This is a genomic window from Xanthobacter autotrophicus, from assembly GCF_029991245.1.
GTDB lineage: Bacteria > Pseudomonadota > Alphaproteobacteria > Rhizobiales > Xanthobacteraceae > Xanthobacter > Xanthobacter autotrophicus_C.
On record NZ_JAIVFO010000016.1, the window covers coordinates 1 to 45,542 of the forward strand.

The 45,542-nt window shown below is 68.8% G+C and carries 43 protein-coding genes and 1 tRNA gene; 22 read left to right on the plus strand and 22 right to left on the minus strand.

Going from position 1 to position 45,542, the window contains the following annotated elements; all coding sequences use genetic code 11:
* Window positions 1-223 precede the first annotated feature (223 nt).
* Entirely contained in the window at window positions 224-1,006 is a 783-nt protein-coding gene (locus tag K9U41_RS04905) for an enoyl-CoA hydratase-related protein (RefSeq protein ID WP_282639741.1), read from the plus strand.
* A 67-nt stretch (window positions 1,007-1,073) separates the two neighbouring features.
* Here the strand turns inward: K9U41_RS04905 and K9U41_RS04910 are convergent, their stop codons facing one another.
* Entirely contained in the window at window positions 1,074-1,469 is a 396-nt protein-coding gene (locus K9U41_RS04910; protein WP_282639742.1) for a hypothetical protein, read from the minus strand.
* 179 nt (window positions 1,470-1,648) lie between these two features.
* Here K9U41_RS04910 and K9U41_RS04915 point away from each other — a divergent pair.
* Both K9U41_RS04915 and K9U41_RS04920 read left to right on the plus strand, forming a co-directional pair.
* Window positions 1,649-1,723 (plus strand) — tRNA-Gln (locus tag K9U41_RS04915).
* A gap of 154 nt (window positions 1,724-1,877) precedes the next feature.
* The gene (locus K9U41_RS04920; protein WP_282639743.1) at window positions 1,878-2,870 is read left to right on the plus strand and encodes an MBL fold metallo-hydrolase; all 993 of its coding nucleotides are present in this window, start codon (window positions 1,878-1,880) and stop codon (window positions 2,868-2,870) included.
* An 18-nt stretch (window positions 2,871-2,888) separates the two neighbouring features.
* On the opposite strand, the gene pap is transcribed toward K9U41_RS04920, so the two are convergent.
* The 5 genes from pap to K9U41_RS04945 form a co-directional block, all read right to left on the minus strand.
* Window positions 2,889-4,376, minus strand: coding sequence for a polyphosphate:AMP phosphotransferase (gene pap, locus K9U41_RS04925; RefSeq protein ID WP_282639744.1), 1,488 nt, complete (start codon window positions 4,374-4,376; stop codon window positions 2,889-2,891).
* Window positions 4,377-4,418: 42 nt separating this feature from the next.
* On the minus strand, window positions 4,419-4,871 hold the full coding sequence (locus K9U41_RS04930; RefSeq protein WP_282639745.1) for a MaoC family dehydratase: 453 nt from the start codon (window positions 4,869-4,871) through the stop codon (window positions 4,419-4,421).
* Window positions 4,872-5,037: 166 nt separating this feature from the next.
* The gene (locus K9U41_RS04935; protein WP_282639746.1) at window positions 5,038-6,531 is read right to left on the minus strand and encodes a peptidoglycan-binding protein; all 1,494 of its coding nucleotides are present in this window, start codon (window positions 6,529-6,531) and stop codon (window positions 5,038-5,040) included.
* Window positions 6,532-6,707: 176 nt separating this feature from the next.
* Window positions 6,708-7,664: a J domain-containing protein gene (locus K9U41_RS04940; RefSeq protein WP_282639747.1), complete on the minus strand. Its 957-nt coding sequence runs from the start codon at window positions 7,662-7,664 to the stop codon at window positions 6,708-6,710.
* Between the two features lie 121 nt (window positions 7,665-7,785).
* Window positions 7,786-8,196, minus strand: a complete 411-nt coding sequence (locus K9U41_RS04945; protein ID WP_282639748.1) for an RT0821/Lpp0805 family surface protein — start codon at window positions 8,194-8,196, stop codon at window positions 7,786-7,788.
* 100 nt (window positions 8,197-8,296) lie between these two features.
* Here K9U41_RS04945 and pdxH point away from each other — a divergent pair, with 100 nt between their 5' ends.
* Window positions 8,297-8,938: a pyridoxamine 5'-phosphate oxidase gene (gene pdxH / locus K9U41_RS04950; protein WP_282639749.1), complete on the plus strand. Its 642-nt coding sequence runs from the start codon at window positions 8,297-8,299 to the stop codon at window positions 8,936-8,938.
* 103 nt (window positions 8,939-9,041) lie between these two features.
* Window positions 9,042-9,791: an SDR family NAD(P)-dependent oxidoreductase gene (locus K9U41_RS04955; protein ID WP_282639750.1), complete on the plus strand. Its 750-nt coding sequence runs from the start codon at window positions 9,042-9,044 to the stop codon at window positions 9,789-9,791.
* Between the two features lie 102 nt (window positions 9,792-9,893).
* Here K9U41_RS04955 and K9U41_RS04960 read toward each other — a convergent pair whose 3' ends face one another.
* Both K9U41_RS04960 and K9U41_RS04965 read right to left on the minus strand, forming a co-directional pair.
* On the minus strand, window positions 9,894-10,868 hold the full coding sequence (locus tag K9U41_RS04960; RefSeq protein ID WP_282639751.1) for a magnesium transporter CorA family protein: 975 nt from the start codon (window positions 10,866-10,868) through the stop codon (window positions 9,894-9,896).
* A gap of 106 nt (window positions 10,869-10,974) precedes the next feature.
* Complete coding sequence (locus K9U41_RS04965) at window positions 10,975-11,187, minus strand: hypothetical protein (protein ID WP_282639752.1); 213 nt, start codon at window positions 11,185-11,187, stop codon at window positions 10,975-10,977.
* 317 nt (window positions 11,188-11,504) lie between these two features.
* Here K9U41_RS04965 and K9U41_RS04970 point away from each other — a divergent pair, with 317 nt between their 5' ends.
* A complete protein-coding gene (locus K9U41_RS04970) occupies window positions 11,505-12,107 on the plus strand; it encodes a L,D-transpeptidase (protein ID WP_282639753.1) in 603 nt (200 codons plus the stop codon).
* A gap of 398 nt (window positions 12,108-12,505) precedes the next feature.
* On the opposite strand, the gene K9U41_RS04975 is transcribed toward K9U41_RS04970, so the two are convergent.
* Complete coding sequence (locus K9U41_RS04975; protein WP_282639754.1) at window positions 12,506-13,588, minus strand: extensin family protein; 1,083 nt, start codon at window positions 13,586-13,588, stop codon at window positions 12,506-12,508.
* Window positions 13,589-13,890: 302 nt separating this feature from the next.
* Here K9U41_RS04975 and K9U41_RS04980 point away from each other — a divergent pair, with 302 nt between their 5' ends.
* Window positions 13,891-14,625 (plus strand): HAD family hydrolase, encoded by a 735-nt coding sequence (locus tag K9U41_RS04980; RefSeq protein ID WP_282639755.1) that lies wholly within the window; start codon window positions 13,891-13,893, stop codon window positions 14,623-14,625.
* 196 nt (window positions 14,626-14,821) lie between these two features.
* Complete coding sequence (locus K9U41_RS04985) at window positions 14,822-15,601, plus strand: DUF1499 domain-containing protein (RefSeq protein WP_282639756.1); 780 nt, start codon at window positions 14,822-14,824, stop codon at window positions 15,599-15,601.
* A gap of 144 nt (window positions 15,602-15,745) precedes the next feature.
* Here the strand turns inward: K9U41_RS04985 and K9U41_RS04990 are convergent, their stop codons facing one another.
* The 4 genes from K9U41_RS04990 to K9U41_RS05005 form a co-directional block, all read right to left on the minus strand.
* Window positions 15,746-16,441 (minus strand): SOS response-associated peptidase, encoded by a 696-nt coding sequence (locus tag K9U41_RS04990; protein ID WP_282639757.1) that lies wholly within the window; start codon window positions 16,439-16,441, stop codon window positions 15,746-15,748.
* A gap of 27 nt (window positions 16,442-16,468) precedes the next feature.
* A complete protein-coding gene (locus K9U41_RS04995) occupies window positions 16,469-17,386 on the minus strand; it encodes an MBL fold metallo-hydrolase (protein WP_282639758.1) in 918 nt (305 codons plus the stop codon).
* 257 nt (window positions 17,387-17,643) lie between these two features.
* Window positions 17,644-18,417 carry an outer membrane protein gene (locus K9U41_RS05000; RefSeq protein ID WP_282639759.1) on the minus strand — a complete coding sequence of 258 codons (774 nt, stop codon included), beginning with the start codon at window positions 18,415-18,417 and terminating at the stop codon, window positions 17,644-17,646.
* A gap of 445 nt (window positions 18,418-18,862) precedes the next feature.
* Window positions 18,863-19,639, minus strand: a complete 777-nt coding sequence (locus K9U41_RS05005; RefSeq protein ID WP_282639760.1) for an outer membrane protein — start codon at window positions 19,637-19,639, stop codon at window positions 18,863-18,865.
* A gap of 329 nt (window positions 19,640-19,968) precedes the next feature.
* Between K9U41_RS05005 and K9U41_RS05010 the strand changes: the two genes are divergently transcribed.
* The gene (locus tag K9U41_RS05010; protein WP_282639761.1) at window positions 19,969-20,283 is read left to right on the plus strand and encodes a hypothetical protein; all 315 of its coding nucleotides are present in this window, start codon (window positions 19,969-19,971) and stop codon (window positions 20,281-20,283) included.
* Between the two features lie 106 nt (window positions 20,284-20,389).
* A complete protein-coding gene (locus K9U41_RS05015) occupies window positions 20,390-20,728 on the plus strand; it encodes a hypothetical protein (protein WP_282639762.1) in 339 nt (112 codons plus the stop codon).
* Between the two features lie 43 nt (window positions 20,729-20,771).
* Here K9U41_RS05015 and K9U41_RS05020 read toward each other — a convergent pair whose 3' ends face one another.
* On the minus strand, window positions 20,772-22,688 hold the full coding sequence (locus tag K9U41_RS05020; protein ID WP_282639763.1) for a propionyl-CoA synthetase: 1,917 nt from the start codon (window positions 22,686-22,688) through the stop codon (window positions 20,772-20,774).
* A 317-nt stretch (window positions 22,689-23,005) separates the two neighbouring features.
* Here K9U41_RS05020 and K9U41_RS05025 point away from each other — a divergent pair, with 317 nt between their 5' ends.
* The 4 genes from K9U41_RS05025 to clcA all read left to right on the plus strand — a co-directional run bounded on the left by K9U41_RS05025 (window position 23,006) and on the right by clcA (window position 28,280).
* The gene (locus K9U41_RS05025) at window positions 23,006-24,634 is read left to right on the plus strand and encodes an acyl-CoA synthetase (RefSeq protein WP_282639764.1); all 1,629 of its coding nucleotides are present in this window, start codon (window positions 23,006-23,008) and stop codon (window positions 24,632-24,634) included.
* Complete coding sequence (locus K9U41_RS05030) at window positions 24,635-24,847, plus strand: alkylphosphonate utilization protein (RefSeq protein WP_012114481.1); 213 nt, start codon at window positions 24,635-24,637, stop codon at window positions 24,845-24,847.
* A gap of 197 nt (window positions 24,848-25,044) precedes the next feature.
* Window positions 25,045-26,793 (plus strand): ABC transporter ATP-binding protein/permease, encoded by a 1,749-nt coding sequence (locus K9U41_RS05035; RefSeq protein ID WP_282639765.1) that lies wholly within the window; start codon window positions 25,045-25,047, stop codon window positions 26,791-26,793.
* Window positions 26,794-26,879: 86 nt separating this feature from the next.
* Complete coding sequence (gene clcA / locus K9U41_RS05040; protein WP_282639766.1) at window positions 26,880-28,280, plus strand: H(+)/Cl(-) exchange transporter ClcA; 1,401 nt, start codon at window positions 26,880-26,882, stop codon at window positions 28,278-28,280.
* A 79-nt stretch (window positions 28,281-28,359) separates the two neighbouring features.
* On the opposite strand, the gene K9U41_RS05045 is transcribed toward clcA, so the two are convergent.
* From K9U41_RS05045 to K9U41_RS05060, 4 genes are all read right to left on the minus strand, one after another.
* The gene (locus K9U41_RS05045; RefSeq protein ID WP_282639767.1) at window positions 28,360-29,139 is read right to left on the minus strand and encodes a 4'-phosphopantetheinyl transferase family protein; all 780 of its coding nucleotides are present in this window, start codon (window positions 29,137-29,139) and stop codon (window positions 28,360-28,362) included.
* A gap of 16 nt (window positions 29,140-29,155) precedes the next feature.
* Window positions 29,156-29,866 (minus strand): thioesterase II family protein, encoded by a 711-nt coding sequence (locus K9U41_RS05050; protein WP_282639768.1) that lies wholly within the window; start codon window positions 29,864-29,866, stop codon window positions 29,156-29,158.
* Between the two features lie 195 nt (window positions 29,867-30,061).
* Window positions 30,062-30,847, minus strand: a complete 786-nt coding sequence (locus tag K9U41_RS05055) for a hypothetical protein (RefSeq protein WP_282639769.1) — start codon at window positions 30,845-30,847, stop codon at window positions 30,062-30,064.
* 197 nt (window positions 30,848-31,044) lie between these two features.
* The gene (locus K9U41_RS05060) at window positions 31,045-31,578 is read right to left on the minus strand and encodes an SGNH/GDSL hydrolase family protein (protein ID WP_432715729.1); all 534 of its coding nucleotides are present in this window, start codon (window positions 31,576-31,578) and stop codon (window positions 31,045-31,047) included.
* A gap of 49 nt (window positions 31,579-31,627) precedes the next feature.
* Between K9U41_RS05060 and K9U41_RS23925 the strand changes: the two genes are divergently transcribed.
* Complete coding sequence (locus tag K9U41_RS23925; protein ID WP_432715730.1) at window positions 31,628-31,768, plus strand: hypothetical protein; 141 nt, start codon at window positions 31,628-31,630, stop codon at window positions 31,766-31,768.
* Between the two features lie 208 nt (window positions 31,769-31,976).
* On the opposite strand, the gene K9U41_RS05065 is transcribed toward K9U41_RS23925, so the two are convergent.
* The 3 genes from K9U41_RS05065 to K9U41_RS05075 are packed head-to-tail and all read right to left on the minus strand — an operon-like array spanning window position 31,977 to window position 36,783.
* A complete protein-coding gene (locus K9U41_RS05065) occupies window positions 31,977-34,007 on the minus strand; it encodes a MacB family efflux pump subunit (protein WP_282639771.1) in 2,031 nt (676 codons plus the stop codon).
* 3 nt (window positions 34,008-34,010) lie between these two features.
* Window positions 34,011-35,285: an efflux RND transporter periplasmic adaptor subunit gene (locus tag K9U41_RS05070; RefSeq protein ID WP_282639772.1), complete on the minus strand. Its 1,275-nt coding sequence runs from the start codon at window positions 35,283-35,285 to the stop codon at window positions 34,011-34,013.
* Window positions 35,286-35,295: 10 nt separating this feature from the next.
* On the minus strand, window positions 35,296-36,783 hold the full coding sequence (locus tag K9U41_RS05075; RefSeq protein ID WP_432715731.1) for an efflux transporter outer membrane subunit: 1,488 nt from the start codon (window positions 36,781-36,783) through the stop codon (window positions 35,296-35,298).
* 397 nt (window positions 36,784-37,180) lie between these two features.
* Between K9U41_RS05075 and K9U41_RS05080 the strand changes: the two genes are divergently transcribed.
* Window positions 37,181-37,612 (plus strand): OsmC family protein, encoded by a 432-nt coding sequence (locus K9U41_RS05080; RefSeq protein WP_282639774.1) that lies wholly within the window; start codon window positions 37,181-37,183, stop codon window positions 37,610-37,612.
* A 17-nt stretch (window positions 37,613-37,629) separates the two neighbouring features.
* Here K9U41_RS05080 and K9U41_RS05085 read toward each other — a convergent pair whose 3' ends face one another.
* On the minus strand, window positions 37,630-38,640 hold the full coding sequence (locus tag K9U41_RS05085; protein WP_282639775.1) for an LLM class flavin-dependent oxidoreductase: 1,011 nt from the start codon (window positions 38,638-38,640) through the stop codon (window positions 37,630-37,632).
* A gap of 503 nt (window positions 38,641-39,143) precedes the next feature.
* Between K9U41_RS05085 and K9U41_RS05090 the strand changes: the two genes are divergently transcribed.
* The 6 genes from K9U41_RS05090 to K9U41_RS05120 form a co-directional block, all read left to right on the plus strand.
* Window positions 39,144-39,830, plus strand: a complete 687-nt coding sequence (locus tag K9U41_RS05090; protein WP_282639776.1) for a VIT1/CCC1 transporter family protein — start codon at window positions 39,144-39,146, stop codon at window positions 39,828-39,830.
* Window positions 39,831-40,092: 262 nt separating this feature from the next.
* Window positions 40,093-40,785 carry a gamma-glutamylcyclotransferase gene (locus tag K9U41_RS05095; protein ID WP_282639777.1) on the plus strand — a complete coding sequence of 231 codons (693 nt, stop codon included), beginning with the start codon at window positions 40,093-40,095 and terminating at the stop codon, window positions 40,783-40,785.
* A gap of 687 nt (window positions 40,786-41,472) precedes the next feature.
* Window positions 41,473-41,781 carry a DUF485 domain-containing protein gene (locus K9U41_RS05105; protein WP_282639778.1) on the plus strand — a complete coding sequence of 103 codons (309 nt, stop codon included), beginning with the start codon at window positions 41,473-41,475 and terminating at the stop codon, window positions 41,779-41,781.
* The gene (locus K9U41_RS05110) at window positions 41,781-43,520 is read left to right on the plus strand and encodes a cation acetate symporter (RefSeq protein WP_282639779.1); all 1,740 of its coding nucleotides are present in this window, start codon (window positions 41,781-41,783) and stop codon (window positions 43,518-43,520) included. The genes K9U41_RS05105 and K9U41_RS05110 overlap by 1 nt, the downstream gene beginning before the upstream one ends.
* A gap of 326 nt (window positions 43,521-43,846) precedes the next feature.
* Entirely contained in the window at window positions 43,847-45,283 is a 1,437-nt protein-coding gene (locus K9U41_RS05115) for a putative nucleotidyltransferase substrate binding domain-containing protein (protein ID WP_282639780.1), read from the plus strand.
* Window positions 45,280-45,542, plus strand: a 263-nt coding sequence (locus K9U41_RS05120; protein WP_282639781.1) for a hypothetical protein, incomplete at its 3' end; no start/stop codon positions are given. The genes K9U41_RS05115 and K9U41_RS05120, both read left to right, overlap by 4 nt.

Below are 45,542 nucleotides of genomic sequence, written 5' to 3' on the forward strand. Positions count from 1 at the left end.
GGCGTCAACCACCACGCCTCCTGCCACAGTGCCTCCTGCCACCACGCCACCGGACCTCCTGCGCCGAAAGTCGCTCCCGGTCCGGGCCGATCGATGCATGCGGCAACTTCCCTCCTGCTGCCGTTCCGCTTAGACACGACAGGGCAGGGCCGGCCGGGCCTCTGTCGCCGGCCGCGGGCCGTGCAGGGCAAGACGGCTTCGAATGAGCCTGGGGGAGGGACGCGTGGCTGGCAGCATCGCCATTTCCGTCGAGGGCGGCATCGCCCGCCTTGTGCTGACCAATCCGGAGCGGCGCAACGCCATTTCCAGCACCATGTGGCGGGCCCTGATCGCGTTTGCGCAGGACGCTGCCCACCGCAGCGACATCCGGGTTGCCGTGCTGCGCGGCGAAGGCGACCTCGCCTTTTCAGGCGGCGCCGACATCTCGGATTTCGACACCGCCCGCTCCGATGCGTCCGGCGCGCAGAGCTATGACGACCTAGTGGAGCAGGCCTGCTCCGCCATCGAGAGCCTCGCCTGTCCCACCATCGCGCTGATCAAGGGCGCATGCGTGGGCGCCGGCGCGGCGCTGGCGTCGAGCTGCGACATGCGGATCGCGGCGGACGACGCCTTCTTCGCCATTCCCGCCGCCCGCCTGGGCCTTGGGTACGATCCGCGCGGCATGGCGCGGGCGCTGCGGGTGTTCGGCAGCCAGGGCGCCCGGCACCTGTTCTTCACCGCCGAGCGGCTGACGGCGGCGCGTGCGCATGCCATCGGCGCCGTGGACGTGCTCATTCCCGCCGCCGAGGCGGAAGCCACCGCCGAGCGCACGCTCCAGCGCATCGCGGAAAATGCGCCGCTGACATTGAAGGCCGCCAAGCTCGCCATCCGCGCCGCCGAGACGGGAGCGGTGGCGCTGCTGGGCGAGGCCCGCCGCGCCACCGGTGCCGCCAATGCCAGCGCCGATTATCGCGAAGGCCGCCTCGCCTTCGCGGAGAAGCGCGCGCCGCGCTTCACCGGAAGCTGAGGGCGGCGCCCGGCAGCAGGGCGCCTGAGGTCGCTGGGCCGCGCGTTCCGGGCCAATCGCTTTCCGGCTACTTGCCCTGGGCCTTCAGGCGCTTGTTGCAGGCGCTCCAGAACTGGGGCCACTTCTGGCCGGCGGGCACCTTCCCGGCCTCTTTTGCGGCGCGCCACTCGGCCCCGCAGGCCGTCTGCCGCTGGTGCGCTGCGGCCTGGCCGGGGGTGGCCGGCTTGGCGGCTGCCGGCTTGGGGGCCGCCGTGCTGGGAGCTGCAGTGTTGGGAGCTGCAGTGTTGGGCGCCGCCGCCGGCTTCGTGGCCGCAGGCGCGGCCGTCGCCGGCTTGGGCGCCGGAGCGTTGGCCGCAGGGGCGGTCTGGGTCGGGGGCGTTGCCGTAGCCTGGGCCAGGGCGGCGGATGTGGCGGGAACCGTTGCGGCAAGGGCAACGCAGAAGAACGCGATGCGCAAGGACATTGCGCGGCCTCCAGACGTGCTGCACCGGGAGGCGCAGCCTGTTCGACGTGAAGTCGGAATCGGCTTCACCTCAAGGATGTAGCACGCCGAGCGCGGCGGAACAGCGGCATCGCGGCCGGAGCCGCGGCAACGGCGTTGGACAGAAGCGCATGGCGCGGCTATATGGTCCGCCGCCGCGTTGGGGCGTAGCCAAGTGGTAAGGCAGGGGATTTTGATTCCCCCATTCCCTGGTTCGAATCCAGGCGCCCCAGCCAATGCGAACCTGACATCTGCGAACCTGCCATCTGCGAACCTGCCATCTGCGAACCTGCCAGTGCGGCAGGCAACCGGCGGCCGCAGGATCGGCGCCGGGCGGGACAGCGGCGGACGGCACAGGACCTTGCCGGCGCACGCTGGTATAACCACCCCATGCCCCGCCCCTACCATCAGGGCGCGCCCTCGGACCATTTCGACGGGACGCGCTTCTTCAACCCGGATCACCCCTCCACCGACAAGTCCGCGCGCGACCTCATGCGCTGGCGCAAGATGCGCACGGCACGCCGGCCGTGGCCCGCCGTGCCGGCCCTGCCCACAGCCACCGACACGCCGCCGGCAGAGGTCACGTCCGGCATCCGGGTGAGCATGGTGGGTCATGCGAGCGTGCTGATTCAGGTGGCAGGCCTCAACATCCTCACCGATCCGGTGTGGTCGGAGCGCGCCAGCCCCCTGCCCTTCCTCGGGCCGAAGCGGTTCAACCCGCCAGGCATCCCGTTCGACGCGCTGCCGCGGATCCATGTGGTCCTGCTCAGCCACAACCACTACGACCATCTCGACCTGCCCACCCTCGACCGGCTGTGGCGGGCGCACCGCCCGCGCCTCGTTGCGCCCCTCGGCAACGATGTCGTCATTCGCCGCAAGCTGCCGGACCTCACCGTGGCCACCGGCGACTGGGGCGACCGCTTCGCATTGAGCGCGGACGTGGCCGCAGTCATCCACCCCGCCAACCACTGGTCGGCGCGCAGCCTGAAGGATCGCCGCTTCGCCCTGTGGGGCGGGTTCGTGCTGGCAACGCCGGAGGGCGTGATCTATTTCGCCGGCGATACGGGCTATGGCACCGGCGCGATCTTCCGCGCGGTGCGCCACGCCTTCGGGCCGCCGCGCCTCGCGCTCATCCCCATCGGCGCCTACGAGCCGCGCTGGTTCATGGCGCCCCAGCACACCAATCCGGACGAGGCCGTGCGCATCCTGGAGGACACCGGCGCCGAGCAGGGCCTCGGCATCCACTGGGGCACCTTCCGCCTCACCGACGAGGCACAGGACGCGCCGAAGCACGCCCTCGCCGAGGCGCTGCACACGGCCGGCATCGCGCCGGAGCGCTTCCTGCCGTTCCATCCCGGCGAGGTCTGGCGCACACCCGCCTGAAGCGCCCGCCGACACGCTTCAGCCCAGCGCCGCCTCCAGCCGGTCGGCGACGGTTTTCAGCACCTTCACGCGGGCAAAGTGCTTGTCCTCCGCCTCCACCAGCGTCCATGGCGCCTCGCGGGTGGAGGTGCGGTCCACCATTTCCGTCACCGCCGCCTCGTAGAGCGGCCATTTCTCGCGATTGCGCCAGTCTTCGGGGGTCAGCTTGAAGCGCTTGTAGGCGATCTTTTCGCGTTCCTCGAAGCGGCGGGCCTGCTCGTCCTGGCTGATGGCCAGCCAGAACTTCACCACCACATAGCCGGCGCGGGTGATCTGGGCCTCGAAATCGTTGATCTCCCCATAGGCCCGGCCCCAGTCGTCCGGCCCGCACAGGCCCTCGACGCGCTCCACCAGCACCCGGCCGTACCAGGAGCGGTCGAAGATCGCGGTGCGCCCGTGGGTGGGAATGTGCCGCCAGAACCGCCACAGATAGGGCCGCGCCCGCTCCTCGTCGGTGGGCGCGGCGATGGGATGGACCCGGAAGCGCCGCGGGTCCAGCGCCCGGCGCAGGCGCATGATGGTGGAACTCTTGCCGGCCGCGTCCGAACCCTCGAACGCGATCACCAGCCCGGAGCGGGCGAAGGCCGGCGCGTTGGTGAGGCGGGTGATGCGGCTCTGGGCCTGCGCCAGGTCGCGGTCATACTCCGCCTCCGGCAGGCTGCGCGACATATTGAGGGTGGAGAGGATGGAGAAGGCGGGCAACAGGCCCGGCACATGCATGGGGTTCGGCGGCAGGGGCAGGGGCGCCGGTTCCGGCTCCGCCGCCATGGCGCGCAGCTTCTCCAGCAGCAGGCTGCCGACCATGGCGTCGCAATATTCGGTGTCGGCGGCCGGCACCACATGCCACGGCGCGATGTCCGTGGAGGTGGCGCGGGCAGCGTCCTCGGACGCCCGATGCAGCCGCTTGCGGGCGTCGGCGCCCTCGATCTCGGCCCATTCACGCACCACGGGGCGCTGATAATCGCCCTTGGTGAGAGCCTTGAGGCGGCTGCGCGCCTCCTCGGCGTCGAGATAGAGCCAGATCTTCAGGACACTCACGCCCTCGGCGTGGAGCATGCTCTCGAAGCGTTCGATCTCGTCGAGGGAGGCCATAAAATCGGCCCGCCCCATGGTGCCCAGCGCCCGCTTGCACAGCGGCGCGTGGTACCAGGAGCCGAGCATGACACCGATCTGGCCGAACGCCGGCAACTCGCGCCAGTATTTCCACATGGGCGGCCGGTCTTCCTCGGCGCAGGGCATCTCGAAGGTGAGCGTCTGCACCTTGCGCACGTCGAGCCAGCTGTAGAGCCGGTTCAGGACGGCGCCCTTGCCGGCGCCGTCGGGACCGTGGATGAGCACGATCAGGCTGCGCCGCTTCGCCTCGATGAGCGCGAACTGGGCGTTGAGGAGGTCTTCGCGCAGGCTGGGCTCCAGCGCCTTGAAGGCGGCCTTGTCCAGCCGATGCTCAAACGTGGCCGATTCGAACATGCCGCCCTCCTGAAACGCTGGAAGGGCAGCGTGGCCGACACCTCAGGCGGACGCAACCTTCTGCACGCCGGAGGACGGCACCTTCACCAGCGCCTCGCCGTCGAGCACCACCTCGCCCTTCACGCTGCAAACGCACGACAGCCGCGCGCGATACCGCTCGGGGATCAGTTCCACCACCTTCACCTCCACGTCCACGGTGTCGTCGATGCGCACCGGGGCACGGAAATTGAGGGTCTGGGAGATGTAGATGGCGCCGGGCCCCGGCAGGCGGGTGCCGAGCACGGCGGAAATCAGGCTCGCGGTATAGAGGCCGTGGGCGATGCGGCCGCCGAACGGGGTCTTCGCGGCGAAATGCTGGGAGAGGTGGATGGGGTTGCGGTCGCCGGTCAGCTCGGCGAAACCGACGATGTCCGAGGACGACACCGTCTTGGACATGCGCTCGATGCGGCCAAGGGTGAGGTCTTCGAAATAGAGGTTCTGCAGCTCGAGAAACATGGGGGCGCTTCCTTGTCCTTTTTCGGGCGCGGACTTTAGAGGGCGCCGGCGCCCGTGGAAAGTCGGCCAAAGGGGTGAGCCAAGCACCCTGCCATGGCAGCGGCCGATGAAACGCCTTCATCCGCCATGGCTTTTGTCCCTCCGCGCAAGTCCGGGCGCGCCGCCCTCAGCCGAAGGCGGCGAAGCCGAGCACCACCGGATCGGTCACCTTGCGGCCGACGCGGCGGAACACGCCGCCGCCGTCCCGCACCCCATCCTGGTTGGTGTTGCCCTCGATGGTCACGAGCTTGCCGTTGATGTTGTCGGCGACGATGCCGGCATGGCCGGTGCTGCCGGACAGGCCGAGGAAAAAGACCATCCCCGGCGTCACCAGCGAGGGATCGACCTGCGCCTCCCGCGCCGTCACCACGCGCACGCCGGACGTGCGGGCGCAGGTCTCCTTCCACGCGGTGCGCACATGGCCGCTGCGCGGCACCCGGTTGGCCACGCCCAGGTCCCCCGCCGCCTGCGCGAAACACCAGTAGACGAACGACATGCACCAAGGATTGCCCCGGCCCAGGCCGACGCTGCCGAGGAAGGCCTCCACCTCGCGCCCGCAATTGCTGTTGGGCGGAATCTCCCTGACGCCGATCTGGTCCGCCGCCACATCGAGGACCGCCGTAGCGAGGGTGCGCTCCGCCTTCTTGATGGAGATGCGCGGCTTCACCCATTCGCTCTCGATGGACAGGGGACCGAACAGCGCGCCCCAGGTCATGGGGCCGACGATGCCGTCGATCTCCAGCGGCGCGCCGTCGAGGTCCACGGAGCGCGCCTGGAACAGCTGGATCGCGTATTTGGTGGGAGTGTCGAAGACGCCGGTGGGCGCTCCCGGCGAGGCCCCCATCTCGGCGAGGCGCTTCTGCAGGCGGCTGACGGAAGCCTTGTCGCCGGCATTCTCCATCAGATACTTGCCCGGGAAGCGGGGCGGATTGTCCGGAAACTCCAGCACGCTGCCGTCGGCGGGAAGGAACGGCGTGGGCTTGGCCACCTCGTCGCTGTCCGGCGGCGCCTGGAATCCGAGGCGCTCGGCCACCTCTGCCGTGTCCATGAGGGCCGACAGCAAGGTCATGCCGCCGCATTGCTGGCTCACCGCATCGGGCGAGAACAGGCCGTCGCGGATGAACTTGCCGCGGGTATAGACGTTGCTGAAGCCCCAGAGGTAGGGGCTTTTGACGAACGGAAAGCGGGTGCGGTAGCCGAAGCCGTTGTACCGCTCCAGCGCATAGGCGATGCCGGGGACGGTCCACTTGGTCCATCGGTCGAGCCCGTCATGGGCCAGGGCATCGGTGGCGCTTTCCACCCAGCTGTACGCCCCGCCGCTGGCGGGGGGCTTCTTCGGCAGACCGGCCGGCACCTGGACCGTGCGCGCCGTCAGCGGATCGCCATTGTGCAGGTGTGCCGAGAAGGCCATGTCGGCCTCCAGATTGTGGATGATCGCCACCACGAACCAGGGCACGGAGGTCTGCGCCTCCACCGTCTCATACTGCTTGCGGTTGGCGGGGCGCAGGACGCGCTCGGCGACACGCTGGACCTCGTCGCGCCGCTCGGGCCGGATGACGAGGGACGCGAACAGCGCCGCATATTCGGCGGCGAGCTGGTCGTCCAAGATGGGCTTTGCCATGGATCGCCTCCTGAAGAGCCCAGGTTGCAACCCACAGATGATGCGCCCGCCCGGACTGGCCGGCCATCCCCTAAACGCGGTAGGGCGCGGCGCGAGTGCTCGACCGAATGCCGAAAGGAGATCGCCCCGGCTCGCGCCGGCTGGATCGACGGCCGATGCTCCACCGGCCGCCGCGATTAGTCCGCCTGCTCGCGCAGCTTCTTCATGAGCGCTTCCAGCTCCTCGTCCTTCGCCTTGGGCAGGACGAGGTTGGTCCGCACCAGAAGGTCGCCGTGCCCCCCGCTCGCCGTGGGCAGGCCCTTGCCGCGCAGGCGGAAGGTGCGCCCGCCGGAGGTCCAGGCCGGAATGGCAAGCTCCACCGCCCCCTTGAGGGTGGGCACGCGAACCTTGGCCCCCAGCACCGCATCGGCGAGTTCCACGTCCAGAGTCTGGCGCAGGTCGTCGCCCTCCCGCTCGAAGATCGGATGGGGGGCGTAGGAGATGGTGACATAGGCATCGCCCGCCGGGCCGCCCATGGCGCTGGGCTCGCCCTGCCCTTTCAGGCGCATGCGGTGCCCCTCGCGGGTGCCGGCGGCGATCTTGATGTCGATCTGCTTGCCATTGGGCAGGCCGACGCGCTTGGACGCCCCCTCGGCCGCCTCCTCGAAGGAGACCGGGAGCGTTATTTCCATGTCCGCGCCGGGCTGGGGCGCAAAGCCGCCGCCGGCGGAGCGGCGCTGGCGGCCGAAGCCGAAAATGTCGCCGATGTCCTCGAAGCCGCCGCCCCCGCCGCCGCGCCCGGACGAGCGGCGCGCCCCCTCGGGACCGAAGGAGAAGCTCTCGAAAATCGTGTCGCCGTCATAGCCGGAAAAGCCGCCGGGACCGCGCCGGGGGCCGCCGCCGCGAAAGCCGGTGAATTCGGGGGCCTTCGGCTTGCCCTCGGCGTCGATCTCGCCGCGGTCGTACTGGCCGCGCTTCTCCTTGTCCTCAAGGATTTCGTGCGCGGTATTCAGCTCCGCAAAGCGGTCCTGGGCCTTGGGGTCGGACGCGTTGGCGTCGGGATGCAGCTTCTTCGCAAGCTTGCGATAGGCGCGCTTGATCTCGGCCTCGTCGGCGGTCTTGGAGACGCCGAGGACGTCGTAAGGATCACGCATGGGTCAATCACCTCGCCGGCCGGCACTCAGGCGGCCAGCCGCACCTCAGGATGTGGTTTGCGACGCGGAAAATGCAACGGCCGCGCTGGCAACCGGCGCTTTTTTCGCACCTCGCCTTGCCTCAAGCCTGCCCGAGCACCCGGACCTGCGACAGGACGGTGCCCGCGCGGGCCTTGCAGACCTCCCCCTGGATCCAGCGGTCGGCCGCCTTGCCATCCACCAGCGAGATCATGAAGTCCCGGCAGCCGCCGGCGCGCACCGGCCCGACCGGCGTCGCCGTGCCGCGGGAGCCCGTCTCGGGATTGTCCCAGGGGATGGAAACGTCCTTCTGGCGCGCGGCCAAAGCCTGATCGAGGGCGATCTTGGCCTGCACCCAGTCGCTGGCCGAAACCCCGGTGGGGGCGTGGCCGTCCGGCACCGGGAGGGAGGCCGGCGTGGCCCGGATGGAGCCGGTGACGATGGCGTCATCCGGCGACACGTTGACGGTGGAACAGCCGCCGAGGCCCGCGGCGACGAGCCCCGCGGCCGCCATGCGACAGAGCGCTTCGCGCCGACGGATCGCGCTTCTATATAAGGAACGGCAGCCGGCCATGGGGACGGCGCGCGAGAGGCGAGGCACAAGGGGCTCCCACATGACTTCGAGCACCGGCATGGAAGCCCACAACCCCTTAACATCCGGTGATTTTACGGAAGTCTCCGAACCGTTCCGGCTGTTTGCCGAATGGCTCGCCGAGGCCGAGAAGAGCGAGCCGAACGATCCCAACGCCATGACGCTGGCCACCGTCGATCCCGACGGCCTGCCGGATGCCCGCATGGTGCTGCTGAAGGGGCTCGACGCCCGCGGCTTCGTCTTCTTCACCAATACCGAGAGCGCCAAGGGCCGAGAACTTGCGCAGACCCCCAAGGCCGCGCTGGTGTTCCACTGGAAATCCCTGCGCCGGCAGGTGCGGGTGCGCGGGCCGGTGGAACAGGTGAGTTCCGAGGAGGCCGACGCCTATTTCGCCACCCGCCCCCGCCTGTCGCAGATCGGCGCCTGGGCCTCCAGCCAGTCGCGTCCGCTGGAGGGCCGCTTCGCGCTGGAGGCGGCGGTGGCGGCGGCGACCGCGAGATACGCCCTCGGCACCGTGCCGCGCCCGCCGCACTGGACCGGCTTCCGCGTGCTGCCGGTGGCCCTCGAATTCTGGCACGACCGCCCCTTCCGGCTGCACGACCGGGTGGTGTTCCGCCGCGAGGGGGAAGGCGCGGACTGGTCCAGGACGCGGCTGTTCCCCTGAGGCATCCCGGTCCGTGGCACCCTTTCCTTGACGTTGCGGCGCGAGGGTGCTGCATGTCGGGCCGACATGCTTCAGCCCTGAACGCCGGCCCGGGACCCTTGTCATGACCGCCGAACCCGAAGCCCCGCCCCGCATCATGCTCCTCACCGGGGCCTCGCGCGGCATCGGCCACGCCACGGTGAAGCGCTTCTCCGCCGCCGGCTGGCGCGTCATCTCCTGCTCGCGCCACGCGTTTCCGGAACAATGCCCGTGGGGCGCGGGGCCGGAGGACCACATCCAGGTGGACCTTTCCAGCCCCGCCAGCACCAAGGACGCCATCGCCGAGGTGCAACGCCGCCTGCCGGACGGCCGGCTCGACGCCCTCGTCAACAATGCCGCCATCTCGCCCAAGGGCGAGGGCGGCTCAAGGCTCGGCACCCTGAACACCGACCTTGAAACCTGGGTGGACGTGTTCCAGGTGAATTTCTTCGCCCCCATCATGCTGGCGCGGGGGCTTTCGGCACAGCTGGAGAAGGCGCAGGGCTCGGTGGTGAACGTCACCTCCATCGCCGGCTCGCGGGTGCATCCCTTCGCGGGGGCGGCCTATGCCACCTCCAAGGCGGCGCTGGCCTCGCTGACGCGGGAGATGGCCTCCGACTTCGGGCGGCGCGGCATCCGCGTCAACTCCATCGCGCCGGGGGAGATCGACACCGCCATCCTCTCGCCGGGCACCGACAAGATCGTCGAGCAGATCCCCATGCAGCGGCTCGGCACGCCCGACGAGGTGGCGAAGATCATCTACGTGCTGTGCACGGATACCTCGTCCTACCTCAACGGGGCGGAGATCCACATCAACGGCGGCCAGCATGTGTGAGGCCGGCGCGCGGGATCTTGGGTACCTTCGCTCAGGCGCCGCGCGGGCTTGCCCCCAAAGCGCTGCGCGGGCTTGGTCCCAAAGCGCTGCGCGGATTTGGGCTCACAGCCAGCGGCGCCACTTGAAGAAGACATAGGGCAGGATGCCCGACACCACCATGGCGCCGAGCGCCAGCGGATAGCCGTAGGTAAAGTCCAGCTCCGGCATGTTGTGGAAGTTCATGCCGTAGATGGAGGCGATCAGCGTCGGCGGCATCAGCACCACCGAGAGCACGGCGAAGATCTTGATGATGTTGTTCTGCTCAAGACTGACAAGGCCGATGGTGGCGTCGAGCAGGAACTGCAGCTTGTCGCCCATGAAGGCCGCATAGTCGGAAAGGCCCGAGACGTCCCGGCTCATGGACTTGACCGAAGCCTTGGCATCCTTGCTCACCGCGACCCCTTCGGTCTCCGTGCCGAGGAAGGACAAAAGGCGCTGCAGCGAGGCCAGACTCTCCCGGGCGTAGGAGACCAGGCCCTCCTTGCGGCCCACATGGGACAGGATGGCGCGATAGCGCTTGTTGGCGTTTTCACGGCTCTGGTCGCGCTCGAAGATGTGCTTGGAGATGCGTTCCACGTCGGCGCCGATCTGCTCCAGCACGTCGGCGGCGCGGTCCACGATCGCTTCAAGCAGGTCGATGAGGACGGTCTCGCCGGAGATGGCGGAGGGGCAGGCCTTGGCCAGGCGCCCGGCAACCGAGGGAAAGGCACGGGGCTCGCCGTAGCGCACCGTGATCAGGCGGCCCTTGGTCACGATGAAGCTGACTTCCAGCATGACCGGCGTCGGCGTGTCGGCCCCGCACAGGAGCGAGGCCGTCATGTATCGCGCGTCACCTTCTATATAGAGGCGGCTCGACTGCTCGATCTCGCCCATCTCCTCGCGCGTGGGCACGGAAATGCCGGCGAAGGCTTCAGCCAGGATATCGTCGGCTTCGGTCGGCGAGATCAGGTCGAGCCAGACCGTCTCGGCCGGTATCGGCCCTTCGGCGACGGGGATGCCATTCAGGCCCCCATCGCTGAACACATAAGCAACGAGCATGCGGCATGTCCCCGGATTGCCCGGCTGTTGTAGCCCCGGCAGGACACCGAAGGAAATGCCGCCGTGGCCCGGCCCCCGCGCCGGCCACCTCGGCGATCACGCGCCCTCAGGCCGCGAGAAAGTCGATGTCCCTGAGGGTCACCACGCGGTTCGGCTCACCACCGCCCTTGACCTCGGCGACGCGCTTCTCGCTCGCCTGCTGGGCAGCCGCGGCGACGGCCGAAATCCCGATTTCCCGCCACTGCTGGTTCTGCGCCATACGCTTCAGATCCGATTCCACCCGGGTGCTGAGCCCCTGCGACGGCTGTGCGGTAGACATGTCCTACTCCTGTACGGTGCGACTTTTGACGTTGCGGCACCTTCGCGTGACCCTTTGAGAAATGGCGTTCGACTGCGTCAAAACTGTGCAACCGATGCGACTTCTCCGAGGTCATACGAGGAGTACGCGCCCAATTCCTTGAGAAACTCCAAAGCCCGGTGACGAAACGGCAGGCTGTGCGGCATTTCTGCAACGCTTTCGCATAAGCGGGCGAGGGCGCGCGCAGAACTCTTCAAGCATGGCGGACATTGGGTTAATTCAATCAGAGCGGGATCGATTCCTCCTTGCGCGGCAAGGCAGAGTAGAATGAGGCGAACATGAATTGGCGGCTGGTCGGAGCACTGCTGGCGGGTTTGATGCTCAGCGGCTGCGTGTCGGGAACCTATGCACCGGCACCTGAAGCGGCGATGACGGCGCGGGACAAGCAGCTTCTCGCGAACAAGCCTTATCCCAATGTGAAGCCGAGCGGTGATTTCGCCCGGCATATCGTCGAGTATCCGACGAACAAGAAGCCCGGCACCATAGTTATCGATACGCCGAACAAGTTCCTTTACTATGTCGAAGGCGGCGGTAAGGCGATCCGGTACGGCGTGACCGTGGGTGAGGAAAGCCTCGCTTTCCGCGGTCAGGCGAAAGTGGGCCGCAAGGCGGAATGGCCGAGCTGGACCCCCACGCCGGAAATTCACCAGCGCATCGCCGGCCTCCCCTCCTATGTGGGTCCCGGCCCGCACAATCCCATGGGGGCCCGCGCGCTGTACCTGTACCAGGGCAACCAGGACACGCTGTTCCGCATCCATGGCACCAACCAGCCCGAATATATCGGGCAGGCCATCTCTTCCGGCTGCATCCGCATGCTGAACGAGGACGTGATCGACCTCTACAACCGCGTGCCGACGGGCTCGGAAGTGGTGGTGCTCTGATCGCCGTGACCGGTTGACAGGGATGGTTTGACAAGGGGCGCGGTTCATCCGCGCCCTATGGTTTGACAAGGGCGCGGTTCATCAGCGCCCTTTTGCGTTTCTGGCCTCTGAAACCAGCGGCCCGGCCTTCGAGCGATGCCGAGAGGCTCACGCTCCGGCGCCGCGCGGATGCCCCTGGCTCCGGGAAGCTGCCCGTGGCGGGCATCCCAAGCCCGATCGCCCTCTCAACCAGAGAGGGATAGCGCGTGATCCGATCAGCTTGCGTTGCAAGCCCATCGGCGCGTGCTCTGGCCTTCAGCCGGCAGCAGTCCGGCGCAGGGGTAGATCAGCCCCGGGCTTCGCCCCAGCTGGCCACCGCCGTCCGGTGGACAGGCTTGCCGGCGGTCGCGGCAACGGGCTCATTTCCCGTCCGCTTTCACGTCGGAACCGTCGGTTTCGGCCTCCGGCGCCGGGCCGTCCGTGTCGGAACCGCCGGAAGAAGCCGGGGCCGGCGCGGCAGTCTTCGGTCTCGGCTTGTCCTTCCTGGCCACCACCGTGCCCGCATCCAGGTTCCATTGGCACAGCCGGAAGCCGAGCCGGCGCTGGGCGAGGTCCACATGGATATGGTCCTCGTGATAGCCGTCCGATCCGGGGCCGAGCACGGTGGTGAAGCGGCGGCAGGCGCTCTCCTTCATGGCGGCGCGCAGGCGCTGCGGCAGGCCCCCTTTCTCCACCTTCACGACACGGGCGTCGGCAAGCTCAAAGCCGCCCACGTCCAGGGCATTGCCAAGACCGTGTTCGCTCATGCGCGCGCCGGACACGCGATTGCGCGGGCGGCAGTCGTAGGACGCCGCCACCGTGACCGCCGTCACCGGCGACCCCAGCGCGGCAACGGCCGGGGCCAGGTCCTCGCGCAGCCAGCCGGCGACGGCGACGGCCAGCTCGCACCGGGTCACGGCCGCCGGCTTGAAGGCGACGAGGCGACCGTCCAGCAGGCGCACGGCGGACAGGCGCACCGGCTGGGCGAGACCGCAACTGCCCCCGGCAGCCATGGGCGCATCCAGGGTCGCGACCAGGGTGCCGTCCTCGATCAGGGCCGCGCACGCCGCCGGCATCTCCCGGGCAGCGCCCGAAGGCGCCGCTTCCGGACCGGATGCGCCCTCTCCGGCCGGAGCGGGCGCATCCGGTCGGGCGGGCGGCAACGGGACCGCGCCGGGCGCACCCCCCTGTTCCAGGTCAGCGCCCTCCTGCGGACCGGGCGTCCGGGCAGCGAGCCGGGGCGCAGGGGCCGGTTCCTGCGCGTCCTCCTCGGCATCCAGCTCGGCCGGGCGCGCCGGCGGCAGCGGCGCCGCGCGCAGGGGCGGACGCCGCACGGCGGTGGGCGCCGGCACCGCCACGGTGAGCCCCGACGGCTTCTTCGGCGGCAGCGGCGCGGTTGCGCCAAGGGCCGGTCCGCTGACGGCGAGCAGCAGGCAGGACACCCCGGAGCAGGCGCCGATCACTCTGCGCCGCCAGCTGAGCGGATAAGGCGTTCCCCGTGTTGAAACGCGCGGGCGATGGACCGGGCAAACGGAGCCCAATGGCGCGAATCGCGCGCTCAAGCGGGCGATCCGCAACCAGCCGGTTCGGGCAGGATCCGACGCGGCGACAGTCGGCGGGGCGGGAAGGCGGACGCCGGGCGGCGCAGATCGTCGCGAGTGCATGATGCGTGATAGTAGAGAAGCCGAACCGCCCGGTCGATACGGCCCGGCCGGTACCTTTTTCCTCCCCGGCGTGCCGTTGGCCGCCTCGTCCGGATAGGCCCATGCGCGATGTTTCCGCCCTGCTTTTCGACAAGGACGGCACCCTCGTCGATTTCGACCGCACCTGGGGTCCCGCCTGCGGGGCGGCCATGCGCGCCCTGGCGGGGGACGATGCCGCCGCGCTGGCGCGCCTTCAGACGGTAAGCCACTATCTGCCGGCAGAGGGGCGTTTCCTGCACACCTCGCCCCTCGTCTCGGGGTCGTCGGCCCATTATGGGCCGTTGTGGGCACAAGCCCTCGGCCGGCCGGCGACGCCGGACTTTCTCGCCGAGATCGACGACCTGTTCGCCCGCGAGGGCCTTGCCTTCCTCACCCCCATCGGCCGGCCCCAGGCGACGCTGGCCCACCTCGGGAGCGCCGGCTTCGTCCTCGGCATCGTCACCAATGACGCCGAGGACAGCGCCCGCCGGCAGGCCGAGGCCCTCGGCATCCTGCCCCTGCTGGCGGCGGTGCACGGCTATGATTCCGGCTTCGGCTCCAAGCCCGGACCCGGGATGGTTGCGGCCTTCGGCACCCGCTTCGGCCTTGCGCCCCACACCATGGCCGTGATCGGCGACAGCGCCCACGACCTGGCCGCCGCCCGCGGGGCCGGCGCCCGTTTCATCGCGGTGCGCTCCGGCCCCGCCCCCATCGACGACCTGCTTTCCGAGGCCGACCTGGTGGTGGACAGCATCGACGACCTGCCCCGGCTTCTGGAACGGGAGCGCTCTTCCCCGGAGCGGGAAAACGCGGTCTAGAGCGTTTTCCGTTCGCATTGGCTCACGGCAATCGCCCTAGAGTCTTGTTTTAACGCATTTTTTCACGCGAGCCGGTATCCGCTTCGCTCGAAAACGCTTTAGAACGAAAAATCCACGCATTTTCCTCACGCGAACCGGTGTCCGCTTCGCTCGAAAATGCTTTAACCAGGCGGTCGCCGGCGAGCGGACGGATGGAATGATCAGACGCAGGCTTTATACGGAAGAGCGTTTCTCGCCGCTGGCGCGGTGGAGCTTCCGGCTCGCCTTGTTCTCGCTGCCGGTGGTGGCGCTCGCGGCGCTGCTGTACCGCACCGGCTTCCTCGATTTCCAGCCGGCGCTGGTCACCCTCGCCACCGGGCTTGGCCTGGCCGCGATCGCCGGCGTGCTCGGCACCATCGCGTTCTTCATCACCTGGGAAACCGGCTGGCTGGGCATCGGGCGAGCCATGGCGGCGGTGGGCATCGCGGTGCTGGTGCTGGCCGGCCCCGCGGCCGTGCTGGCGCGCGGCATGATGCTGCCGCCCCTCACCGACATCTCCACCGACGCGGCCGATCCGCCGCGCTTCCGCTCCCTCGCCCTTGCCTTTCCGCGGGAGGCCAACACGCTGACCTATGGCGGCATCGACACTGCGGCGGTGCAGCGCATGGCCTATCCCGGCATCAAGCCGGTGGATCTCACCGCGACGCCGGAAGAAGCCTTCAACACCGTGCTCGCCCTGGTGCAGAAGCGCCACTGGACCATCCTCGACGCCGTTCCGCCCCGCGGCACGCGGCGCGACGGGCAGATCGAGGCGGTGGCGGTTTCTCCCATCATGGGCTTTCGCTCGAACGTCTCCATCCGCATCCGCCCCACGGCAAAGGGCGCGCGGGTGGACGTGCGTTCCGCCTCCCGCTACGGCACCCACGACCTTGGAACCAATTCCGAGCGCGTGGAGGCGCTGATGGCCGACCTCGCCGCCGAGCGCCGCCACCGCTGAGGGCGGGCGGCTCAGCAGGACAGTTCAGGATTGACGGGGTCCGCGCCGGCAACACGCAGCGCCATGGCCGCGTTTGCCGCCTCGACCGGAGCACGCGCCGATCAGATTGCACCGCAATCGGGCCGGATAACGCGTTCTCTTCCCTCAAATTTTGAGAGCGTCGCTCTCCCGCAGCGGCGCCATGAGGTCCGGATCGTCGTTGCGTACCGAATTCACGCGGGTGGAGACCGGCCACAGGTCTAGGCCCGCGCCGGGATAGGACCGCATGAGGCCGCGCGGATCCTCGGCCTCCAGGAAGGCGGCGATGTCCGATTCGGGCAGAATCACCGGCATCCGCTCATGCAGGGGGCGCAGCTTGGGATCGGCGGCGGTGGTCAGGATGGTGAAGGTGCGCAGCCATTGGCCGGTCGCCGGATCCTTCCAGCCCTCCCACAATCCCGCGAGCGCCATGGGCCGGCCGTCGGCACGGCGGATGAAGAAGGGCTGTCGCGGCCCGGGCGCGGGCGCCCATTCATAAAAGCCGTCCGCCGGCACGATGCAGCGACGCCGGGCGCGCCACGCAGAGCGGAAGGAAAGCTTTTCAGGCGCGGTCTCGGAGCGGGCGTTGATGAGCCGGGCGCCAGCCGACGCGTCCTTGGCGAAGGACGGCACCAGCCCCCACCTGAGCAGCGAGAGGTGGCGCACGCCCGTCTGCGGATGGCGGCGGACCACCAGGAGATCCTGCGTCGGCGCCGCATTGTAGCGCGGCGGCGCGTTGGGCAATGCCGCCAGCGCCGGGTCCACATCGAACACCTCGCCGATGCGCACCGGCGGCATCTGCTGGACGAACCGGCCGCACATCAGGCGCAGGCCCCGGTTCGGCCGGCGTCAGGCCGCACGCCGGAATCGCCCGGTGATGGCCGCAACCGGGCCATCGGTCGCCACGCGGCCGCTGGACACCAGATGCTCCAGGTGCGCCAGCACGGTGAGGGAGGCCGCGCCCACCAGGCGTGGATCGAGGCCGATATAGATGCCCCGCACCAGATCGGGGATGGTCTCCACCTCCCGGTCGAGGGCGCGCAGAATCGCCGCCTCACGGGCCATGCGATGGGCCAGATAGGTCCGCACGAAGTCGGGCGCATCGGTCACCGGCCCACCGTGGCCGGGGAGATAGATGCGCTCCTCCCGCCGCCCGAGTATTTCGAGGGAGCGGATATAGTCGCCCATGGAGCCGTCCGGCGGCGCGACGATGGAGGTCGCCCAGGCCATCACATGGTCGCCGGAAAACAGCAGGTCGTCTTCTTTCAGGGCGAAGGCGACGTGGTTGGCGCAATGCCCGGGGGTCAACAGGGCCGTCAGGGTCCAGCCCGGACCCGCGATCGTGTCGCCTTCCCCAAGCCTGATATGGGGGGAGAAGTCGGTGTCGGCGCTGGCATCGAGCGGATTGACCTCGCCGATGGCCAGGGGGCGGGCCGCACGGTGGGGCCCCTCCCCCAGCGTCACCGCTCCGGTTGCGGCCACCACCGCGCGCGCGGCCGGAGAATGGTCGCGATGGGTGTGGGTCACGAAGACGTGCGTCACCGTCTCGTGGCGCACGGCTTCCAGCAGCGCCGCCACATGGGCGGGATCATCCGGGCCGGGGTCGAGAATCGCCACCTGACCGCGTCCGATGATGTAGCTGCAGGTCCCCGTGAAGGTGAAGGGGGAGGGATTGGGCGCCACGATCCGGCGCACCAGGGGGGACACCTCATCCACCCGTCCGGGTGGCGCGTCGAACGCGCGGTTGAAGGCGATGTCCTCACTCATGGCGCAAGCCTCATGACGTCGGGCCGAAGGTCTCAGGCCTTCTGGAGCCGTATGCGATCGCGGTTCAATGCACCTGATCGGAGAATCCGCCCGGAAACTCAAGAGATGCGGATGCGCCCATGCCCCGAAGTCCTTCAGGGGCGGCTGCAACGCAAATGGCAACGAGAGCAACGGGTCGCCGAGGCGCGCCGCCAGCGGCAAACACTAAAAAGCCCGCTGCCAAGGCAGCGGGCTTTCCCGACGAAGCAGAGCTTCGATCAGAACTTGTAGTTCACGCCAGCCTTGAGGGTGTGGAACTTGGTGTCCACCGAGCCGCTGTAGATGTCGTTGAAGTTCGTGGAGCCGTCGTAGTACGTACCGAAGTACGAGAAGTCGGTGCTGCCGAGGTCGACGTACAGGTACTCGGTCTTGAACGTCCAGTTGTTGGTGATGGCGTATTCCACGCCAGCACCAATCGTCCAGCCCCACTTGGTCGAGGAGGCGGAGCCACCCCACACATCATAACCTTCGCCCACGTAGAAGTTGCTGATGTCGTAAGCGGTCTTGCCGTAGGCCGCGCCACCGGTGATGTAGGGCAGGAACCGGTCAAACGCGTAGCCGAGACGGGCGCGGATGGTGCCGAAGTAATCGACAGACGCGCCAGAGCTGTAGTTCGAGAGGCCACCCCAGTAATTGGCGTAGCTCTCAGTGTACTTGCCTTCGATGTTCGTCCACTGCAGGTCGGTCTCGACGCCGACCACCACATTGTTGGCGAACTGGTAGTTGTAGCCGATCTGACCACCGACGAAGAAGCCGGAGGAGTTCACGGAGCGGCTCTCGCTGCTGTAATAGTCGCCGTAGTAGGTGTTCACTTCATCGAGGGTGAACTTGTCACCGCCGTAGCCGGCGTTGGCGCCGATGTAGAAACCGGTCCAGGAGAACACCGGCACCACGGCGACCGCCTTGACGGGATACTTCGTCGCCAGGTCAGCAGACATGGCCGGCACCGAGAGAGCCGCAAGCGCGACAGTGGCGAGAAGAAGACGCTTCATGACCAACCCCTTGTTTGGGCATTACCCATTTGGGTGAATTCGTTCTGGACGCGGCCCCGTTCCGGAGCCGCCGTGTCCTGGGAGCTTATGTAGCAGAGCCCCCGGACGATTGCTGTTACATTCCCGCCACACTCGCTCTGAAACAGCACCGCGCCAAACCGTTGGCGGAGTACCGAAACCGCCCCTTCGGACCGGAGATCGACCAACACGGCACCGATGTTCCGGCTCTGAGAACAGGACATCCCTCGGCCTTTCCGCTGAAATGGACGCGAAGCCGCCGATCGCAGAGGGAAGGACCGGGACCGGACCATGCGGCTCAGAATACCGCCCCTTCAGTAACCGGCAAAAACACGAACAGCAGGCGCCGCCCCCCTTCCGGGGCGCTTTGCCCACAAAAAAGCCCGCTGCCGAAGCAGCGGGCTTTCCCGATGAAGCGGTGCTTCGATCAGAACTTGTAGTTCACACCGGCCTTGAGCGTGTGGAACTTGGTGTCCACCGAGCCGCTGTAGATGTCGTTGTAGTTCGTGTACCCGCTGCAGCAGTAGGTACCATAGTACGAGTAGTCGGTGCTGCCGAGGTCGACGTACAGGTACTCGGTCTTGAACGTCCAGTTGTTGGTGATGGCGTATTCCACGCCAGCGCCGACAGTCCAGCCCCACTTGGTCGACGAGCTCGACGCGCCCCACGCGCCATAGCCGTCGCCGTAATAGGAGCTGTTGATGTCCAAGCCGGTCTTGCCGTAGGCGGCACCACCGGTGATGTAGGGCAGGAACCGGTCGAAGGCGTAGCCGAGACGAGCGCGGATGGTGCCGAAGTAATCGACCGACGCGCCGGCATTGTAGTTCGAAACGTAGCCGTAGTAGTCGGCGTAGCTCTCGGAATACTTGCCTTCGATGTTCGACCACTGCAGGTCGGTCTCGATGCCGAGCACCACGTTGTTGGCGAACTGGTAGTTATAGCCGATCTGGCCACCGACGAAGAAGCCGGAGGAGTTCACGGAACGGCTCTCGGAGCTGTAGTAGTCGCCGTAATAGGTGTTCACCTCGTCGAAGGTGAACTTGTCACCGCCGTAACCAAAGTTACCGCCGATGTAGAAACCGGTCCAGGAGAACACCGGCACGACGGCGACCGCCTTGACGGGATACTTCGTCGCCAGGTCAGCAGCCGCGGCCGGAGCCGAGAGCGCCGCCAGCGCGACAGTGGCGAGAAGAAACCGCTTCATGACCAACCCCCTTGTGCGTGTTACGCGAATGAGTGTCGTTACAGACTTGAGACACGAGACGCTTCGTCCAGTGCCACCTATCTAGCAGAGGCCGATCGCCAGCGCCGTTACATTCCTGCCACACCCAGCCCTAATCATTGCAACCTAACGGCAAAAAGCTAATGGGCTACCACTGTTTAGGTCCAGTCGCGTTGTTTGCCGGGCGGACCCGACCGGTTCCATGGCGAATTGGTGAATGGAACGTAAACACAGGGTCTTCAGCCCCCATTCAGGTGCGCCCCGCGAAACTGCGATTCGAGCTGGGACGATCCCCGAGGAGGAGCCTCGCCATGCAACTTATCCGAGTCTCACGGCGGGTGGCCCTGCCGCTGCTCGCGGCCCTGGCTGCAAGCCCGATCCAGGCCCAGGCGCGGCCGAATACCCTCGCCCTGTCCTGCCGGGAGGCCGCCGCCCTGGTGAACGGGAGCGGAGCCGTCGTGCTGGGCACCGGGCCCAACATCTACGACCGTTACGTCAGCCAGATTCGCTTCTGCTCGGGCGCCGAACAGCTCAAGGCGGAGTGGGTGAAGACGCGCGACAATCCACAGTGCTTCATCGGCTATACCTGCTACGTGCCGAGCCGCGACAACAGCCTGGGCCGGTGAGGCCCGCCGCAGGATCCGCTCGGCAGCTCCGGCGCCCTTGAGAGTCGGCCCGGCCCGCACCAAATGTAGCGGGTCAGCCCGACGGACGCTCCGAACGGAAAGCTCGATGATGAGACGATTGTCCCTCGCCCTCGGCGCCTTCGCCCTGCTGGCCGGTTCCGGGCTTCTCGCAGGCTTCACGCTTCTGGCCGGCACCGAGCGGGCCGTCGCCCAGACCCCGAGCATCACCATGACCTGCGCCGAGGCGGCCGCACTCATCGCCAAGCGAGGGTCGGCCGTGCTGGCCACCTCCCGCACGCTTTACGATCGCTATGTGCGCGACCGGAGCTTCTGCCTCTACGACCAGGACACAAGGCCGGAATGGGTGCCGACGAAGGACAACCCCCAGTGCTTCATCGGCTACAGCTGCTTCGAGCCGTTCCGCGGCGGCAGCCTCTCACGCTGAGCGCCACCGGGGCATCGGCCCCGGCAGCTTCAGGAATGCCAGATCAGGCGATGCCGCGGGACTTCAGCACGTCCTCGATCTCTTCGAGCACGCCGGCGTCGTCGATGGTGGCAGGCACCGACCATTCGTCGTGATCAGCGATCTTCTTCATGGTGCCGCGCAGGATCTTGCCCGAACGCGTCTTGGGCAGGCGGTTCACCGTCACCGCAAGCTTGAACGCCGCCACCGGGCCGATGCGGTCGCGCACGAGGCCCACCAGTTCCTTCTCGATCACGTCGGGGGCGCGGCGCTCGCCAGCCTTCAGCACCACGAAGCCGCAGGGCACCTCGCCCTTCAGCTCGTCCTTCACGCCGATGACCGCGCATTCGGCCACGTCCGGATGGGAGGCCAGCACCTCCTCCATGCCGCCGGTGGACAGGCGATGGCCGGCGACATTGATGATGTCGTCGGTGCGGCCCATGACGAAGACATAGCCGTCGTCGTCGAGGAAGCCGGCGTCGGAGGTCTTGTAGAAGCCCGGGAAGTCGGCGAGGTAGCCCTCGGCGAAGCGGTCGTCCTGCTGCCACAGGGTCGGCAGGCAGCCGGGCGGCAGCGGCAGCTTCACCACGATGGAGCCCATGGTGCCCGCCGGCACCGGCTTGGCGGCCTCATCCACGATCGCGATGTCGTAGCCCGGCATGGGCACGGTGGGCGAGCCGAGCTTGGTGGGCAACAGGCCGAGGCCCACCGGATTGGCGGCGATGGCCCAGCCGGTCTCGGTCTGCCACCAATGGTCCACCACCGGCACCTGCAGCTGCTGCTGCGCCCAGATCACCGTATCGGGATCGGCGCGCTCGCCGGCCAGGAACAGGGTGCGGAAGCGGGACAGGTCGCGGCCCTGCTTCAGGAGGCCGTCGGGGTCCTCCTTCTTGATGGCGCGCAGGGCGGTGGGCGCGGTGAACAGCGCCACCACCTTGTGCTCCTCGATCACCCGCCAGAAGGCGCCGGGGTCCGGCGTGCCCACCGGCTTGCCCTCGTAGACCAGTGTGGTCGCGCCGTGGATCAGCGGCCCGTAGACGATGTAGGAATGGCCCACCACCCAGCCGATGTCGGAGGCGGTCCAGAACACCTCGCCGGGGGCGATGCCGTAGAGGTTCTTCATGCTCCAGTCGAGCGCCACCATGTAGCCGCCGATGTCGCGCACGACACCCTTGGGCTTGCCGGTGGTCCCGGAGGTGTAGAGGATGTAGAGCGGATCGGTGGCCGCCATGTCCGCGCAGGGCGCGCTCTTGCCCGCATCGGCCGCAGCCGCGCAGGCCGCCGCCCAGTCGAGGTCGCGGCCCTCGGTCAGGGCGCCCGGCCCCTCGGGGCGCTGGAGCACGAGGCAGCTCTGCGGCTTCACCGCCGACATGGAGATGGCAAGGTCGAGGAGCGGCTTGTAGGCCACCACGCGGTTGGGCTCGATGCCGCAGGAGGCGGCCAGGATCACCTTGGGCTCGGCATCCTCGATGCGGGTGGCCAGTTCCTTCGCCGCGAAGCCGCCGAACACCACCGAATGGATGGCGCCGATACGGGCGCAGGCGAGCATGGCGGCAATGGCCTCGGGCACCATGGGCATGTAGACCAGCACCCGGTCGCCCTTGCCGACGCCGAGGTCCTGCAGCACCGCGCCCAGCGTGCTCACCTCTTTGAGCATTTCGCCATAGGTCAGGGTGCGCTTGGCGCCGGTGACCGGGCTGTCGTAGATCAGCGCCGCCTGGCCGCCACGACCGGCCGCCACGTGGCGGTCGAGGGCGTTGTGGCAGATATTGCCCACGGCGTCCGGGAACCAGCGGCCATAGACACCGGCCTCGGGATCGAAGATCTTCTCCGGCGCCTTGGACCACTCCAGCGCTTGCGCCGCCGCACCCCAGAAGGCGGAAGGATCCGCACGCCAGCTGGCATAGGTTTCAGCGTATCCGCTCGTTCCGACCTCGGACATGGACGCCTCCCATTCGACCCTCTTGTTGGTGGAGGTTACTGCCGGTCGCCTATCCACGACGCAAGTTCGCACAAATGCGTAAGACCTTGGTCGGGAAAAAAACTTGGGCCAATGAGATCATCTGGTCCAAAAAATTGACCCAAATCAGCGATTCGCGCTCGCGAAGATCGACCGGCGAAGCCCGGTGAGACTTTCGTCGCGCTTTGGCGAGATTGCGCCTGATTGCCCGCCTCGGCTACGGTCGCGACCCGAATACGACCCAAATTCCGGCGCGCCGGCACCGCCGCGCCCCAAAAGCGTGCACCAAGGGGGGACCGATGGCTGGCGGCATCTATGACCTGCATCTCGACCGCAATCCCGCGAACTTTCAGCCGCTGACGCCGCTCGGCTTCCTGGAGCGGGCCGCCAGCGTGTTCCCGGACCACACGGCCATCATCCACGGCGCCCTGCGGCGCACGTATCGCGATTTCTACGCCCGCAGCCGGCGGCTCGCCTCGGCGCTCGCCCAGCTCGGCGTCGGCAAGGGCGACACCGTCGCCGTCATGCTCCCCAACGCCCCAGCCATGCTGGAAGCGCACTACGGCGTGCCCATGACGGGCGCAATCCTGAACTCCCTCAACACCCGCCTCGACGCCGCCATCCTCGCCTTCACCATCGACCATGGCGAGGCCAAGGTGCTCATCACCGACCGGGAATTCTCCCCCGTGATGAAGGCGGCGCTGGCCATGGCGACCCGGAAACCCGTGGTCATCGACTATGACGACCCGGAATTCACCGGCAAGGGCGAGCGCGTCGGCACCATCGAATACGAGGACTTCCTCGCCACCGGCGACGCCGACTTCGCCTGGAAGACCCCCGACGACGAGTGGGACGCCATCGCCCTCAACTATACCTCGGGCACCACCGGCGATCCCAAGGGCGTGGTCTATCACCATCGCGGCGCGCATTTGCTCGCGGTGGGCAACGTGGTCACCTGCAGCCTCGGCAAGCATCCGGTCTATCTGTGGACGCTGCCCATGTTCCACTGCAACGGCTGGTGCTTCCCCTGGTCCATCACGCTGGCGGCCGGCACCCATGTGTGCCTGCGGCAGGTGCGCGCCAAGCCCATCTTCGATGCCATCGCCGACCACAAGGTGACGCACATGTGCGGCGCCCCCATCGTCATGTCCACGCTGCTCAACACGCCGGAGACGGACAAGCGGCCCTTGCCCCACAAGGTGGAGTTCATCACCGCCGCCGCGCCGCCGCCGGAGGCGGTGCTCGCCGCCATGCAGGAGGCGGGCTTCAACGTGGTGCACGTCTACGGCCTCACCGAGGTCTATGGCCCCTCCGTGGTCAATGAGTGGCATGCCGAATGGGACGCCCTGCCCGCCCAGGAGCGCGCCATCAAGAAGGCGCGCCAGGGCGTGCGCTACGGCGCGCTGGAAGCCCTCGACGTGCTGGATCCCGACACCATGGTCCCGGTGCCCGCCGACGGCGAGACCCTGGGCGAGGTCATGTTCCGCGGCAATGTGGTGATGAAGGGCTACCTGAAGAACCCCACGGCCACCGACGCCGCGTTTGCCGGCGGCTGGTTCCATTCCGGCGACCTCGGGGTGAGGCACCCCGACGGCTACATCCAGCTCAAGGATCGCTCCAAGGACATCATCATCTCCGGCGGCGAGAACATCTCCTCCATCGAGGTGGAGGACGCCCTCTACAAGCACCCGGCGGTGAGCGCGGCGGCGGTGGTGGCCAAGCCCGACGAGAAGTGGGGCGAGACCCCGGTCGCCTTCGTGGAACTGCGCGAGGGCGCGAGCGCGACGGCGGAAGACCTGATCGCCCATTGCCGGACCCATCTGGCGGCTTATAAGTGCCCGCGCCACATCGTCTTCGAGGAGATCCCGAAGACCTCGACCGGCAAGATCCAGAAGTTCCGGCTGCGCGAGATGGCCAAGGAGGTCTGAGTGGACGTCAAGGACGCGAACGGCGCCATCCTGAAGGATGGCGACAACGTCACCCTCATCAAGGACCTCAAGGTGAAGGGCACGTCCGTCACCTTGAAGCGGGGCACGCTGGTGAAGGGCATCCGCCTCACCGACGACCCGGAGGAGATCGACTGCAAGGTCGAGAAGGTGAAGGGCCTCGTGCTGCGCACGGAGTTCGTGAAGAAGGCCTGAGGGCGTTCGCGCGCTTCATGGTTCCAGGCGCTGCGTTACAGACAGATTGATCAATCCTGTCTGTAACGCAGCGCCGCCCCCCGCGGACGGACCCCACTTCCCCTTCGGCACCTTTCCAATCGTTCATGCGGCGGCCATGGTGCGGTCATGCGCAAGCCGGCAAAGCTGCGCGCACTTCGTGTCATGAGAGGTCCTTCGTGCGCGCCCTTCTCACCCTCATCGGCGACATCCGCCGGCTTGCCATGCCCTATTTCAGGAGCGAGGAGCGCTGGACCGCCCTCGGGCTGCTCGCCGCGGTCATCGCCCTTGAACTGGCCTGGGTCTTTGCGACCGTGCTGCTCAACGAGTGGAACGTCGCCTTCTACAACGCCATCCAGGACCGCGACTTCCCGGCGTTCCAGAGACAGATCCTGATCTTCTGCGGCCTCGCCGCCGGCGCCATCGTGGTGGCGGTGTACCAGGTCTATCTCAAGCAGGGACTGGAGATCCGCTGGCGGCGCTGGCTCACCAAGCGCTATCTCGACGCGTGGCTCTCCAACGACGTGCACTACCGCCTGCGCCTGTCGGGCGATGCCGCCGACAATCCGGACCAGCGCATCGCCGAGGATGTGAAGCTCTTCATCAACCGCACCATCGAGGTGGGCGTCGGACTGCTTGGGACCATCGTCTCTTTGCTGTCCTTCAGCGTCATCCTGTGGAATCTGTCCGGTCCGCTGGGGCTGAAGCTGTTCGGGCACGAGATCAATATTCCCGGCTACCTGTTCTTCGCGGCGCTGATCTATGCGGCGGTGGGCACGCTCATCGCCCATGTCATCGGCCGGCCGCTGGTGAAGCTCAATTTCGACCAGCAGCGCTACGAGGCCGACTTCCGCGTCGATCTGGTGCGGGTGCGCGAGAATGGCGAGCAGATCGCCCTGCTCGATGGCGCACCGGCGGAAGACCGCAAGCTCGACGGCCGCTTCTCCCGCATCTTCGGCAATTTCGTGGGTCTCATGAAAGCGCAGAAGCGCCTGACTTGGTTCACCGCCGGCTACAACCAGATTTCCACCATCTTCCCCTACGTGGTGGTGGCCCCCGCCTACTTCGCCGGCCAGATCCAGCTCGGGCAATTGATGCAGACGGCAAGCGCCTTCTCCTCGGTGCAGGGCTCCTTTTCCTTCTTCATCTCCAGCTATGTGACGCTCGCCGAGTGGACCTCGGTGGTGCACCGGCTCACCGGCTTCGAGGCGGCCATCGCCAAGGCCCGCACCGGTGCAACCGTGCCGGCCTTCGGCACGACGGGCACGGCCGGCGCCCACGGCCTCACCCTGCGCGACCTCGACGTGCGCCTGCCCGGCGGCGGCCCCCTCATCCGCACCGGCGAGATCGCCATCGACCGCGGCGAGCGGGTGCTGATCACCGGCCCGTCCGGCGCCGGCAAGACCACGCTGCTGCGCGCCATCGCCGGCATCTGGCCGTTCGGCTCCGGCACGGTGCACCGGGCCGAGGACCATCGCCTGCTGGTCCTGCCCCAGAAGCCCTATGTGCCCGTGGGCCGGCTGGATGTCGCCCTCACCTATCCGCGGCCGGTGGACATGGTGCCGAAGGAGCGCCTGATCGAGATCCTCACCGCGGTCGGCCTGCCCGCCCTCGCCGGCCGGCTGGAGGAGGAGGCCCTGTGGCCCCACGAACTGTCGCTGGGCGAACAGCAGCGCCTCGCCATCGCCCGCGCGCTGCTCGACGCTCCCGACGTGCTGCTGCTGGACGAGGCCACCTCAGCGCTGGACGAGCCGTCCGAGGCGGCGCTCTATGCCCTGCTGAACGAAAGGCTGCCGCAGGCCACCTTCATTTCCATCGGCCACCGCTCCACCCTCGCCGACCTGCACGACCGGGTGCTGCACCTTTCCGGCGAGGAGGCCCCGCGCACGCTGAGGCCGGTCTCTGCCCCCATGTTCCACCCAACCTGAGACGGGGCGGCTTGCTCCGCCGGGCCCGCGTCCGGTAAGCCTTAAGGGCGCGCTGGCGCCCCCTCTCTTGCCGCCGAGGTCCTTGCGTGACGCCATCCGCGCCTGCCGCCCCCCGCCGAACGCCGCGCGACGCCGTCTATTATGTCCTCGCCATCGGCGCCGGGCTCGTGGTCGGCGCAGTGGGTGGGTACTTCCACATGGCGGTGGATGGGCTCTCCCGATGGCCGGACCTGGTGCGCGCCCACCTCGACGGCCCCTTGCTCTACCTCGCCATGTCCGCAGTGGCGGCGGTGATGGTGGCGGCGTCGGTGGCGCTGGTGCGCGCCGTCGCGCCCGAGGCGGCGGGGTCGGGCGTGCAGGAGATCGAAGGGGCGCTGGAAGGCCTGCGGCCGGTGCGCTGGAAGCGGGTGCTGCCGGTGAAGTTCGTGGGCGGCGTGCTGGCGCTGGGCTCGGGCCTGGTGGCCGGGCGGGAGGGGCCGACCATCCATATGGGTGCCGCCATCACCAAGGCCCTGTCGGACGCGGTCGGGCTCGACACACGGGACACCCGCGGCCTGCTCGCCGCCGGCGCGGCGGCCGGGCTAGCGGCGGCGTTTAACGCGCCGCTGGCCGCCATCCTGTTCGTGATCGAGGAGACGCGGCGCCAGTTTCCCTATGGCCTGCGCACCTATAGCGCCGTCATCCTGTGCTCCGTGGCGAGCGCGGTGATGGCCGAGGCCATCGGCGGCACCGCGCCGGACATGAAGCTCGCCGTGCCCGATATGCCGCTCCTGCTGCTGCCCGCCTTCCTGGCTCTCGGGGCAGTGCTGGGGGCGGTGGGCGTCGTCTTCAACCGGGTGCTGGTCGCCTCCCTGGATGGCGCGCGGATGCTGGCGCTGTCGGTCTCGCCCTATCTGTTGCCGGTGCTGGTGGGGGCGGTGGTGGGACCGCTCATCCTGCTGCGGCCGGAAGCCACCTTCGGCGGCGAGACCCTGGCCGTGTCGCTGCCCGGCCTCGGCCTGCCGGCGCTGACGCTGGCGGGCATCGTCGTCATCCGCTTCGTCATGACCATGGCAAGCTATTCCACTGGAACGCCAGGCGGGATCTTCGCCCCCATCCTGGCGATGGCGACCGCCGTGGGGGTGCTGTTCGCCACCCTGCTGGCGCTGGTGGTGCCGCTGCCCACCGATGCGGTGGCGGCGTTCGGGGTGGCCGCCATGGGCGGGCTGTTCTCGGCAACCGTGCGGGCGCCGCTGGTGGGGATGGTGCTGGTGGCCGAACTGACGGGCGCCTATGGCCTTCTCGTTCCAGTGATCTTGACCTGCGTCACCTCAAATCTCGTGGCCGAGGCGCTGGGCGGCAAGCCCATCTACGAAGTGCTGCTCGACCGCACCCTGCGCCTCGCCGGAACCCCGCGATCCGGCGCCCCCTTCCCCAATGAGGAACTGGGCGGCTGGGACGAGCGGGAGCGGAAAACCAAGGCTTCTCCCAACGGCCCCGGTCTTTGATCGGACCCGAGAGGGTGTCGCCCAGGCTCGCAAGGCTCATGCACAGGCGGCGGAAATCCCCCGTCGCAGCCGGTCGGCCTCAGGAGCCGGCCGCGCGCCAGCCGTCGGCCGTGCACACGAAGACGGCGGGCGGCCGATCGCTCTCCACCGCATAGGCGAAGCCGGCGGGCGCGAACATCGTCCCGGTGCCCACCAGCAGGCGCCGCTCGCCGCGCAGGAAGGGAGCCGGGGGGCCGGCCGGAACCAGCTTCACCGTGCGCGGGTCGCCGGCGAGGCCCTCGCCGGTGGCCTTGAGCACGGCTTCCTTGCCGCACCACACGGCGAGGGCCGCGGCGGCGCGGGCCTCCTTGGGCATGGCGCGCCAGGCGGCCTGATCGGCGGGATCGAACATGTCGCGGGCAATATCCGTCCACACGTCGAGCGGGCGCGGGTCCTCCACATCGACGCCGATGCACCCGCCGCGCGCAACGCCCACCGCCACCGCCCCACCGGAATGGGCGACGTTGAAATCCAGATCGCAAGAGCCCTCGCCCGCCCCCGCGAGCCGGGGCCGGCCGTTCACCCCGCGTGTCACCGGCACGGCGGAGGGGGCGCATCCCAGCATGGCGCCGAGCATCAGGCGAGCCAGCTGCCAGGCGGCGCGGCGGACGGCGCGGTCCTCCGCCTTCAGGACGCGGGCGATACGCGCCTCCTCCGCCTCGGGCAGAGCGGAATCGAAGCCGGGCCGCGCGGCAAGGTCCGCCGCCCGCGCCAGCACCACAAGGCTGTCACCGGCGCCGAGCGCCGGCACCGGGAGGGCGGCGGACTCAGAAAACGTTTTCAGGCCGGTATGCGACGGGGCGAGGAGGTGCGCATCCAAGGGCGTGCGATCCGGCTCAGACGACCGCCGCGCGGGCGGCGCGCCAGGCGGGGATGACCTTGGCCAGCAAGGCGAGGAGCCGCGCTTCCTGGTCGCGCACGAAGAAATGGCCGCCGGGCCATAATTCCACCGCCAGTGGGCCGGAGATCAGCTCGCTCCAGGCATGGAGGGTCTCGGGCGGCGTCGCCGCGTCTTCCGAGCCGCCGAGGATGACGGCCGGCACCGGCAGCGCCGGCCCGGGCTTGAAGGCATAGGTGTCCACCATGCGGAAGTCGGCGCGCACGGCGGGCAGGGTCATGGCCAGCAGGTCCGGCTGCGCCAGCACCTCCTTGGAGGTGCCGCCGATGGCGCTCAGCTCGGCCACCAGCTCCGCGTCGGTCATGGTGTGGCGGGCGCGCGGCGGGCCGTCGAGGTGGGGGGCGGCACGGCCCGACAGCACCAGCCCGGCCACGCTCACCCCCTGCCGGGCGAGGGATCGCGCCACCTCGAAGGCCAGCAGCGCGCCCATGGAATGGCCGTAGAGCACCAGCGGCACGGTGCGTTGCGTCAGCGTGTCGGCAAGGTCGTCGGCCAGCGCCGCGATGTCGGTGGCAAAGGGCGCGCCGTAGCGGGTGCCCCGCCCGGGCAGCTCCGGGCTGTCCACGGTGGCGATACCGGAGAGCGTGACCTTCCAGGGCCGGAACAGCGCCGCCGAGGCGCCGGCATGGGGCAGGCAGACCAACCGCATGGCCTAAGCCCTCCCCGCGCCGGGGATGCGGTGCATCACAGTGGTGTGTCTAATCGTGTCCATGGCGTGCCCCTCACGCAGAGATAAGCGTGAAAAGCGAAGCCACTCAAGGGTCTTTGCTGCGATGCGGAAGGATTTCGGCACCGAAAGGGCAGCATGCGTTACCTTGGTGCCGCCCTACCATCTCCGACGCGGTCAGGCCGGCGCTTGGCCGGAGCGCATGATGGTGATCTGGAGTTCCTTCACCACCTGGTAGAGCGGGTCGGCCGAGGGCCGGATCAGCCCCTGCGAGGGCGCCCCCAGCTCCAGGATGATGAACACGCACCCGGCGATGGCGGAGGCGCCGAGCAGCAGGAAGGCCATGACGGTGGCGTTCCTCGGCGCGAACAGGCCGAAGCTCCCGAACAAGAGCGACAGCCACGCCACCAGCATCACGAAGAACGGCGCGGGCATCACCATCTTGGACTTCTCCACCAGCATCCAGCGGGCGTCCACCATGTTGTCCAGCAGGCTGATGGCGCGGGCCTGGATGTGGCGCTCGCGGTCGGTCTTCGGCTCCAGCCGCAGCACCTCGTCGTTGAGGGCTTCCAGTTCGTGCAGGGTGGTCACCCCCACCTCGTCGGTGGACGAGGCGGGGCGGGACAGCTCGTCCGCCTTGGTGCGGGCATAGATGGCGAGCGCGTCCCGGATCCCGGCGGTCTCGGCGCCGTAGCCGATCAGCACGCGATTGAGCTTGATGATGTCGGCGGCGAGCGCCTCGATGGCGGAGGTCCGGGCGCTGAAGGACGACGAGGCGCTGTTCACCATCAGCCCCAGCACCAGGGCCGCCAGCGTGCCCACCACCGCCATGGACACCGATACGGCGGTGCCGGTCTCCCCGGTCAGGTGGTGCTCCGGCAGCTTCGGGGCCAGCCAGAGGCCGACAACCGCGCTGCCGCAGATGGCGAAGAGCGCGAGCAGGCTCGCCAGAATGGAACTCATGGGGGTTCGGCTTCCTGACTGTCGCGGACCATACCCACGCGCGGGCGGTCGCCCTTATAGGGGCGTATGGCCCGAAAGCGGAACCCCATGGGCCGCGAAACCTGACCCGCCGCGCCATGGCGCGGCGGCAGGCGGCGCGGAACCCGTCCGCAACCGCCCGCCAAGGTGCCGCCGGCCCATGCCGATCGGCCGACCCATCACCCTGCGCAGGCGACCGCCGCCAGCCGCTGCTGCCACAGCACCACGCCGGCCTTGTCGGGATGGAGCCCGTCCATGGTGGGGGACGCACCCGGCGCCGGCACCACCCGCGCGCCGCTCTCCCCGGCCAGCGCGCGGATGGCGGCGTTCTGGCTGGCGATGAAGTCCCGGTCGTGCACGGGCATGTAGCCCGGATGACCGAGGTCCACCGGATTGATCTCCACCAGCACCAGCGCGCTCTTGGGGAAGAAGCCGAGCAGGGTGCGATACTTGGCGCTCCAGGCCGCGATGTCCATGTGCCCGGTGCGGGCGTCGTTGACGCCGATGGCCACCACCAGCTGCCGGGGCGCCGCCAGCCGGCGGTACATGGGCGCGCGGTCCAGAAGATCGTCGATCTGGTCGCCCGGTATGCCGGCATTGATCACCTTGGCCCCGCACAGGTGGGAGGGCGCGGCCTGGAAGGTGATGCTGTCGCCGATGGCCAGCACCGGGGCGCCCGTGACCAGCGCCGCGCGGTAGGTCTTCCAGACCATGCGCGTGTGCAGGGGGATACTGTGCCACAACACCAGGCCAAGGCCGACGATGCCCCCCAGCGCCAGCGCCCGCAGGAGCAGGAGGCGCAGCCGCGCGCGGTCCGCCCTGCGCTTGGCGGGCACGGCGGCGGGGGCAGCGACGGTATCGGCCGAAGGTTGGGTCATGACGGTTGGCCTTTCAAGACTGTAAAGCAACTGCTGTGCCGCCCAATGATTGGTATTGCCCGCGCTGTGCTCGCCCTGCCCGCAATCCAGCTCGCTCAAAAAATGCTCTAAACCTTTGTTTCATCGCAATTTTAGACGCAAAACCGCTTCGCACTTTTGCTGAAACTGCTCTAGCGTCCTGTCCCGACGCGCTTTCTTCACGCGAACCGGGTTCCCCTTCGCTCGAAAATGCTTCAATCCCGCGCCAGCGCCGCCACCGGATCGAGCCGCGCGGCGTTGCGGGCCGGCAGATAGCCGAAGGCAACCCCGATCAGGCTCGCGCACACCACGGCGGCGATGATGGACGCGGCCGAATAGACCAACTGGAAATTGGAGCCGGTGAGCGCGAACAGCGCGCCGAAGCCCAGCGCCAGCGCGATGCCGGCGATGCCGCCCACGAGGCACACCAGCACCGCCTCGATGAGGAATTGCTGGAGGATGTCGGCCTGCCGCGCCCCCACCGCCATGCGCACGCCGATCTCGCCCACCCGCTCGGACACCGACACCAGCATGATGTTCATCACCCCGATGCCGCCCACCAGCAGCGAGATGACGGCGATAGCCGCGATCAGCGCCGTCATGGTCTGGGTGGTGGCGGTGATGGTCTTGCGGATGTCGTCGGTGTTGAGGATGAAGAAGTCCTTGGTGCCATGGCGCTGGGTGAGGAAGCGCGTCACCTGCTGCTCCGCGAGGACCACGTTCGTGTCGTCGGCCACCCGCACGGTGATGGAGCGCAGGGACAAGCTGCCGAGGAAGCGGGCCTGCACCGCGGTGTAGGGCAGATAGATGGAGAGGTTCTGGCTGCCGCCGAACCCGCCCTGCTGGGGCGCGGTGACGCCGACCACGCGGCAGAACACGCTGCCCACCAGCATCACCTGGCCGAGCGGGTCCACATCCTTGAACAGGGTATTGCGGGTGTTCTCGTCGATCACCGCGTCGAGGGCGAGGGCGCGCACGGCGTCGCGGTCGAAGAAGCGGCCCTGCGCCAGCCTGGTGCCGCGGGCGGCGAAATAGCCCTGCCCCACCCCGTTCACCAGCGCATTGGCCTCAATGGCGCCGAACCGCACCGTGCTCTGGGTGGAGACGGTGGGCGTCACCGCCGCCACATAGGGCTGGCGGGCCAGCGCATCGGCATCCGCCACCACGAGCGTGGTGATGCGGCCGGACCGGGTGTCGCCGAAGCTGCGGCCGGCGAAGATTTCCAGCGTGTTGGTACCGAGGCCCGAGATGTCGGCGAGCACCTTTTGCCGCGAGCCCTCGCCCAGCGCCACCACGCACACCACCGAGGCGATGCCGATGATGATGCCCAGCATGGTCAGGAAGGTGCGCAGCCGGTGCGCAGCCATGGCGAGGAGCGCCATGCGGAACGCCTCCTTCAGACGCCCGGCATAGGCGGTGGCCCGCGCGGCGCGGGAGGATGGCGCCGAAACCTGCCCCCGCGCGGGATCCTCGCCCTTGCCCGCCGCCCGCCCGGGCCGTGGACGCCCGACGCGATCGGAGAGGGCGGTGTGGACGCGGACGCCGCCCTTGCTGGGACGGTCGGCGACGATCTCGCCGTCGCGGATCTCGATGATGCGGTCGGCCCGCTCGGCCACGCTCATGTCGTGGGTGACGATGATGATGGTGCGGCCCTCGGCGTGAAGCTCGTCGAGGATGCGCAGCACCTCCGCCCCGCTCTTGCTGTCCAGCGCGCCGGTGGGCTCGTCGGCGAGGATCACCTGCGCCCCGTTCATCAGCGCGCGGGCGATGGAAACCCGCTGCTGCTGGCCGCCGGAGAGCTGGCCCGGCCGGTGGGTGGTGCGGTCCGCCATGCCGAGCCGCGCCAGAAGGCCCTGCGCCCGCGTCCGCCGCGCCTCCGTTTCAGTGCCGGCATAGACGGCGGGAATTTCCACATTGCCCAGCGCGGTCAATTCCGAGAGCAGGTGATAGCGCTGGAAGATGAAGCCGAAATGCTCCCGGCGCAGCGCCGCCAGCGCATCCGCGTCGAGGTCCGAGGTCTCCTGCCCGGCGATGCGGTAGCCCCCGCGCGTGGGCCGGTCGAGGCAGCCGAGGATGTTCATCAGGGTGGACTTGCCGGAGCCCGAGGCGCCGACGATGGCCACCATCTCGCCCTCGGCGATGGTAAGGGTGATGTCCTTCAGCACCGTGATGGTGCCCTCGCCGGCCGGATAGGCGCGGCTGAGGCCGGTGAGTTCGATGAGGGGCTGCGCGCTCGCTCGCGTCATCGGCTAGAGCCCCATGGACGGCGGGCCGGGCATGCGCGACGCGGTGGCCGCGCCCTGCACCTTCTCGCCGGTCACCACGCGCTCGCCATCCTTCAGCCCGGAGCGGATCTCGGCGGTGATCTTGTCGTTGAGCCCCACCTCCACCTTGCGCCGCTCCAACGTGCCGTCGGACGCCACCACGCGCACGCTGTCGCCCGCGCCGTCGCGCTCCAGCGCGGTGGCCGGAACGGTGAGCACCCCCTTCGCCTCGCCAAGGACGATGTGCACCTCCGCCGTCATATAGGTGCGCAGCCGCCCCTCCGGGTTCGGCACGTTGAACAGGCCCATGTAGTAGATGGCCGAGGAGGAGCTGGACGAGGACGACGACGACGCGGACGACGTGGTCGTGGTGGTGAAGCTGCTGTCGGTCTTGATGGAGTCCGGTGCCGGCTCGATGAACTCGAGCTTGCTGTCGTAGCGGCGGTCCGGCGCGCCGAGGATGGTGAACCACAGGGGCATGCCCGGCTCCACCTTCACGATGTCGGCTTCCGAGATTTCCGCCCGCACCGTCATCACGTCGAGGGCGCCGAGGATGACGATGGTGGGCGCCGACTGGGTGGCGTTCACCGTCTGCCCCTCCTGGGCCACGAGCGCGAGCACGGTGCCGTCGATGGGGGCGGTGATGCGGGTGTAGCCGAGGTTGGCGCGGGCCGTCTCTACCGCGATGGCGGCCTCCACGATCTGCGCCTCCAGCGCCGCGAGCTGGGCGCGGGTGACCTTCACGGCGGCCTCGGCGGTCTCGAAATCGGCCTGCGACACCGCCTTCTGTGCAACCATGGTGCGCTGGCGGGCGAGGGTCTGCTCGTTGAGGGCGAGGGTCGCCTCCTTCTCCACCTTCTGGGCGCGGACATTGGCGAGCGACGCCTCGGCGGTGCGCAGAGAATTGTCCTGGGTGACGGAATCGATCTCCGCCACCAGTTCGCCCGCCTTCACCTTCTGCCCCAGCCGCACCTTCACCGAGGTGATGCGTCCGGACGCCTGCGCGCCCACCGCCACCAGCCGCGAAGGCTTCAGCGTGCCGCTGGCGAGCACGGTCTCGGCCACGTCGCCCCGGGTGACGGTGGCGGTCATCAAGGCGCTGCCGGGATCGGGCGCGGTTAAACGGGAATAGCCATAGGCGGCAACCGCAAGCAGCACCGCGAGCGCGCCCCAGCGCCAGAGCCGGCGGGCGGGCCGCTTGGGCGCCGGGTCAAGATGGGTGGCGGCCTGCGCCGGATCGAAGGGCGGAAGCGCGTTCATGCCGGCCGCCTCACTGGATCGCCGGCGCCGGCAGGCGCGCGAAATGGGGGCCTGTGTTCTGGTCCACGACCACCGGCGTCGCGGTGTCCACCGCGCCATCCCAGCCGCCGCCCAGCGCCTTGTTGAGCGCCACATAATAGGTCGCCACCGCCACCCGGCTCTCGATCAGCGCCGTCTCGGCCGCATAGAGCGAGCGCTCGGCGGTGAGCACATCGAGGAAGCTCGACGAGCCAGCCCCATAGAGCGCGTGGGAGAGCCGCGCCGCCTCGCGGTAGGAGGCGGCGGAGGCGGCGAGCCGGGCCGCCTTGAGCCGCTGCTTGCCGAGGGAGACGGAGGCATTCTCCACATCCTCCAGCGCGGTGAGCACCACTGCGCGATAGGCGAGGAAGGACTGGTCGCGCTCGGCCTCGGCGAGTTCCACCGCCGCCTTCAGCTGCCCGCCGGTGAAGAGGGGCACCGTCAGCGTCGGCCCGAACGACCAGCTGATGGAGGAGCCGCGCGCCAGGTCGCCGAGCTGCGTGCCGGTGGTGTTCAGGGTGCCGGCAAGGCTGATGGAGGGATAGCGGTTGGCCTCCGCCTGTCCCACCAGCGCCGTGGACTGGCCGAGCCGGCGCTCGGCGGCGCGCACGTCCGGGCGGCGGGTGAGCACTTGCGCGGGAATGCCCTTGGGCACCGGCAGGCGCGGTGCCGGCACGGGGCGCGCGCCCGCCAGCCGCCCGGCCAGGGCCGCCGGCTCCCGCCCGGTGAGCACGGACAGGCGATGCACGCTCTGGGCGTAGGCGGCTTCAAGCTGGGGAATGTCCGCCTCGGTGCTGGCGGCCTGCCCGGCGGCATTGGCGGCATCCAAAGCGGAGGCGCCACCGGCGTCGAGCTTGCGCTTGGTCAGCGCGGCGGTCTCGCGCTGGGCGCTCGCCGTGCGGCGGGCGAGCGCGATGCGGGCCTGGTAGCCCCGGGCGTCGATATAGTTGGTGGCCACGTCGCCCACGAGGGTGACGAGCGCGGCATCGAGATCGTCCACCGCCGCATCCGAGCCGTAGGCGGCGGCCTCCACGCCCCGGCGGTTGGCGCCGAACAGGTCGATTTCCCAGCTGGCGTCCAGCCCTGCCTGATACTGGGTGTAGGTGCTGGCCACCGTCACGTCGCCGTCAGAGCCCACATTGCTGCCGTTGTCGCCGCGGGTGGCGGAGGCGTTGCCGGTGACCTGCGGGAACAGGGCGCCGACCTGCTGGCGATAGGTGGCGCGGGCCGCGCGCACCTTGGCCTTGGCAGTCGCCACGTCGAGATTGCCCGCCACCGCCTCCTCCATCAGCCCATCGAGCACGCCATCGCCAAGCCGCCGCCACCAGCGCTGAAGCTGGGGCGCGGTCTCCGCCTTCCCGCCGCGCCCGCTGCCCCATTGGCCGGGCAAGGCGAACTGCGGCGTCTCATAGTCCGGTCCCACCGCGCAGCCCGACAGGACCAGCGCCGCCAAAAGCCCGGCCAATATCCGACGCCTCATGGACGCCATGCCGGGACATCCCGGCGCGCGGGGCTTGGGGCGGAAGGGAGCGAGGGGGCGGGCCGTGTCATGCCGCCAGTGTCACGGTCGAGGTGACCGCAATAGGACCCGGGCGCATCGTTTGTTTTCCCGCGCGTATCCGAATGTTTCCGCCGGGGCCGGAACACGCGCGGCGGCCCCCGCGTGGGCAAAAAAGCGCCACCGGAGGTGAACGATTTGCCCGCCCAAGTGTTGAGCCCAAGGTCGGGCACGGAACCCGCCACACTCCGGTTACCGGCCGGGGCGTCGGCAGGGGCCGTTGGAAGGGGGCGCGCACCGGCCGCGCGGGGCGGGAGCCGAAGCCGACAGGCGCGGCCCTCGCCCGCGATATGGCCCCCGAAAGATCAAGGAGACCAACATGGCGATCATCCGCACCGGCTCGGCCCAGTGGAGCGGCGGCATCAAGGACGGCAAGGGCGCGATCTCCACCGAGAGCGGCGCGCTTTCCGCCTATCCCTACGGCTTCGCCAGCCGCTTCGAGGGCCAGAAGGGCTCGAACCCGGAGGAGCTTCTGGGCGCCGCCCATGCCGCCTGCTTCACCATGGCGCTGTCGCTCATCCTCGGCGAGGCCGGCCTCACCGCCACCGACCTTGCGACCTCCGCCAAGGTGTCGCTGGAAAAGAAGGAGGCGGGCTACGAGATCACCGCCGTGGACCTCACCCTGGTGGGCACCGTTCCCGGCGCCACGCCGGAACAGTTCGCGGAGCTGGCCGGCAAGGCCAAGGCCAACTGCCCCCTCTCCAAGGTGATCCGCGCCGCCATCAGCCTCGACGCCACGCTGAAGGGCTGAGGGTCAGCCCCCCGGCCTCATGCCGCCGATTTCTCCCAGTCGGCGGCGTGGGGCACCGCGTCCGCGATCATGCGGTAGGAGGCGAGGCGCTTCTGGTGATCGAACACGTCGGAAACGATCATCACCTCGTCCACCAGGGTCTCGGCCACGAAGGCATCGATGCCGGCGCGCACCGTCTGCGGGCTGCCCACCACGGAGCGGGAGAGGAAGCGGGCGGCCTGCGCCTTCTCCATGGGGGTCCAGTAGGCCTCGATATCATCGATGGGCGGCTGGCTGAGGCCGCGGGCGCCGCGGAAGATGTCCGCCACCGACATCTGCTGGGTGGTGGCGAGATGGCGCGCCTCATCGTCGGTCTCGGCCGCGATCACATTGATGCCGGCCATGGCATAGGGCCGGCTGAGTTGCGCCGAGGGCTGGAAGCGAGCGCGATACAGCTCCAGCGCCGGGATCAGGTCCGCCGGCGCGAAATGGGAGGCGAACGCATAAGGCAGACCCAATGCCGCCGCCAGTTGCGCGCCGTAGGTGCTCGATCCCAGGATCCACAGGGGCACGTTGGTGCCGGTGGCCGGCACCGCGAACAGGGACTGGCCCGGCGCGGCCTCGGCGAGATAGGCCTGAAGCTCGATCACGTCATTGGGGAAATGGTCGGAATTGGTCAGCGAGCGGCGCAGCGCCCGCATGGTGTTCTGGTCGGTGCCCGGCGCCCGGCCCAGGCCGAGATCGATGCGGCCGGGAAACAGCTGGGCCAGGGTGCCGAACTGCTCGGCGATGATCATGGGCGCATGGTTGGGCAGCATGATGCCCCCCGCCCCCACCCGGATGTGCCGGGAGCCGGCGGCCACATGGGCGATGACCACCGAGGTGGCGGCGCTGGCGATGCCCTGCATGTTGTGATGCTCGGCCACCCAGAAGCGGCGATAGCCCCACTCCTCCGCGTGGGCCGCCAGATCGCGGGCATTGTCGAGGGCATCGCGGGGGCCGGACCCCTGCCGCACCCGCACCAGATCGAGAATGGAAAGCTGCACCATGAGACCCTGCCTCAACCGCGCCGGAGCCGGTTGCGGCTCCAGACTTTCAGGAAAGAGAACGCGGTGTCCGGTCGGCTTGCGCCGCAAGCCCACCGGCGCGTGCTCCCGTCGGATCGCCCCGCCCCTCAGATAGGAAGGCGGACGGCGCGGTAAAAGGCGTGTCCGCGCCTCAATCGTCCAAACCCGAAAACAACGCGGCATCGGCGTGAAACAGGACGCCCATGCCTTCCCGGAGTCCACCCCGGTCGCGGCCCACACCGACGGCCGGGTGCATCATACGGAGAGCGCCGCGGACCGCGCCGCCGGCCTCCTCGGCATTGCCCACCGCCGCGTCATCCGGGAGCCGGGCCGCCGGCCCCTGTTCACGGCCCGAGGCAAGGCGGCCCGCTCGGCGCCGGTCAAAGACCGGCCGTTGGTATGAGCTGCGTCATATGCTGTTGCACGTAAAGGCGTATGCACGACTGCCCGGCGCCGAATCGGCGGCGGGGCGGAGGGCAAACGCCGTGCATCGGGAAAACCATCTCATCGCCCGCATCGGCTGGCTGCGGGCGGCGGTGCTCGGCGCCAATGATGGCATCATCTCCACGGCGAGCCTCGTGATCGGCGTCGCCGCCGCCTCCGCCTCGGCCAGCGAGCCGCTGGTGGCGGGCGCGGCGGGCCTCGTGGCGGGCGCCATGTCCATGGCGGCGGGGGAATATGTCTCGGTCAGCTCGCAGGCCGACACCGAGGCGGCCGACATGGCCCGCGAGCGGCGGGAGCTGGCCGAACAGCCCCGGGCGGAACTCGCCGAGCTGGCGCAAATCTACATGGAGCGCGGCGTCGAGAAGGCGCTGGCCCTCAAGGTGGCCCAGCAGATGATGGCGAAGGATGCCTTCGCCGCCCACGCCCGCGACGAGCTGGGCCTCTCCGAGCACATGGTGGCGCGCCCCATCCAGGCGGCGCTCACCTCCGCCGGCACCTTCGCCGCCGGCGCCGCTTTGCCGCTGGTGCTCACCGCCCTGGCGCCGCAGGGTGCGATCCCGCTGGTGGTGGCGGGGGGCTCGCTGATCTGCCTTGCATTTCTCGGCGCGGTGGGCGCCCGCATCGGCGGGGCCGGACTGCTGAAGCCCACGGTGCGCGTCACGTTCTGGGGCGCCTTCGCCATGGCCGTCACCGCCGCCATCGGCGCCCTCATCGGCCACGCGGTCTGACGCCAACGGGGGCTCGTGCAGGCGCCGGCTTACGCATCGACCTTAAGCGCCACCGGTTCAGCGCGAGGCCGAGTCCATGGGGCGCAGTCCACGGGGCGTAGTCCATCGGGACACCTTGGCAGTCGATTGCATGCCGGTTCCCGCCGCGCCAAATGGGGGCGCGCCGGCCGTTGCGTGCAATCACCGTTTGCGTCCTTGCATCTGGCCCCGCGAAGCACCGCCTTCGCATTGGCGCAGTTCGTGCTTATATCCCCGCATCACCATGAAGATCCAAGAGCTGACCCGCGAACTGATCGAATCCGGGGGCATCGACGCCATCGCGGCACGGGATGCCCCGGCCCTGCGCGTGCTCACCGACGAAGAGCGCGCCGCCTCGCTGCGCGCCACCCTGGACGCGCGCCCCGACGGGGACGCCTGGCTGTTCGCCTATGGCTCGCTGATCTGGAATCCCACTGTCCACGCGCAGGAACACCGCACAGCGCGCATCGAGGGCTGGCACCGGGCCTTCTGCCTCACCACCGTGCTCGGGCGCGGCACCACCGACAATCCCGGCCTCACCCTCGGCCTCGACGAGGGCGGCGCCTGCCACGGCGTCGCGCTGCGCATCGACGAGGCGATCCTGGAGCGCGAGCTGTCCATCCTGTGGCGGCGGGAGATGCTGTCGGGGGCCTATGTGCCGCGCTGGCTGGACGTTTTCGATGCAGATGGCGCGCGCTTCGGCAGCGCCATCTCCTTCACCATCGATCGGGCCAGCTGCCAATATGCCGGCGGGCTCCCCCGCGCCGAAATCATCCACCGGCTCGCCAGCGCCTCGGGCGCCATCGGCTCGGCGGCGGACTATCTGTTCCAGACCTGCGCGGGGCTGCGCGCCCTCGGCATCCCCGACCCGGTGCTGGAGGCGCTGGCCGTGGAGGTCGCCGCCGCCCGCGGCGAGAGGTCGGCGCGGGAGGGCTGAGAGCCCTTCGGCGATTCAAGAACACAAAGGGCATCGCCGGGATCGCTCCCGTCACGGCCTGCCGGGTCTCGTGGCCGGGGGCCTGTCCTCGCGGCGCACCAAATTCGTCGGGCTGATCCTGCCGGCCCCGACCAACGCCGATTTCGGCGACACCACCCAGGGCCTCGCCGAGCAATTCCGGCAGGAATGCGCGGCGATTCTGCGTCTGGAGTGGCTTAAAAACAAAGAGATAGACGGCGATTCACCGCGTGGATTAATTCAATCTGCTCGGATCACACTCTGGAGCCGGCGACACCTGCGGCACCCCCGCCCGCTACCGCGCAGCGCGGGGCATGCGCTGTTGGTCATAATACCAACGGCGGATCGTTGAGTTGTTTCACCCGAAAGTATAAGCTTGCCGCGCCGTTGGAGAAAACCTGCCCTGAGCTGGTCGAACGCACCTGCAATACGCAGAAAATTCAGCTTAAACCGCTGATTTGAAGTGATTCTTCGCCCCGGAAACGATCTTGTGCACTGCGGGAGCCTGCCGCAGGAGTATCGCCGAAAGTACGGTATCTCCCCAACTAGCGCCGGGCGCGCGGCTGGTCCAGATTGCAGGCGCGACGTGTGGCTTGTCCAAGCCCGACGTCATCCAAGATAACAACCAGGTCCGCGGAACAGCCGTGGACCGCAAAGGGAGGGGCTCCGATGGACGCATCTCTGGCCGCGCGCGTCGCGGCCGACCCCAATTATCAGAAGCTGAAGGCAACGCGATCGAGCTTCGGCTGGATTCTGACCCTGGCGATGATGGTCGTATATTACGGCTTCATTCTGCTGATCGCCTTCCGGAAAGACATTCTCTCCGCTCGCATTGGCGACGGCGTGATGACGTGGGGTATTCCCATCGGCTTCGGCGTGATCGTCTTCACGATCCTCATCACCGCCCTCTACGTCCGGCGCGCCAACAGCGAGTTCGACGACCTGTCCGAGAAGATCAAGCAGCAGGTGCTCAAGTGATGTCGACGCATGCTTTCATCGGCAAGGCGTCGCGCCTTGCGGGCCTCGCCGCCCTCGCGCTTGCCGCGCTCGCGCCCACGGCGGCCTTCGCGGCCGAGGCCATCGGCGCCTCGGAGAAGCAGGCCACCAACTGGACCGCGATCGCCATGTTCGCGATCTTCGTGGTCGGCACCCTCTTCATCACCAAGTGGGCGGCGTCGAAGACCAAGTCGGCGGCCGACTTCTACACCGCCGGCGGCGGCATCACCGGCTTCCAGAACGGCCTCGCCATCGCCGGCGACTACATGTCCGCGGCCTCGTTCCTCGGCATCTCCGCGGCGGTGATGATCTCCGGCTTCGACGGCCTCATCTACTCCATCGGCTTCCTCGTGGGCTGGCCCATCCTCACCTTCCTGATGGCGGAGCGCCTGCGCAACCTCGGCAAGTTCACCTTCGCCGACGTGGCCGCCTTCCGCTTCGCCCAGACCCCGGTGCGGGTCTTCGCGGCATCCGGCACGCTGGTGGTGGTGGCCTTCTATCTCATCGCCCAGATGGTGGGCGCCGGCCAGCTCATCAAGCTGCTGTTCGGCCTCGACTACTGGATCGCGGTGGTGATCGTCGGCGCGCTGATGATGGTCTACGTGCTGTTCGGCGGCATGACCGCCACCACCTGGGTGCAGATCATCAAGGCCTGCCTGCTGCTCGGCGGCGCCACCTTCATGGCGCTCATGGTGCTGTGGCGCTACGGCTTCAGCCCGGAGGCGCTGTTCGCGGCGGCGGTGGGCGTGAAGGCGCAGATCGCAACCGCCAAGGGCGCGGCCCCGGCGGCGGCGGAAGCGGCGGGACAGTCCATCATGGGGCCGGGCACCTTCATCAAGGACCCGATCTCGGCCATCTCCTTCGGCATGGCGCTCATGTTCGGCACCGCCGGCCTGCCCCATATCCTGATGCGCTTCTTCACCGTGCCCAGCGCCAAGGAAGCCCGCAAGTCGGTGATGTGGGCCACCGGGTGGATCGGCTATTTCTACCTGCTCACCTTCATCATCGGCTTCGGCGCCATCACCTTTGTCCTCACCAACCCCGGCTTCCTCGACGCCAAGGGCGCTCTGGTGGGCGGCAACAACATGGCGGCGGTGCATCTGGCCCAGGCGGTCGGCGGCAACATCTTCCTCGGCTTCATCTCGGCGGTGGCCTTCGCGACCATCCTCGCGGTGGTGGCGGGCCTCACCCTGTCCGGGGCCTCGGCGGTGTCGCACGACCTCTATTCGACCGTGCTGAAGAAGGGCAAGGCCGACAGCGCCGCGGAGCTGAAGGTCTCGCGCATCACCACCCTGTGCCTCGGCATCCTGGCGGTGGTGCTCGGCATCGCCTTCGAGAAGCAGAACATCGCCTTCATGGTGTCCCTGGCCTTCGCGGTGGCGGCCTCGGCTAACTTCCCGGTGCTGTTCATGTCGGTGCTGTGGAAGGACTGCACCACCCGCGGCGCGGTGATCGGCGGGTTCCTGGGGCTCGCCTCCTCGGTGATCCTCACCATCCTGTCGCCGTCGGTGTGGGAAGCCACCCTCGGCAACCCGGCGGGCTCGGCGCCCTTCCCCTACACCTCGCCGGCCCTGTTCTCCATGACGCTCGGCTTCGTCGGCATCTGGCTGTTCTCGATCCTCGACAACAGCCCGCGGGCGAAGCTCGACCGGGCCGGCTTCCCGGCCCAGCAGGTTCGCTCCGAAACCGGCATCGGGGCATCGGAAGCCTCGGGTCACTGACCTCAAGGCCAAGCCCGATGCCGCGGCCGGACAACACCCCGCCCGGCACCGCAGACGGGAACAGCCGGATCAACACCCCCCGGGCCGACGCGGCCCGGGGACCGGATGCCCTCGGGCCCGGAACCGGTCCGGTCGATCCCTCTCCCACGCAAAGAGAAGAGAGCGGCCTGCCGCTCTCTTCGGACACGACAGCGTCCCCCAGCCCGCCCGGCACCGGGCGGGTTTCGTCGTTTCTACCGACGGGCCCGGAGGACCGGGGCCGAGAGGGTCTCGCTCAGACGCCGCGCGGGCTTGTATCCATGGCTGATGAGAGAGGTTCACCTGCCATGGATACAAGCCGGGAGCGCCGCGAATTCATCTCGCTGATGACCTCGCGGGTGCGCGACGTGTTCCTGCGCAAGCCATTCTATGTGGACGGGTCCATGGACCTCGTCAGCCTCTGCCGCGCCCTCTCCGAGCGCGGGCTCAGCGAGGCTTTGGTGCGCGACGGCGACCGCATCGGCATCTTCACCACCACCGATCTGCGCGACGCGCTGCTTGGCGAGACGCCCCCGGCCCTCCTGCCGGTGCGCGCGGTGGCAACCTTTGACCCCTGGTCGGTCGGCCCCGACGCCGAGCTGTTCGAGGCTTTCATCCTGATGCTGCGCCACCGCATCCACCGGGTGCTGGTGCGCGAGGGCAGCGATGAAGCCGGCATCGTTGGCGTGCTGGGCCAGCTCGACCTCATGGCCTTCGTCGCCAACCACTCCCACCTCATCGCCCTGGAGGCCGAGCAGGCCACCAGCCTCGACGAACTGAAGGCCGCCGCGCGCCAGATCGACAGCCTCGTCGGCGTGCTCGATGCCGACGGCGTGCGGGTGGAGGTGATCGCGGCGCTGGTGGGCGAACTGAACCGGCAGGTGTTCCGCCGGCTGTGGGAGATGCTGGCGCCGGAGGAGTTGCGCGCCAACTCCTGCCTCATCGTCATGGGCTCGGAGGGGCGCGGCGAGCAGATCATCAAGACCGACCAGGACAATGCCCTGCTGCTGGCCGACGGCTTCACCTGCGACGGCCTCGAGGACATCACCGCGCGCTTCACCGCGGCGCTGATCGATTTCGGCTATCCCCCCTGCCCCGGCGGCATCATGCTGAGCCGGCCCCTGTGGTGCCAGCACGTGTCCGCCTTCAAGGACACGCTGAGGCACTGGATCCACGGCGGCGATCCGGAGGGGCCCATGAATCTCGCCATCTTCCTCGATGCCGCCCCGGTGGCGGGGGACGCCACGCTGCTGAAGGCGGCGCGCGACCATGTGGACTTCCTGATGATGAACGACGCCGGCTATTTCGCCCGCTTCGCCCAGGCGGTGGAGCGCTTCGGCGAGGGCGGCGGCTGGTGGACGCGCCTGCCCGGCCTCACCGGGCGCGCGGCCGCCGAGATCGACATCAAGAAGCTGGGCATCTTCCCGCTGGTTCACGGCACGCGCGCGCTGGCGCTGGAGTATCGCATTCCCGCGCTCGGCACCGCCGACCGGCTTCAGGCGCTGGTGTCCACCGGCCACATGGAGGCGAGCTTCGCCCGCGACCTCACCGATGCGCTGCGCTTGCTCATCTCGCTCAAGCTCGCCAACAACCTGCGCCAGATGGCGGACGGCCGCCCCCCCGGCAATGCCATCCGCCTCACCGACCTTGGCACGCTGGAACGCCAGGCGCTGAAGGAAGCCCTCGCCATCGTGCGGGGCTTCAAGCAATGGCTGTCCCGGCACTACCGGTTCGACGCCCTGTGACCGCGGGCGACCCGACACCGCCCCTGCCGGCAGCTCCTGCGGCCGCGGAAGCGCACGCCCCCCTGGAGCGCGGCCCGCGCCCGCAAATCCTGCTGGCGCTGTTCGGCGTCGGCGTCCTCGCCTTCAACTTCCCGCTGCTCATGGTGTGGGATGCGGACGTGAGCGTGTTCGGCCTGCCGCTGCTGCCGGTGGCCCTGTTCGCCATCTGGGCGGGGCTGATCGCCGCCCTCGCGGTGGCGAGCGAACGCCGGCCCAAGGG

Coding starts and splice junctions, on each gene's coding strand:
- pap (WP_282639744.1), bottom strand. CDS start 4,376: ATGTTCGAATCGGCCACGTTTGAGCATCGGCTGGACAAGGCCGCCTTC.
- K9U41_RS05065 (WP_282639771.1), bottom strand. CDS start 34,007: ATGACGCGAGCGAGCGCGCAGCCCCTCATCGAACTCACCGGCCTCAGC.
- K9U41_RS04960 (WP_282639751.1), bottom strand. CDS start 10,868: ATGCTCGTTGCTTATGTGTTCAGCGATGGGGGCCTGAATGGCATCCCC.
- pdxH (WP_282639749.1), top strand. CDS start 8,297: ATGACTTCGAGCACCGGCATGGAAGCCCACAACCCCTTAACATCCGGT.
- K9U41_RS05110 (WP_282639779.1), top strand. CDS start 41,781: ATGTCGACGCATGCTTTCATCGGCAAGGCGTCGCGCCTTGCGGGCCTC.
- K9U41_RS04910 (WP_282639742.1), bottom strand. CDS start 1,469: ATGTCCTTGCGCATCGCGTTCTTCTGCGTTGCCCTTGCCGCAACGGTT.
- K9U41_RS04935 (WP_282639746.1), bottom strand. CDS start 6,531: ATGGCAAAGCCCATCTTGGACGACCAGCTCGCCGCCGAATATGCGGCG.
- K9U41_RS05080 (WP_282639774.1), top strand. CDS start 37,181: ATGGCGATCATCCGCACCGGCTCGGCCCAGTGGAGCGGCGGCATCAAG.
- K9U41_RS05095 (WP_282639777.1), top strand. CDS start 40,093: ATGAAGATCCAAGAGCTGACCCGCGAACTGATCGAATCCGGGGGCATC.
- K9U41_RS05075 (WP_432715731.1), bottom strand. CDS start 36,783: ATGAGGCGTCGGATATTGGCCGGGCTTTTGGCGGCGCTGGTCCTGTCG.
- K9U41_RS04965 (WP_282639752.1), bottom strand. CDS start 11,187: ATGTCTACCGCACAGCCGTCGCAGGGGCTCAGCACCCGGGTGGAATCG.
- K9U41_RS04920 (WP_282639743.1), top strand. CDS start 1,878: ATGCCCCGCCCCTACCATCAGGGCGCGCCCTCGGACCATTTCGACGGG.
- K9U41_RS05060 (WP_432715729.1), bottom strand. CDS start 31,578: ATGGTCTGGAAGACCTACCGCGCGGCGCTGGTCACGGGCGCCCCGGTG.
- K9U41_RS05115 (WP_282639780.1), top strand. CDS start 43,847: ATGGATACAAGCCGGGAGCGCCGCGAATTCATCTCGCTGATGACCTCG.
- K9U41_RS05085 (WP_282639775.1), bottom strand. CDS start 38,640: ATGGTGCAGCTTTCCATTCTCGATCTGGTGCGGGTGCGGCAGGGGTCC.
- K9U41_RS04985 (WP_282639756.1), top strand. CDS start 14,822: ATGATCAGACGCAGGCTTTATACGGAAGAGCGTTTCTCGCCGCTGGCG.
- K9U41_RS05050 (WP_282639768.1), bottom strand. CDS start 29,866: ATGCGGTTGGTCTGCCTGCCCCATGCCGGCGCCTCGGCGGCGCTGTTC.
- K9U41_RS05070 (WP_282639772.1), bottom strand. CDS start 35,285: ATGAACGCGCTTCCGCCCTTCGATCCGGCGCAGGCCGCCACCCATCTT.
- K9U41_RS05055 (WP_282639769.1), bottom strand. CDS start 30,847: ATGAGTTCCATTCTGGCGAGCCTGCTCGCGCTCTTCGCCATCTGCGGC.
- K9U41_RS05020 (WP_282639763.1), bottom strand. CDS start 22,688: ATGTCCGAGGTCGGAACGAGCGGATACGCTGAAACCTATGCCAGCTGG.
- K9U41_RS04995 (WP_282639758.1), bottom strand. CDS start 17,386: ATGAGTGAGGACATCGCCTTCAACCGCGCGTTCGACGCGCCACCCGGA.
- K9U41_RS04955 (WP_282639750.1), top strand. CDS start 9,042: ATGACCGCCGAACCCGAAGCCCCGCCCCGCATCATGCTCCTCACCGGG.
- K9U41_RS04980 (WP_282639755.1), top strand. CDS start 13,891: ATGCGCGATGTTTCCGCCCTGCTTTTCGACAAGGACGGCACCCTCGTC.
- K9U41_RS04940 (WP_282639747.1), bottom strand. CDS start 7,664: ATGCGTGATCCTTACGACGTCCTCGGCGTCTCCAAGACCGCCGACGAG.
- K9U41_RS05000 (WP_282639759.1), bottom strand. CDS start 18,417: ATGAAGCGTCTTCTTCTCGCCACTGTCGCGCTTGCGGCTCTCTCGGTG.
- K9U41_RS05005 (WP_282639760.1), bottom strand. CDS start 19,639: ATGAAGCGGTTTCTTCTCGCCACTGTCGCGCTGGCGGCGCTCTCGGCT.
- K9U41_RS04930 (WP_282639745.1), bottom strand. CDS start 4,871: ATGTTTCTCGAGCTGCAGAACCTCTATTTCGAAGACCTCACCCTTGGC.
- K9U41_RS05025 (WP_282639764.1), top strand. CDS start 23,006: ATGGCTGGCGGCATCTATGACCTGCATCTCGACCGCAATCCCGCGAAC.
- K9U41_RS04945 (WP_282639748.1), bottom strand. CDS start 8,196: ATGGCGGCCGCGGGGCTCGTCGCCGCGGGCCTCGGCGGCTGTTCCACC.
- K9U41_RS05105 (WP_282639778.1), top strand. CDS start 41,473: ATGGACGCATCTCTGGCCGCGCGCGTCGCGGCCGACCCCAATTATCAG.
- K9U41_RS05015 (WP_282639762.1), top strand. CDS start 20,390: ATGATGAGACGATTGTCCCTCGCCCTCGGCGCCTTCGCCCTGCTGGCC.
- K9U41_RS04990 (WP_282639757.1), bottom strand. CDS start 16,441: ATGTGCGGCCGGTTCGTCCAGCAGATGCCGCCGGTGCGCATCGGCGAG.
- K9U41_RS05010 (WP_282639761.1), top strand. CDS start 19,969: ATGCAACTTATCCGAGTCTCACGGCGGGTGGCCCTGCCGCTGCTCGCG.
- K9U41_RS04970 (WP_282639753.1), top strand. CDS start 11,505: ATGAATTGGCGGCTGGTCGGAGCACTGCTGGCGGGTTTGATGCTCAGC.
- K9U41_RS23925 (WP_432715730.1), top strand. CDS start 31,628: ATGCCCCCCAGCGCCAGCGCCCGCAGGAGCAGGAGGCGCAGCCGCGCG.